This window comes from Curtobacterium pusillum (genome assembly GCF_013359865.1).
Classification (GTDB): domain Bacteria; phylum Actinomycetota; class Actinomycetes; order Actinomycetales; family Microbacteriaceae; genus Curtobacterium; species Curtobacterium pusillum.
Genome location: NZ_JABMCE010000080.1, coordinates 113,222 through 170,892, shown reverse-complemented (window position 1 = coordinate 170,892; position 57,671 = coordinate 113,222). Strand labels below are relative to the sequence as shown.

Below are 57,671 nucleotides of genomic sequence, written 5' to 3'. Positions count from 1 at the left end.
AACGCATCAGCGACGATGCGCCCGCACCGGACCCCGTCGAGCGCCCCTGAGAAGTCCCACCCGCACCACTCGAGGCACCACCACCCGGCCCTGTCCCAGGGCTCTTCGGCGCGCCCGGAAACGGTGCCGCACGTCCGGATCCGTCCGGCGTGCGGCGTCGCGACCGCAGCGTGTCGGAGCGAGACCAGAGAGCGAGTACCGCAGTGTCCCTCCCCGAACCGAACGGCCCGCGCCGACGGGCGTTCCGCCGCATCGCCACCGCCACGGCCATCGCCGCCACCGGCGCCCTCGTCGTCGCCGGCTGCAGCTCCGGCAGCAGCGCCGACGCCATCGACAAGTCCGCCCCGAAGGAGCTCAAGGGCACCGTGTCGCTCTGGCACTTCTTCACCGGTCGTGAGGCCGGTGTCGTCGCCGATGCCGTGAAGGGCTTCGAGAAGGCGAACCCCGGCGTCACGGTCGACATCCACGCCGGGCAGGACGACGAGAAGCTCCAGAAGGCGATCTCGTCGGGTCAGAACATCGACGTCGGCCTGTCGTACTCGACGGCGATCGTCGGGAGCTTCTGCTCGTCCGGTGCCTTCCGCGACCTGTCGCCGTACATCAAGCGGGACAAGGTCGACCTGACGGACATCCCGAAGGCCGTCCGCTCGTACACGCAGTACAAGGGCACCCGGTGCACGCTGCCGGCCCTCGCCGACGTGAGTGCGCTCATGTACAACAAACCGCTGCTGGAGAAGGCGGGCATCACGACGCCGCCGAAGACACTCGACGAGCTCGAGGCCGATGCGCTGAAGCTCACGACGTACAACGCCGACGGGTCGATCAAGCAGCTCGGCTTCAACCCGCTCATCGACTTCTACGAGAACTCCCCCGAGCACTGGGCGCCGATGGTCGACGGCTCGTGGCTGGACAGCAAGGGCAACAGCGAGATCGGCACCTCGGCGAGCTGGAAGAAGCTCATCGAGTGGCAGAAGGGGTTCGTCGACAAGATCGGCTACGACAAGCTCAAGGCCTTCACGTCGGGTCTCGGGCAGGAGTTCGCCGCCGACAACGCGTTCCAGACCGGTCAGGTCGCGATGCAGATCGACGGCGAGTACCGCACCGCGTTCATCGAGGACCAGAAGCCGGACCTCGACTACGGCACCGCGCCGACCCCGGTCATGGACGGCGTCGGCAACTACGGCTCGACGTACATCGCGGGCAACGTCGCGGGCATCGCGAAGGGCTCGAAGCACCCCGAGCTCGCCTGGGCCCTGCTGAAGTACCTCTCCACGAACACCGACGCGCAGGTCACGATGGGCAACGGGCTGAAGAACATCCCGACGCTCACCTCGGCCCTCCAGTCGTCGAAGCTCGAGGTCGACGAGAACTACAAGACCTTCGTCGACGTCGCCGGGAACAAGGACACGATGACCTCGCCGGGGACCGCGGACGGCGCCGCCTACATCGGCACGTTCACGAAGTTCTGGCAGGCGTACCAGGAGAAGGGCGGTGACCTCGACGCGAAGCTGAAGAAGCTCGACGAGGACATCGACAACGCCAACCAGCTGGCCGGTCCGTGACCATGACGGACGTCACCACCCCTGAAACCGGCAGCCTGGAGGCGCGGCCCACCCGCGCCTCCCGGCCGCCGGCCCGCCCCGGGTCGCGTTCGACGGCCCCTGGAAGCCGACCACGTCGGCGCCGCTCCGCCGAGTCCCGCCGCCGCGTCGTCGCCCTGACGATGCTGGCCCCGGCCCTGGCGGGCCTCGTGATCTTCTTCGCGTACCCGCTCGTCGCGTCGATCTTCTACTCGTTCACCCGCTACAACCAGCTGCAGGAACCCGAGTTCGTCGGACTGCTGAACTACAGGTTCCTGTTCACCCAGGACCCGCAGATCTGGCCCGCGGTCCTGAACACCCTCTGGTTCGTGGTCATCCTCGTGCCGGTCCGGATCGTCTGCGGTCTGCTCGTCGCCGGGCTGCTCAGCCGGGCGAAGACCGCGACGGGCTTCTGGCGGACCCTGTTCTACCTGCCGGCCCTGGTGCCCCCGGTCGCGAGCGTCGTCGCGTTCGTGTTCCTGTTCAACCCCGGGACCGGGCCCGTCAACCAGATCCTGCGGCTCTTCGGGATCGACGGCCCGCTGTGGTTCAACGACCCCGCGTGGTCGAAGCCCTCGCTCGTGATCATGGGCGTCTGGGTGATGGGCGACATCATGATCATCTTCCTGGCGTCACTCCTGGACGTGCCGCGCGACCTGTACGAGGCCGCGTCCCTCGACGGGGCGAACGGCGTCCAGCAGGTGCGGCACATCACCCTGCCGACCATCGCGCCGGTGATCGGGTTCGCAGCCGTCACGGGGGTGATCGCGGCGCTGCAGTACTTCACCGAGGCCGCTGTCGCGTCGGGCGTCGCGAGCGGCAAGGCGACGATCGGCGGTGGCACGGCCGCGCAGCTCGGGTACCCGGGCACCTCGCTGCTCACCTACACCGAGTTGCTCTACCAGCACGGGTTCGCGAACTTCCAGTTCGGCTACGCGTCCGCGATGGCCGTCGTGCTGTTCGTGATCACCGCCGTGGTGCTCGTCTTCACGATGCGCCGCATCTCCGTATTCCGGCCGGAGGCCGACCAATGAACACTGCCCGGCCGGAGGAGTCCTGATGACCGCCGTCTCACAGTCCCCGCTCGCGCGTTCGCCGCGGGGCTCCGCGCCCGGTTCCGCCCGCGGGCCGCACCGCAGCCTGCTCGTCTGGATCGCCGAGCACGCCGCACTCGTGGCGCTCGGTGTCCTGACCATCGCGCCGATCGTGTTCGTGATCCTGACCTCGCTGATGTCGAGCAACCAGGCCCTCACGGCGTCGATCCTCCCGCGGCCGTTCGACTTCTCGAACTACGCCCGGGTGTTCACCGAACTGCCGCTCGCACAGTGGTTCGGCAACTCGTCGCTGTACGCCGTGCTCGCCACCGCGTTCATGCTCGTCAGCTCGGTGCCGGCGGCCTACGCGCTCGCCCAGATCAAGTTCAAGGGCGCGAACCTGATCTTCACCGTGATCATCGTCGCGATGCTCCTGCCCCCGCAGGTGACCGCGGTGCCGGTCTACGTGATGTGGTCCGAGCTGCACCTGACCGGCACGCTCTGGCCGCTCATCCTGCCGAACCTGCTCGGCGACGCGTTCAGCATCTTCCTGCTCCGCCAGTTCTTCATGACGATCCCGAAGGAGTACGGCGACGCCGCCCGGATGGACGGCTGCAGCGAGTGGGGCGTGCTGTGGCGGGTCGTCGTGCCGATGGCCCGGCCGGGCATCGCGTCGGCGGCGATCTTCATGTTCTTCCACTCGTGGAACGACTACTACGGCCCGCTCCTGTACGCGTCCGAGAACCAGGCAGCCTGGCCGGTGGCGTACGGACTCGCCACGTTCCGCGGTCAGCACGGCACCGACTGGTCGATGACGATGGCGATGACCGTCGTCGTCATGGTCCCCGTCGTCGTCATCTTCTTCTTCGCACAGAAGGCATTCGTCGAGGGCATCGCGCTCACCGGCGTGAAGGGATAGCACCACAGTGAAACTCGCAGTCATCGGTGGCGGATCCACCTACACCCCCGAACTCGTGGACGGCTTCGCCCGGCTCCGCGACCAGCTGCCGATCGACGAGCTGTGGCTCGTCGACCCAGACCCGCAGCGACGTGAACTCGTCGGCGGTGTCGCCAAGCGGATGTTCGCGCACGCCGGCCACCCGGGCACCGTCCACGTCACGGACGACGTCGTGGCGGGCGTCTCGGACGCCGACGCCGTGATGTTCCAGCTCCGCATCGGTGGACAGGCGGCGCGGCAGCAGGACGAGACGTGGCCGCACGAGGCGTGCTGCATCGGTCAGGAGACGACCGGGCCGGGCGGGTTCGCGAAGGCGCTCCGCACGGTCCCCGTCGTCCTCGAGTACGCATCGCTCGTGCAGCGGTACGCGAAGCCGGACGCCTGGATCGTCGACTTCACGAACCCCGTCGGCATCGTCACGCGCGCGCTGCTCGAGGCGGGCCACCGCGCCGTCGGACTCTGCAACGTGGCGATCGGGTTCCAACGTCGGTTCGCCGCGGAGTTCGAGGTCCCGCCGTCCGCGGTGCGGCTCGACCACGTCGGGCTGAACCACCTGACGTGGGAGCGCGGGGTGCACGTGCGCTCCGACGACGGCGCCGAGCGCGACGTGCTCGACGAGCTGCTCGCCGCTGACACCGGTGCGCTCGGCCGGATGGCCGAGAGCGTGCACATGCCGGCCGACCTCCTCCGGCTCCAGCACGCGGTCCCCTCGTACTACCTGCGGTACTTCTACTCGCACGACGTCGTCCTCGAGGAGCAGCTCCACGAGCGCACGCGCGCCGAGGCCGTGATGGAGACCGAGGCCGCGCTGCTCGCGAAGTACGCCGACGAGTCCGTCGTGACGAAGCCCGTCGAGCTCGAGCAGCGCGGCGGGGCGTACTACTCCGAGGCCGCGATCGACGTGCTGTCCTCGATCCTCGGTGACCGCGGCGACGTGCAGGTCCTCAATGTGCGGAACGACGGCACCTTCCCGTTCCTGCCCGACGACCACGTGATCGAGGTCCCGGCGCGCGTCACCCGGCAGGCGATCACGCCGCTGCCCGTCGCCGCGCTCGACGCGGACATGGCGGGTCTGGTGTCGCACGTCGCGGGGTACGAACAGCTCGCACTCGACGCCGCGGTCCACGGCGGACGCGACCGCGTGCTGCGCGCGATGTGGGCGCACCCGCTCGTCGGGCAGGTCGACAAGGCCGAGAAGCTCACCGACCTGCTGCTGGCCGCGAACGCGGAGCACCTGCCGTGGACGCGATCGGAGCAGTTGACGTGGGCGGGCTGAGCCGGGCCGGCGGGGCGGGGACGACCCGCGCCTCCAGTCCGGCCGCCCCGAAGGCACCGAAGGCTCCGGGAATGCCCGGGTCCGACCGTGGTGACGTGGTGCTCGCCGTCGACGGTGGCGGCAGCAAGACCGACGTCGTCGCGATCGGACTCGACGGGACGCTCGTCGGGCACGCCCGCGGACCGGGCTCGAACCCGCAGACGCGAGGGTGGGACGTCGCCGGACCGATCCTCGACGACGTGCGCGCACGGGTCGTCGGCGGCCTCGGCGACCGACGGATCCGGACCACGCACGTGTACCTCGCCGGGCTCGACCTGCACGACGAGCTCGTCGCCGCCACCGCCGCCCTCGCGCACTGGGACACGGACGGCGGAGCGCCGGACGTCCTCGACAACGACCTGTTCGCACTGCTGCGGGCGGGCACGCTCTCGCCGGACGCGGCCGCGGTGGTGTGCGGAACGGGGATCAACGCGCTCGCCGTGCGCGCCGACGGGGAGACCGCTCGGTTCCCGGCGATCGGAGACGTGTCGGGCGACTGGGGCGGTGGCGCGTACCTCGGCAACCGTGCGTTGTGGCACGCGGCCCGGGCGGACGACGGACGAGGACCGGCGACGGCGCTGGTCGACGCGGTGCCGGCGGCCCTCGGACTCGGGACGGTCCGCGAGGTCACCGAGGCCATCCACTTCGGCCGCCTCGACCACCGCGTGTTCAACCGGCTCTGCCCGGTCCTGTTCGAGGTCGCCGAGGCCGGTGATGCCGTCGCCACCGGGGTCGTGGCGCGGCAGGCCGAGGAGATCGTGCTGCTCGCGTCCGTCGCACTCGGGCGGCTCGGACTCGGGTCGTCGGCGGGGGCGCCGGTGCCGGTCGTGCTCGGCGGCGGGGTGCTCGCGGCGCGGGACACCCTGCTCGTGGAGGGGGTCGTGTCGGGGCTGGCCTCCCGGGTGCCCGGGGCCGTGCCGACCTGGGTGACCGATCCCCCGGTGCTCGGGGCGGGGCTGGCGGCGCTGGAATCCGTCGGGGCCGGCGAGGGCGCGCTCGACCGCTACCGCGAGGCGGTGCGCTCCCGCTCCTTCGCGTCCACGACGGCCGCGATCCGCTGACGCGGAGCGCGCCGGCGGCGCGGCGGGGGCGCGGCGCGGCGGGGTCGTGGCCGTGCCGGCCCGGGTCCGCTTCGCGAAAGCGACAGTCTGCCGCCAGACTCCGGCGGCACCCTGTCGCTTTCGCGGGCGCGTCCGCACACGATCCCGGCACCGTGTCGCTTCCGCGCCACACCCCACCCCGACGGGAGGCACGGGTCAGGCGTCGCGGATCGCCAACACCCGGTGCGGCGACGCCGACTCCGCCCGCCACCCCGACGGCAGCACGTCGCGCAGCTCCGTCAGCGTGAACGACCGCCGGATCGACCGCAGCCCGTCGACGCGGACGAACGTGCCCGCCGCGACGAACGTCGACCCGACCGCGTACGCCCGGTAGGCCGACGGCGACCGGCGGATGTCCGAGTGCAGGACCCGGCTCGATGCCAGCAGTTCCGAGTCGGCGAGGAAGCCGTGCCGCTCCTCGTCGCCGAGGTGGTGCAGCACGTGGTTGGACACGACCACGTCGAACCGCTCCCCCGCGGCGAGGAGCTCCGTGCTCGACTGCTGCCGGAAGGTGACGCCGCGCGGGGTCGACCGGCGCGCGGCGTCGATCGCCCGGGCATCCGGATCGGCCCCGACGACCTCGACGTCGAACCCGTCGGCGGCCGCCCACCGCACGAGTGCCCGCGCGAGGTCGCCCCCGCCGCATCCGAGGTCGAGCACCCGTCCCCGGCCGCTGGCGGGCAGCGCCGGCGCGACGTGTGTGCGCCACGCGGCCCGCCACCCGCTGACCAGGGCGTTCACGAGGGCGAACCGCCGGAAGGTCCGCGCCAGTGCACGCGGATCGCATTCGGGGTCGTCCATGAGTTCGCGCAGGTCGAGTGCGCGTGTGGTCAGGTCGACCTCCGGGAGGCGCGGCTCGCGCCCGGTACGACGGCTCACGTGGCTCCCGCGGTCGCGACCGGCACCCGCTCGGGGTCGACGGGCGGGGAGGCCTCGGTCCGCACGGCCGTCAGTCGGGCGCTCTCCACCGTGAGCCCGGGGCCGAAGGCGAGGGCCACGACCGCGCTGCCGTCCTCGAGCCCGGCGTCGACGGCGTCCCGGAGCACGAAGAGCACCGTCGCGCTCGACATGTTCCCGTGCTCGCGGAGGACGCGACGGCTCGACGCCATCGCGGTGTCGGGGAGGCCGAGCGCCTCCTGCGTGCGGTCGAGGATGGCCCGCCCGCCCGGGTGGACCGCCCACACCGGGACGTCCGCCGGCTCGCTGCCGGGCTGCACCAGCGGTGCGACGGCATCGGGCACGTGCGCGCCGACGAGCTTCGGGACCGCCGTGGACAGCACCATCTCGAAGCCCTCGTCACCGATGTTCCACGCCATCTCGGACGCCCCTTCCGGAACGACCGCCGTCGCGAATCCGTCGAGGCGGAGTCCGGCACCGCCCGATGCGACGACCACCGCGGCGGCCCCGTCCCCGAACACGCTGTTGGCGACGATCTGGTCGGGGTCGTCCGAGGCGCGGACGTGCAGTGTGCAGAGCTCGGCGCAGACGACGAGCGCCACGGCGTCCGGGTCGGCGTCGACGAACGCGGCGGCGATCCGGAGCGCCGGGAACGCCGCACAGCACCCCATGAAGCCCACGTGGTGGCGGAAGACCCCTGCGGGCAGCCCGAGCCGTTCGACGATGTCGATGTCCGGTCCGGGCTGCGTGAACCCCGTGCAGGACACGGTGACGAGGTGCGTGACCGCGGACGGTGCGACACCGGCTCGTTCGACGGCGTCGCGGGCGGCGGCGACGAAGAGGGGCGGCGCGAGCTCGCGGTACCGGTCGTTGCGGGCACCGGTGGTCGGGGAGCGCAGGGTGCCGTCGTCGTCCCGGAAGGCGCCGCCCGCACGCGAGGTGTCGAGCTCGTCGAGGACGGTGTGCCGGTGATCCACCGCGGAGGCGTCGAACGCCGCGGGGACGAGCCGGCTGCCGAGCCGTCCGAGGCCGGGCTGCGCGGAGAAGAGTTCGCGGACGCGGCCCTGGTCGAGCGTCGTCTCGGGAACGGCGGTACCGATGGCGCGGATCGTTGCGGTCACGACCCATCCTGTCACCGGGTCGCTGACGCGTCCCCAGGAACGACGGGAGGCACGTGGCGGGCTCGCCACGTGCCTCCGGTCGTTCGCTCGGTCGCGACTACGACTGCTGCGCGCGCTCCAGCACCAGCTCGCGCACGCGGGCGGCGTCCGCCTGTCCCTTCATGGCCTTCATGACGGCGCCGATGATCGCGCCGGCAGCCTGGACCTTGCCGTCCTTGATCTTCGCGAGCACGTCCGGCTGCGCGGCCAGCGCCTCGTCGACCGCGGCGGTGAGGGCCGAGTCGTCCGAGACGACCTTGAGCCCGCGGGACTCGACGACCGCGGCCGGCGAGCCCTCGCCCGCGATGACACCCTCGAGCACCTGGCGCGCCAGACGGTCGGTCAGGTCGCCGGACTCGACGAGCGCGATGAGCTCGGCGACGTGCTGCGGCGACACGAGGTCGCCCGCGGCGGCGTCCTGGGTGTTCGCGACGCGGCTGATCTCACCGGTCCACCACTTGCGGGCGGCCTGCGGCGCGGCGCCGGCGGCGACGGTCCCCTCGAGTTCGTCGAGCAGTCCGCCGTTCACGACGTCCTGGAACTCGAGGTCGGTGAAGCCCCAGTCGCCCTTGAGCCGGCGGCGACGCGCGACGGGGGCCTCCGGCAGCGACGCCCGGAGCTCCTCGATGACGGCCGGGTCCGGCACCACGGGGAGCAGGTCGGGCTCCGGGAAGTAGCGGTAGTCGTCGGCGTCCGACTTCGGACGGCCGGCCGAGGTGCGCCCGGTGTCCTCGTGCCAGTGCCGGGTCTCCTGCGTGATCGTGCCCCCGTCGGCGAGGATCGCGGCCTGCCGCTGGATCTCGTAGCGGATGGCGCGCTCGACGGCGCGGAACGAGTTGACGTTCTTCGTCTCGGTTCGGGTGCCGAGCTTCTCCTGACCGCGCGGGCGCAGGGAGATGTTGGCGTCGCAGCGCAGGTTGCCGCGCTCCATGCGGGCCTCGGAGACGCCGAGCGCACGGACGAGGTCGCGGATGACCTGCACGTACGCGGCGCCGAGCTCCGGGGCGCGCTCCTCGGTGCCGAAGATCGGCTTGGTGACGATCTCGACCAGCGGGACACCGGCGCGGTTGTAGTCGACGAGCGAGTACTCGGCGCCCTGGATGCGTCCGGTGGCACCGCCGACGTGCGTGAGCTTGCCGGCGTCTTCTTCCATGTGGGCGCGCTCGATCGGCACCTGGAAGATCGTGCCGTCGGCGAGCTCGACCTCGACCTCGCCCTCGTACGCGATCGGCTCGTCGTACTGGGAGATCTGGTAGTTCTTCGGGTTGTCCGGGTAGTAGTAGTTCTTCCGGGCGAACCGCGAGGACTCGGCGATCGAGCAGCCGAGCGCGAGCCCGAGCTGGATCGAGTAGCGCACGGCCTGCTCGTTGACGACCGGCAGCGACCCGGGCAGCCCGAGGTCGACCGGCGTGACGTTCGTGTTCGGCTCGCCACCGAAGAAGTTCGGCGCGTCCGAGAACATCTTGGTCTTCGTCGCGAGTTCGACGTGGACCTCGAACCCGAGGACCGGCTCGTACCGCCGGAGCGCCTCGTCGAAGTCCATCAGCGCGTCCTTCTGCGCCATCAGATCACACCTTCCTGCGCAGCGGACTGCTGAGACTGGTCGAGGTCCGGGATGCTGTCGATGAGCGGGTGACCCCACTGCTGCTCGAGCAGGCGCTCGAGTGCGGCGCCGTACCGGTAGAGCCGGGCGTCCTCGCGCTGCGGAGCCATGAGCTGCACACCGGTCGGGAGCGAGTCCTCGGGTGCCAGGCCGTTCGGGATGCTCATGCCCGGGACGCCGGCGAGGTTCGCCGGGATCGTCGTGAGGTCGTTGAGGTACATCGCCAGCGGGTCGTCGATCCGCTCGCCGATTGGGAACGCGGTCGTCGGGGCCGAGGGGCTGACGAGCAGGTCGACCTGCTCGAACGCGGCCTGGAAGTCGCGCTGGACGAGCGTCCGGACCTTCTGCGCGGAGCCGTAGTAGGCGTCGTAGTAGCCGGCGCTCAGGGCGTACGTGCCGAGGATGATGCGGCGCTTGACCTCGGGGCCGAAGCCTGCCTCGCGCGTCGCGGCCATGACGTCCTCGACCGTCGCACCGTTCTCCGGCGTGACGCGGAGGCCGAAGCGCACCGAGTCGAACTTGGCGAGGTTCGACGACGCCTCGGCCGGGAGGATCAGGTAGTAGGCGCTGATCGCGTACGCGAACGAGGGCGCATCGATCTCGACGACGATCGCACCGGCCGACTCGAGCAGCGCGACGGTCTCCTGGAAGCGCTGGGTGACGCCGGCCTGGAAGCCCTCGCCGCCGGCGAGCTCCTTCACCACGCCGACGCGCAGGCCGCGCAGCGTGTCCGCCTGCAGCCCTTCGCGCGCGGCGGCGGCCATCGACGGCCAGGCGTCCGGGATGCTCGTGGAGTCGCGCGGGTCGTGCCCGCCGATGACGTCGTGCAGGAGTGCGGCGTCGAGGACGGTGCGCGACACCGGGCCGATCTGGTCGAGGCTCGAGGCGAGCGCGATCGCACCGTACCGGCTGACCCCGCCGTAGGTCGGCTTCACGCCGACCGTGCCGGTCACGGCACCCGGCTGGCGGATCGAACCGCCGGTGTCCGAACCGAGGGCGAGCGGGGCCTCGTGCGCGGCCACCGCGGCGGCCGACCCACCCCCGGAACCGCCGGGGATCCGGTCGAGGTCCCACGGGTTGTGCGTCGGGCCGTACGCCGAGAACTCGGTCGTCGAGCCCATCGCGAACTCGTCCATGTTCGTCTTGCCGAGCGGCACGAGACCCGCGGCGCGGAGCTTCGCGACCGGGGTGGCGTCGTAGGGCGGTACCCAGCCCTCGAGGATCTTCGAGCCGGAGGTGGTCGGCATGTCCTGCGTGCACAGGACGTCCTTCACGGCGATCGGCACGCCGGCGAGCGGGCCGAGGTCGTCGCCGGCGGCACGACGGGAGTCGATCGACTTCGCCGTCGCGAGCGCGTTCTGGTTGACGTGCAGGAAGGCGTGGACGTCGCCGTCCACCGCCTGGATGCGGTCGAGGTGGGCCTGCGTGGCCTCGACGCTCGAGACGTCCCGCGCCACGAGGGCGTCGGCGAGCGCCGCGGCGCTGAGTCGGGTGATGTCGTCGGTCACTGCTCTTCTCCCAGGATGGCCGTCACGCGGAACCGCTCGCCGTCGGAGTCCGGGGCACCCGACAGTGCCTGCTCCTGCGTGAGCGTCGTGCCGACCACGTCCGGCCGGGTGACGTTGCCGAGCGGCACGGGGTGGCTCGTCGCGGGGACGTCCGGGGTGGCGACCTCGGCGACCTTGGCGACGCTGTCGACGATGTGCGACAGCTCCCCCGTGAGCTTCTCGATCTCTTCGGGCGTGAGTGCGATACGTGCGAGGTTCGCCAGGTGGGCGACCTGCTCGCTCGTGATGTCAGGCATGGTGCTCCGTCGATCGGTTCGTGGAATGCCGACCAGTCTATTGGCCTGGAGGCGCGGTGCCGGTCTCGCAGACCGGCACCGCGCCTCCGGGCACTCACTTCCCGTTCTTCTGCTGCTGCTTCTGCTTCTGCTGCTGTTGCTGCTGCTGGCCGCCGCCCTGCGTCGCACCCGTCGTGCCCGACGCGCCCGACGCGGCCGACGACTTCGTCGTGCTCGACGCGTGGCTCGTCTGCCCGATCAACGCCTGGTCCGGAGCCGGCAGCGCTCCCCCGCCCACCGTCTGGTCGAGGTACGACATCATCGACTTCCCGACACCGAACTTCGCGCTGTACCCGGTCGTGCCCTGCAGGAACGGCCAGTTCGCCAGGCTCACCTGTCCCTGCACGTTGCCGATCCACGTCGCGTTCGTGTACTTCGTCGTGGACGCGACGAGCCAGTTCTGCACGTCGCCGTCGGTCGTGCCGGTCTTCGCGAACTTCGGGACGCTGTCACCCGGGTTCGCGCTCGCGGCCGTGCCGGCGCCGGTCAGGACGCCCTGCAGTGCGTAGTCGACGGTGCCCGCCACCTGGGCGGAGACACCCTGCGTGCAGGACGACGGGGACGGCGTGATCTTCGTGCCGTCGGACTCGGTGACGGAGTCGATCGAGGTCGGGGTGCACACGACGCCGCCGTTCGCGAAGCCCGCGTAGGCCTCGGCGAGGTCGATCGGCGAGAGTTCGTTCACCCCGAGGATCGAGGAGGGCGTCTGCCTGAGGTCGGTGCCGTCCGCGCGGTGGATGCCCATCGACTCCGCGAGCTGGGCGATCTTGCACAGGTCGAGCTGCTTGCCCATCTGCGCGTACGCGGTGTTGATCGACTCCGAGGTCGCGGCCTGCACGGTCATCGACGACGGGACGCTCTCGGCGTTCGCGACGGGCCAGGTCCCACCGCTGACGTTCTGGCACGAGTTGGTGAACTCGGAGTTCTGGAACGTGTGCTCGGCCGTCGAGATCGACTGGGACAGGGTGTGCCCGGTCGCCAACCACTCGGCGAGGGTGAACACCTTGTACGTCGAGCCGGTCTGGAAGCCGCCGGAGTTGCCGTAGCCGCTGTCGGCGCTGTAGTTCACGGCGGTGGCCCCGGCCGCCGCGTTGTCGGCCTGCGTGTAGGACGTGTTCTGCACCATCGACAGGATGCGGCCCGTCCCGGGTTCGACGGTGACGTTCGAGCCGCCGACGTCGACGCCGGCCATGGTCGACGGCACGTAGGTCGACAGGGCCGTCTGCGCCTGGGCCTGCAGGTCGAGGTCGAGCGAGGTGTGGATCTCGAGGCCCTTGGTGTCGAGCGTCGAGATGCGCTCGGCGGCCGTCTTGCCGAACGCGGGGTCCTGCAGCACCTGGTCGCGCACGTAGTCGCAGAAGTACCCTGCGTCGTACCCGGTGGCGGCCGAGGAGCAGCCGTTCGCGGTCGCGGTGATCTTCGGCGTGATCGGGGTCGCCTTCGCCTCGGCGAGCTGGACCTTCGTGATGTCGTGGTGCACGTACATCCGCTGCAGTACGTAGTCGCGGCGTGCCTTCGTGGCCGCGTACCCGTTCGACGATCCGTTGTCGGCGTTCCCCGGCTGGTCGATCCGGAGGTTCGACGGGTTGTTGAGGATCGCGACGAGCGTCGCCGACTGCACGAGCGAGAGGTCCTTCGCGTGCACACCGAAGTAGTACTCGGCTCCGGCCTCGGCGCCGTACACCCGGCCGCCCAGTCCGACGAGGTTGAGGTACCCGGTGAGGATCTGGTCCTTCGAGTACTTCTTGTTGACGGCGATCGCGTACCGCATCTCCTGGAGCTTCCGCTGCGGTGTCACCCCGGCGGCGTCCTGGTAGCAGGCGGAGATCTTCTTCTCGGTGTCCGCGGCGTTCTTCCCGGTGAGCTCCTCGCACTCCTGCACGAGGACGTTCTTCACGTACTGCTGGGTGATGCTCGACCCACCCTGCACGTCCCCGCCGGCGACGGTCGCGGCCGCCCCGCGGAGGGTGCCGACGACGTCGATGCCGCCCTCGTCGTAGAAGCGCGGGTCCTCGGTGTCGATGGCCGCCTGCTTGAGGGTCTTCGCCATCGCGCTGGACGCCACGTTGGTGCGGTTCTCGGCGTAGAACGACGCGATCTTGACCTGCTGGCCGCCCTTCGTCGCGTAGACGGACGACACCTGCTGCGGGGTCTGGATGTCGAGGTAGCTCGGCAGGTCCTCGAAGAACGCGACCGCCCCGGACGTGCCCTCACCGGCGACGGCGACGGCCGGCGTGACGGCGACGGCGACGAGCATGCCGGCCAGCGCCGACATCGCGACGAACGTCAGGAGAGCACCAGGCCATCGCACCACACGCATGCAGGGCACGGTATGGCGGTGGTCTGTACTGGTTCTGCCGTGGAACCGGATGTGGCTGCACCGGTGTTCAGGTTCTCACCCAGGATTACTCGCGGGGCTGGAGGTCCTGCGGTCGCACGAGGTACATGTCGGGCGACGTCTGGGGCACGCCGTCCCCACCGCCCTCGCCGCGCCGCACCTGCTCGCGGACGAGGTCACCACGCCCGACCGCGATGAGGGCCACGTCGTGCAGCGACGCCGTCCCGGGCTTGAGGTAGTCGTTGTGCCCGACCGGCCTGCGGAACACGTCGCCGGCGTCCTGCGTGTCGACGCCTCCGGCCAGGTCGAGGACCGTCGACCCGAACGTCGCGGATCCCGGGTCCGTGCCGAAGTACCCGGAACCGGCGATGGGGTCGCTGTGGGCGTCGCCGACGAACACCTGACCAGCACCGACGGCCAGCTCCTTCGCCGTCTGCACGTCGCTGCCCGGGGAGCCGAGCACGGTCAGGGTGTCGGCGCTCATCCGTCCGGACGACAGCGCCATCAGCGCCGCCGTCGAGCCGTACGAGTGCGCGACGATGTTCACCCGGGGCTGCTCGCCGTCCCGGATCGCCCGGAGGCCGCCGACGGCGCGCTCGAGCCGTTCGGCGCCGGTCTTCGCGAGGCCGAGCGAGAGGATGTTCGACAGATCCGGCGTGCGGTACCCCATCCAGGCGACGACGGCGACTCCGCTCCCCGATCCGGGAGCGGCCACCCCGGCGAGTGTCGCTTGCTCGCTGTAGAGGTCGTTCGCGGTGTTCGTGAAGTCCGTCATCTGACCGGTGACGGTGAAGAACATGCCCGGCACGACGACCGTCACGTCGGCCGCGGTGTCGAGGTCCCCGATGGCGATCGCGGCACGGCCGGCCCCCCGGGTGTCGAGCGTGACGAGGTACCGCTGCGGCGCGCCCGGCTCGTGCACGAGCGATTCGCGCACCTGCCCGAGCATCGCCGTCCGGGCCGCACTCGCCCGCTGGTCCGCGAGGCCCGCCGTCAGCACCGCGCGGTTCGCCCGGTCGCGAACCGAGTAGGGCACGCCCTCGAGGTTCCCGACGACCGACGGAGCCGTCGTCGCGAGGGCCCGGCGCTCCTCGTCGCCGAGCCCCGCCCACCAGGTGGTGACCTCGGCGGCCGTCGGCGGGTCGTCCTGCGCGGTCGCGGCGACGCGTTGGTCGTGGTCGGCGCGGGAGAGCTCGGACCGGTCCAGTGAGGACAGGTCGTCGAGGAACGTCCGGCCGCGCGCGGCGGCCACGTCGTCGATCGTGCTCTGTACCCCGGTCATGACCGGTCGTCCTACTGAGCCCCCCTCAGAGACCTTCGCGGTCGTCGCGACGACGCTCACGGAATGGGTTGTGGGCGCGACGGGGGCCTCGACCACTCCGAGCGAGTGCATCGAGGCGGTGAGCAGAGCCGCGGCGATGAGCAGCAATCGGGTCTCCCCCGGGAAGGCCGTCCCGTCGTCCCCCTGCAGACGACAGGTGATGCTCTAACGAGTGTAAGGAGAATGGCCTTCTCGGGGACGTGCGAGATGCAACTTGGCCCCTGAACTGGGTACACGGACGCGCGTGCCGCGCCGTGCGGACAGGCGCGGGTTGTGCTCGCGGCGTCCGCTCAGCCAGCGGGAGCGGCCTCGGTCGTGTCCGCGGCGGCGTCGCCGAGCCCCGCCGGCCCCTCCGTCACGAGCACCCGGAACTGCTCGGCGTCGATGATCCGCAGCCCGAGCTGTTCGGCCTTCGTGAGCTTCGAACCGGCCCCCGGACCCGCCGCGACGAAGTCCGTCTTCTTGCTCACGCTCGAGGCGGCCTTGCCCCCCGCGGCGATGATCGCTTCCTGCGCACCCTCTCTGCTGTACCCCTCCAGCGAACCGGTCGCGACCACCGTCAGGCCGCTGAGGACCCCGCCCTCCTCGCTCGCGGCGCCCGGCCCGGGGTGGCCCGGGGTCGTGAACTGCACGCCGGCGGCCGTCCAGCGGTCGATGATCTCGCGGTGCCAGTCGACCTCGAACCAGTCGAGCAGGGCGTCGGCGATGATGCCGCCGACGCCGTCCACCGCGGCGAGGTCCTCGCGGGAGGCGGCGCGGATCGCGTCGAGGGATCCGAAGTGGTTCGCGAGCGCACGAGCCGCCACCGGTCCGACGTGGCGGATGCTCAGGCCGACCAGGATGCGCCAGAGCTGCTTCGTCTTCGCGGCGTCGATGTTCGCGAGCATCTCGAACGCGTTCTTCGACGGGAACCGGCTCGGCTCGCCGGTGTAGTCGGCGCCGCGGGCCTCCGGGTCGAACGGGGGGTCGGTCTTCTTGCGCGCCCTGCTGAACGGGGTCACGCGCTTCGGGGCCCCGTCGTCCGTGGTCTTCTCCATGCCGGTCTCGGCGTCGCGGACGATCACCTCGATCGGGACGATGTCCTCCATCGTCAGGTCGAACAGGCCGGCCTCGGTCACGAGCGGGGGCCGTTCCGGGTGCAGCGGCTGCGTCAGTGCAGCCGCCGCGACCTCGCCGAGACCCTCGATGTCGAGGGAGCCGCGGGACGCGATGTGCTCCACCCGGCCGCGCACCTGCGCCGGGCAGCTCTTCGCGTTCGGGCACCGGAGGTCGATGTCGCCCTCCTTCGCAGGGGCGAGGGGCGTGCCGCACTCGGGGCAGTTCGTGGGCATGACGAACTCGCGCTCGCTGCCGTCGCGGAGATCGACGACCGGTCCGAGCACCTCGGGGATGACGTCGCCGGCCTTCCGCAGCACGACGGTGTCTCCGATCAGGACCCCCTTCGCCTTGACGACCTGCTGGTTGTGCAGGGTCGCCTGGCGGACGACCGACCCGGCGACCTCGGCCGGGGCCATCACCGCGAACGGGGTGGCGCGCCCGGTGCGGCCGACGCTGACGACCACGTCGAGGAGCTTCGTGTGGACCTCTTCCGGCGGGTACTTGTACGCGATCGCCCAGCGGGGCGCGCGCGAGGTCGACCCGAGCTCCTCGTGCAGACCGAGGTCGTCGACCTTGACGACGATCCCGTCGATCTGGTGCTCGACCGAGGCCCGCCGCTCGCCGTAGTCCTTGACGAACCCGAGCACCTCGTCGATGGTGTCGAACACCCGGTAGTGGGTGCTCGTCGGCAACCCCCACGACTGCAGCAGCTCGTACACCTCGGACTGGGCGCGCACGTCGGTGTCGCGCTCGAGTTCCCGGACGGGCCACGCGCCGATGCCGTGCACGAGCATCCGGAGCCGACGGAGGCGGTCGACCATGAGTTCGCGCTTCGCCTCGGACTTGCCCTCCTCCTTCTGGCGGAGCGAACCTGCCGCCGCGTTGCGCGGGTTCGCGAAGACGCGCTCCCCCGCCTCTCGCTGCCGGGCGTTCAGCTCGTCGAACTGCTCGACCGGGAAGAAGATCTCGCCGCGGACCTCGACGATCGAGGGGTGTCCCTCGCCTGTCAGCCGGTCCGGGATGGTGCCCATCGTGCGGACGTTGCCGGTGACGTCCTCGCCGACGACGCCGTCGCCGCGGGTGGCGGCCGACACGAGCAACCCGTTCTCGTACCGGAGGTTGATGGCCAGCCCGTCGATCTTCAGCTCGGACAGGAAGCGCACGCGCTCGGCGCCGGCGTCCCGCTGCACCTTGACCGCCCAGTCGGTGAGCTCCTCGGGGCTGAAGACGTTGTCGAGGCTCAGCATCCGCTCGGCGTGCTCGACCGGCGCGAACTGGATGGTCTGGACCTGCCCGCCGACGGTCTGCGTGGGGCTGTCCTCGGTCACCAGCTCCGGGAACCGGTGCTCGATCGCGTCGAGACGGCGCGCCATGACGTCGTAGTCGGCGTCGGTGACGGTCGATCCGTTCTCGCCGAAGTAGTACGCGCTCCGGAGCTCGTTGATGCGGGACCGCAGCCGTTCGACCTCTCGCTGCGCCTGGGCGGCGTCCAGGTCGGCCGGGTCCAGCGTCTCGAAGGTCGAGTCCGCGGGCGTCGTGTCGCTCATGCTCCAGTTCTACCGTGCGCCACCGTCGTTCGACGCAGCGGCGGGCACGACCCGGGAGTGGCGGCGGTCAGGCCGTCGCGGGCACCGCCGACACCGTCGCGTCGATCGTGCACTGGCCGAGCACCCGCGTCCCGACGTAGACGACGGCGGTCTGCCCCGGAGCGACGCCCGAGAGCGGCTCGTCGACGTCGATGACGAGCTCGCCGTCGGCGACCCGCGCGGTCGCCGGCACCGGGTCGGCGTGCGCACGGATCTGCACGTCGCACGCGAACGGCACGGACGCGTCGGCAGGAGCGGTGCCGGCCCACGTGAACCGCGACCCCGACATCGAGGTGACGTCGAGCGCCTCCTTCGGGCCGACGACGACGGTGTTCTCCTTCGGCCGGATCTCGAGCACGAAGCGCGGCTTGCCGTCCGGTGCGGGGCGTCCGAGGTGGAGCCCTCGCCGCTGTCCCACCGTGTAGCCGGTCGCACCCTCGTGCGCGCCGACGACCGTTCCGTCCCGCTCCACGACGTCGCCGGGCGCCGTCCCGACGCGGTCCGCGAGCCAACCGCGGGTGTCGCCGTCGGGGATGAAGCAGATGTCGTAGGAGTCGGGCTTCTGCGCCACCGTCAGACCGCGCGCGGCGGCCTCGGCCCGCACCTCGTCCTTCGAGGGGGTCGCGCCGAGCGGGAACATCGCGTGCTGGAGCTGCTCCGCGGTCAGGACACCGAGCACGTACGACTGGTCCTTCGCCCACGCCGCCGACCGGTGCAGCTCACGGGCGCCGTCCGGGCCGGTGACGATCGAGGCGTAGTGCCCGGTGCAGACCGCGTCGAACCCGAGGGCGAGCGCCTTCTCGAGCAGCGCCGCGAACTTGATGCGCTCGTTGCACCGCATGCACGGGTTCGGCGTGCGGCCGGCCTGGTACTCGGCCACGAAGTCGTCGACGACGTCCTCCTTGAACCGGGCCGAGAAATCCCACACGTAGTACGGGATGCCGAGCGCGGACGCGGCACGCTGGGCGTCCATCGAGTCCTCGATCGTGCAGCAGCCGCGGCTGCCGGTGCGGAGCGTCCCGGGCATCCGGCTCAGGGCGAGGTGCACGCCGACGACGTCGTGTCCGGCGTCGACGGCACGGGCCGCGGCCACCGCCGAGTCGACGCCGCCGCTCATCGCTGCAAGTACTCGCATGCCTCCAGGGTAAGCGTCCGGCGTAGCCTTGCACGAGCGATGACCTCCGAGACCCCCGCCTTCGACTTCCGGGCGGTCGTGCTGTCCGGCTTCCTCCCCGCCGCCCTCTTCGCGATCGGCGAGGGCGCGATCATCCCGCTCATCCCGATCGCGGCGGACTCGCTCGGCGCGAGCCTGGCGTTCGCGGGCTTCGTCGCGGCGCTCATCCTCGTCGGGGAGCTCATCGGCGACGTCCCCTCGGGTGTGGTCGTCGCGCGGATCGGCGAACGGAACGCGATGATCGGCGCCGCAGCGGTCTCCGTCGTCGGGCTCCTCGTGTGCACGGTCGCCCCGAACGCCTGGGTCCTGGCGGTCGGGGTGTTCCTCGTCGGTGTCTCCACCGCGGTGTTCGCGCTCGCCCGGCACGCCTACATGACGACCGCGATCCCCCTGCACATCCGAGCCCGTGCGCTGTCGAGCCTCGGCGGGGTGTTCCGCTTCGGGTACTTCGTGGGCCCGTTCATCGCCGCCGGGGTCGTGCACCTCACCGGCACCACCCAGAGCGCCTTCTGGATCCACATCGTGTGCTGCCTCCTCGCGGCCGTCGTGCTCCTCGTCCTCCGCGACCCCGCGACGGGCGCGCGCGGCTTCCGGAGGCCGAGCCGCGCCTCCAGGCCGGACACGACGAACGCGACCAGCGCGACCGAGCCGCCCACCGACACCGGCGCGCAGTTCGTGCAAGAGGAAGCGCACGGACTCTTCCGCACCATCCGTGCGAACCGCGCCGTCCTGCTGCGGCTCGGCAGCGGCGCCGGCCTGATCGGCGCGCTCCGCGCCGGCCGACAGGTGATCCTGCCGCTGTGGGCCGTGAGCGTCGGCCTCGACGACGCGACCGCCGCGCTCGTCATCGGCATCGCCGGCGCGGTCGACTTCGCGCTGTTCTACACGAGCGGTCAGATCATGGACCGGTGGGGCCGGCTCGCGAGCGCCCTGCCGTGCATGCTCGGGCTCAGCGTCAGCTACTTCCTGCTCGCGTGGTCAGGTCACCTCGACGCTCGGGTCGGCTGGTTCGTCGCGATCGCGATGGGCATGTCGCTCGCGAACGGTGTCGGCTCGGGCATCCTCATGACGCTCGGCGCGGACCTCGCGCCGCGGGACCACCCGGCACCGTTCCTCGGCGCGTGGCGGTTCACCGGTGACTTCGGGCAGGCGGCTGCGCCGCTCGTCATCTCGTGCGTGACGGCGGTGGCGTCGATCGCGGTCGCGAGCGGGGTGATGGGGGTGCTCGGCCTGGTCGGCGCCGGCATCCTGCTGCGCTACGTGCCGCGGTACCTCCCCCGTCGGCTCCGCTGACGGCGCGTCCCCGGTCCCGCCAGGAGCGGTCTGGAGGCCCGGATCACGTCGGGTCCGCGGGTCCCGGTCGGTAGACTGCCGCTGCTCGCGGGAGTGGTGGAATCGGTAGACACGCAGGATTTAGGTTCCTGTGCCCCAGGCGTGAGGGTTCGAGTCCCTCCTTCCGCACGGACGTCCGCACGGCCCCCGACCGGCAAGTCATACCCGCGAGGGATGGGCCCGCAACCGCCGGACGATACCCTCGTCTCGCGGGAGTCCTCCCCGTGACCCCGCCAATACGACCGGAAGAACCATGCACTCCGTCGCACTCGCCCTGATCCCCTGGCTGGATCCGCAGTACATCCTCGACCACTTCGGCGCGATCGCCGTGCTCATCGTCTGCGCGATCGTCTTCGCCGAGACCGGACTGCTCATCGGGTTCATCTTCCCCGGGGACAGCCTGCTCGTGATCACGGGCTTGTTCGCCTTCGACCGCGGCGGCGAGATCGGCGGGATCCCGGTCTGGGTCGCGGCGCTGATGATCGGCGCCGCGGCGTTCCTCGGCGGCGAGCTCGGCTACTACATCGGCAAGAAGGCCGGTCCGCCCATCTTCGAGCGCAAGGAGAGCGGTCTGTTCTCGAAGGAGAACGTCGACCGCACGAACGCCTTCTTCCACCGCTTCGGACCGCTCGCCGTGATCCTCGCCCGCTTCGTGCCGGTCGTCCGCACGTTCGCCCCGATCGCCGCGGGCGTCGGCCGGATGGACTACAAGAAGTACTCGCTGTACAACGCTGTCGGGGCCGTGATCTGGGGCGTCGGTGTCACCTTCCTCGGGTACTTCCTCGGGTACATCCCGCCCATCGCGTACATCGTGCGCAACTACATCGACGTGATCCTCATCCTCGCCGTGCTCGTCACCGTCGTGCCCGCGGGCCTGCACTACTGGCGCACGGCGCGCAAGGCGAAGCACGCGGCCGAAGCGGAGCAGCAGCAGCCGTAGGGTTCGGACGCGGCCAGGGGTCCGTGTGCGCGGCCGCGTCAGACGCCGAAGTACTCCCGCACGATCGGGGCGATCCCGCGGAACGCCTTGCTCCGGTGTGAGAGGGCGTTCTTCTCCTCGCGGGTCAGCTCCGCCGAGGACCGGTCGGCGTCGTCCGCCTTGAAGACCGGGTCGTACCCGTGTCCCCCGGTGCCGACCGGTTCCGTGAGCACCTCGCCGTTCCACACTGCCTCGAACACGTGCTCGGTGCCGTCGGGTGTCACGAACGCGGCAGCGCAGACGAACGCCGCGGTGCGTTCGACGACCCCCTCGAGGTTCTGCAGCAGCAGCGCGATGTTGTCCGCGTCCGCACGGGTGCCGGCGTACCGGGCCGAGTGGATGCCGGGTGCGCCACCGAGGGCGTCCACCGCGATGCCCGAGTCGTCCGCGAGCGCCGGCAGCCCGGTGTGCGCGACCGCGGCTCGGGCCTTGATGAGCGCGTTGGCGGCGTAGGTGTCGCCGTCCTCGACCGGCTCCGGCCCGTCGTACCCGATGAGCTCGACGCCACCGAGGGCCTCGCCGAGGATCTCACGCAGCTCGACGACCTTGCCCTGGTTGTGGGTCGCGAGCACGACCGTGCGGGGCGTCACGCGATCCCCAGGACGGTCTTCTGGATGGCGGCGAGCGACCGGTTGCCGGCCAGGCCGAGGTCGAGCAGCACGTTGAGTTCGTCACGGTCGAACGGCGCGTGCTCGGCGGTCCCCTGCACCTCGATGAACTTCCCCGACCCGGTGGTCACGATGTTCATGTCCGTGTCGGCTGCCGAGTCCTCGGTGTAGGCCAGATCGAGCATCGGCTCCCCCTTCACGATGCCGACCGAGATGGCCTGCACGCTGTCGGTCAGCGGGGTCGCCTTCTTCGCGATGAAGCCCTTGTCGCGGCCCCACTCGATCGCGTCGGCGAGGGCGACGTAGGCGCCCGTGATCGACGCCGTGCGGGTGCCGCCGTCGGCCTGCAGCACGTCGCAGTCGATGACGAGGGTGTTCTCCCCGAGCGCCTTCGTGTCGACGACGGCGCGGAGGGAGCGCCCGATGAGCCGGGAGATCTCGTGGGTACGGCCGCCGACCCTGCCCTTGATCGACTCGCGCTGCATGCGCTCGTTCGTCGAACGCGGCAGCATCGAGTACTCGGCGGTGACCCAGCCGGTGCCCTTCCCGGCCAGCCAGCGCGGGACGCCGTTCGTGAAGGACGCCGTGCACAGGACCTTCGTGTCGCCGAACGAGATGAGCGCGCTGCCCTCGGCCTGCGAACTCCACCCCCGCTCGATGGTGACGGGACGGTGGTCGGTGGCGGCGCGGCCGTCGATGCGGGTGCTCATGTGGTCCTTTCGATGCGGGGCAGCGGGATGGCCCCGGTCTGGAGGTGGCCGACGCTGGAGACCTCGGGTCCGAGGAAGCGTCGGGCGAGTCGGATGAAGCCGTTCTTGTCGTCGCCGGTCGCCTCGAACGAGTAGGCGGGCGGCTCGGGAGCGGTGCGCTCGAGCCCGTGCTCGACGAGCCGTCGGTAGACGTCGTTCGCGGTCTCCTCGGCGCTGGAGACCAGTGTCACGTCCGGTCCCATCACGAACTGGATGGCGGCGGACATGAGCGGGTAGTGGGTGCAGCCCAGCACGAGGGTGTCGACGTCCGCGGCACGGATCGGCTCGAGGTAGCCGGCGGCCACCTCGCGCAGCGCTGGGGACGACGTGTCCCCCGCCTCGACGAACTCGACGAACCGCGGGCAGGCGGCGAGGGTGAGGTCGACGCCCGAGGCGACCGCGAAGGCGTCCTCGTACGACCGGGACGCGATGGTGCCGACCGTGCCGATCACCCCGATCCGTCCGGTCCGCGTCTGCTTGACGGCGGCGCGGGCCGCGGGCTGGATGACCTCGACCACGGGGATGCCGTACGCCTGCTCGTAGCGTTCCCGGGCGTCCCGGAGCACCGCCGACGACGCCGTGTTGCACGCGATCACGAGGGCCTTCACGCCCTGCTCGACGAGGTCGTCCATGACCTCGAGCGCGTACCGCCGGACGTCCGCGATCGGCTTCGGACCGTACGGCGAGTGCAGGGTGTCGCCGACGTACCGGATGCTCTCCCGCGGCAGCTGGTCGATGATCGCGCGCGCCACCGTCAGCCCGCCGACCCCGCTGTCGAAGACTCCGATCGGTGCATCCGTCACGGTGACCAGCGTACCGAGCCGTCCTCCCCCCGCCGAACGCGAGCGGGCGGAACACGCGCGCGAACCCCACCGACCCCCGCACATACCGCCCGCTCGGACGCGGGCGCACCCGCACACCCGCCCGCCCGCTCGCCGGCGGCCGAGCGCCCGACACAATCCGCGCCTCCGGACCGGCACGTCGCTAGTGTCGGACAGGTGACCAGCGCGCTCCTGACGGACCAGTACGAACTCACCATGGTCGACGCGGCCCTCAAGGACGGCACCGCCGACCGCCGCTGCGTCTTCGAGGTGTTCACCCGCCGGCTGCCGGACGGACGCCGGTACGGGGTGGTCGCCGGCCTCGGTCGGTTCCTCACGGCCCTCACCGACTTCCGGTTCGGCGACGAGGAGATCGGCTTCCTGCGCGACCGCGGCGTCATCGACGAGGGCACCGCGAAGTGGCTCGCCGACTACCGCTTCACGGGCGATGTCCGCGCCTACCGCGAGGGCGAGGTCTTCTTCCCGAACTCGCCCGTGCTGCAGATCGAGGGCACCTTCGCCGAGGCCGTCGTGCTCGAGACCCTCGCGCTGAGCATCTTCAACGCGGACTCCGCCATCGCCTCCGCCGCCGCGCGCATGGTCTCCGCCGCCGACAAGCGACCGCTCGCCGAGATGGGCTCCCGCCGCACCGGGGAGTGGAACGCCGTCGCCGCCGCGCGTGCCGCGTACATCGCCGGCTTCGGGGCGACGAGCAACCTCGAGGCCGGGCGCACCTGGGGCATCCCCACGATGGGCACCGCCGCGCACGCGTTCACCCTGCTGCACGACACCGAGGAAGCCGCGTTCCGGTCCCAGCTCGACGCCCTCGGCACCGGCACCACGCTGCTCGTCGACACGTACGACATCGAGGCCGCCGTCGACACCGCGGTCCGCCTGACCGACGGGAAGCTCGGCGCGGTGCGCATCGACAGCGGCGACCTGCCCTCGGTCGTCGCATCCGTGCGGGCACAGCTCGACCGGCTCGGGGCGACGAACACGAAGATCACGGTCACGAACGACCTCGACGAGTACACGATCGCCGCGCTCCGGGCTGCGCCCGTGGACTCCTACGGCGTCGGCACCTCGGTCGTGTCCGGATCAGGACACCCCGCCGCGGGCATGGTCTTCAAGCTCGTCGCGCACCGCTCCGCCGACGGGGACGACTGGGTCCCGGTCGCGAAGAAGTCGGCCGACAAGGCGTCCGCGGGCGGCCGCAAGGAGGCCGGACGTCGGCTCCGCAACGGCATCGCCACGGCCGAGGTCGTGCTCACCTCGGGTCCGGTCGGGCCGGACGAGCGGCCGCTGCTCGTACCCGTGGTCACGAACGGGGAGGTGCACCAGGAGTTCCTCGGGGTGCACGGCGTCGAGGCGGCGCGGGCGCACCACAAGCTCGCCAAGGCCGAACTGCCGGCGGACGCGTCGCGCATCGGCCGCGGGGACCCGGCGATCCCGACGCTGGTGATCTGAAGCCGGCCGGCTACTCGGCCTTCATCTTCTCGTAGATCGCCTTGCAGTCCGGGCACACCGGGAACTTCTCGGGGTCGCGACCGGGGATCCACTTCTTGCCGCACAGCGCCTTCACGGGCTTGCCGGTGAGGGCGGACTGCAGGATCTTGTCCTTCTTGACGTAGTGCGAGAACCGCTCGTGGTCGCCGGGCTCGATCGCTTCCTCTTCGAGGAGCTTCTCGAGCTCGCGGTCCATCACGTCGAGGCCGCCGCCGGGTTCCGTCATGCTCATGCGTCAAGGGTACGACGGCGCGGCTCACGCCGCGACGGTGCGTGCCGCTCACCCCGCGACCGTGCGTGCGGCGCGCGCCGCCAGCGTCTCGAGGCCAGGAGGCGCGGGCCGGGGCCGACCCGCGCCTCCAGGCCGTCAGGTGGTCACCCCGGGACGCGACCCGGGTCAGTTGCGCTGGGCCGCCGCCAGCAGGTCCGGCCCGTGCCGGTCGAAGAGGCGACCGCCGACGGCGACCCCCGCGGCCAGCACGACCACGCCGACCAGGACCCCGACGACCAGCGTCAGGACGTCCCAGGGCGCCGGTCCGTCCGCGAACGCCAGCACGGCCAGCCACGCGGCGGGTACCGAGCACACGACGATCCCGACCACCATCGACGACTGCGCCACCGAGGCGAGCGCCCCGGCGGCCTGCGGCTGCTGGAAGGGGTGGTCGCCCGGACGCACCGTCGGGTACGGCAGCAGGACGGACACGACGCTCGACAGCCCGAGGCCGGACAGGAGCGCGCTCGCACACACGCCGATGAGGACCGGGAACGCGGTCCAGTCGCCGAACAGCCACGCGGACACCCACGAACCGGCGACGAGCGCGGGGATGCCCACGGCGATGACCGGGACGAGCCGACCGAGGCGATCGCTCCACCCCGGCGCTCCGGAGGCGACGTGCAACCACACCGCCGTGTTGTCGTACGAGACGTCGTTGTGTGGCAGGAACCCGGCGATCAGCGCCATGAGGGGCAGCGGGACCAGGGCGGTCCAGTGCCACGGGACGCCGGCGACCCCGAGCGGGATCACGACGACCGGAACGAACACGATGATCAGGTACGACGCGCGGTACCGCGGATCGCGTCCCCAGTAGGTGAGCGCACGCGCCGCGACCGCGGCGACCGGCGTCGAGCCAAGCGTGTCGAACCAGCCGAGGCCCCGGTAACGGCGGGTCCGGGCCCGGCCGTCCACCGTCTCGAGCGCTCGTCCGACGACCGCCCACCACGCCCACCCGAGCAATGCCACGACGGCGACCGCGACGAGGAGCTTCACGATCCCCTCGCCGACACGGCCGCTCGCGACGTCCGCGGGGACGGCCCAGGCGGCACCCCACGGGGTCCACCCGGCGATGTCGGCGATGCGCTGCATCTCCGCGCCCGCCGGGTCGAGCCAGTCGACGCGCAGCAGGAGCGACACGGTCGGGATCGCCAGCACGACGATGACGAGCGCGACGAGCCAGCCGGCGTCCCGCGAGCGGTGCGGGCCGATCAGTGATGCGCCCACGGCGCACCCGACCCGGACGAGCAGCGCGCAGGTGGCGATGGCGAGGACGGCACCGACGACGCCGAGGACACCGGCACCGGCACCGCGCATCCACGCGATCGACTGCCCCACGGCCACGATCGCCACCGCGACGATGGGGACGCCCACGAGTCCGGCGACGCCCAGCCCCACCGCGAGGTCGCGCCGGCCGATCCCGAAGACCGTGAAGCGGCGCGGGTCGAACTGGTCGCTGCGTCCGACCACGAGCGGGACGACCGTGAACGCGAACGCGACGAGGGTACCGACCGGGACGATGACGGAGCGTGCGACCTCGGGCGCCGACCCCCGGAGCTCCGCGAACGCGACCGCGACGAACACCGCGGCGACGAGACCGGCGATGCTGCCGAGCACGACGAGGACGGACCGGCGGGCGCTCCCCCGGACCTCGCCCGCGAGCAGGTCGGCCCTCAGCCGGAGAAGCTGTGCAACCATTCCATGCTCTCTGCCACGACGCGGCCGCCCGCGAGTTCGACGAACTTGTCCTCGAGGCTCTTGCGCCCGCGGACCTGCGCCATCGTGCCGGAGGCGAGGACCTTGCCGCCCACGATGATGGCGACGGAGTCGCAGGTGCGCTGCACGAGCTCCATCGAGTGGCTGGAGAGCACCACGGTCCCGCCCCCGCGGGTGTAGCGACGGAGGATCTCGGTGATGGTCGCCGCGCTCACCGGGTCGACGGACTCGAACGGTTCGTCCAGCACGAGCACCCGGGGCGAGTGGATGAGCGTCGCCGCGAGGGCGATCTTCTTCGCCATGCCGACCGAGTAGTCCGCGACCTGCCGGCCGAGCGCCTCGCCGAGGCCGAACGCCTCGGCCAGGTCCGCGCTGCGCTGCCGGGCGGTGGCGCCGTCGAGCCCACGGAGGGTCGCCGAGTAGTAGAGAAGCTGCGCGCCGGTGAGTCGGTCGAACAGGCGGAGCCGGTCGGGCAGCACGCCGAGGTCGCGCTTCGCGGCGGTCGGATCGGCCCAGACGTCGTGGTCGAGCACGGTGACGCTGCCGGCGTCCGGACGGAGCAGTCCGGTCACCATCGAGAGCGTGGTGGTCTTGCCGGCGCCGTTCGGGCCGACGACGCCGAAGATCGAGCCCCGGCGGATCTCGAGGTCGACCTCGTCGGCGGCGAGGGTCTGGCCGTAGCGCTTCACGAGCCCGTCGGCGCGGAGCACGACGGGCTGCTGCGGCTGCTTCTGCGCGGTCGCGGGGCGCTTGGCAGCGGCGGGGCGCTTCTTGGACGGCTTCGTGGGTGCGGTGTCGGTCGCGTCGGGCGCCGTCGCGGTCGTGCCGAGCGCGTCGGCCGCGGTCGTGCCGGTGGCGTTCGTCGCGTCCGACTCGTCCGGGGTGTTCGGGCCGGGAGGCACGGTGCCGGTCGACGCCGCGGTCTGCGTCGGGCGCGTGGCACGTCCCTTGCCGCCGCGAGCCTTCCCGGGTCGGCGCGCCGTCGTCGTCGGGGCCGCGGCCGGCGCGGCGCTCACGTCCGGTTCCGTCTCCGTCGTCTCGGTGACCGTCGTGTCGTCGGTCATCGCGTCCTCAGCGGAGGCGTCGTGCGCATCCCCGTCCCCCATGTCGTCGTCAGCGGCGTCGCCCGCCACGATGGCGTCGTCGTCCTCGGTGTCTGCCTCGTCCTCGGCATCCTCGGTGCCCGCAGCATCCGCGGCGTCCGCGGCCGCTTCCTCGGTCAGCCAGGCAGCGTCCGACGTGGTGTACACGTCGTCGTCATCCCCTGCTGCTGCGGCCACCGCCCCACCGTACCAACGCTCTCCGGACACTGGCGGACGGGTCGGCTGCAGTGTCACGAATTGGGCACGAAGCCCCCGTGGGTGTACCCCGGAAGCGACACGTTCCGTATCATTCACCAGGGCACGACGGAGTGTTCACCACTTGGAAACCTGCTTCGGCCGGCGTTCCCGAGGCGATCTCTCCCTGCGAATGAGCGCAGAGACGACGGTTTCTCGGTCAACTCGGACCTTCAGCGAGCAGACTCGACGAGGCCCGCCCGTGCCCCAGGGCGCGCGGGCGGACACCAGAAGGGACCAGCATGACCACGCAGATCGTGATCCTCGCAGCGGGGATGGGCAGCCGCCTCGGGCGCAGCCTGCCGAAGCCGCTGACCGAACTGAGCGACGGCCGCACCATCATGCAGCAGCAGTTCGACAACATCCGCGCCGCGTTCGGCTCGAGTGCCCGCGTGACGATCGTCGTCGGCTACAAGTCGGAGTACATCGTCGAGGCCTTCCCCGAGGCGAACTTCGTCTACAACGAGTCGTACGACTCCACGAACACCTCGAAGAGCCTCCTCCGTGCGCTCAAGGCCACGGGCAAGGGCGGCGTCCTCTGGATGAACGGCGACGTCGTGTTCGACCCGCGTGCGCTCGTGCGTGCCGCGGACATGATCGACGAGGACCGCTCGTTCGTCAGCGTCAACACCGACAAGGTCTCCGACGAAGAGGTCAAGTACACGGTCGACGCCGAGGGCTTCATCCACAAGCTGTCGAAGCAGGTCGTTGGCGGACTCGGCGAAGCGGTCGGCATCAACTACGTCTCGTCGAAGGACAAGCAGGCGCTCATCCGCCAGCTCGGCCGCGTCGACGACCAGGAGTACTTCGAGGGCGGCATCGAGGCGGCCATCGCCGAGGACGGGCTACTCTGGAGCCCGATCGACATCTCCGACCTGTACGCGGTCGAGATCGACTTCGCCGAGGACCTCGAGCGCGCGAACAACCTGTTCGCCTGAACCACCGTCAGGACCCCTCGGCGGTTCCGCCCGAAGGGAAACCGTGACCACAGCGAGTGCGCCGACCGCGCCCGCGGCTGCCGCACCTGCGGTGTCCCGGAGCGCCGGTCGGCGCTATCGTCATGCCCTCTGGCTCCTGACCGTCCGCGACCTCCGGGTCCGCTACTCGACGTCCGCGCTCGGGTACCTCTGGTCGATCCTCGACCCGCTCGTGATGTCGGCCATCTACTGGTTCGTGTTCACGCAGGTGTTCCATCGCGGCTCGGTCGGCGAAGAGCCGTACATCGTGTTCCTGCTCTCGGCCCTGCTCCCGTGGATGTGGTTCACCGGGGCTGTGTCCGACTCGACACGGGCGTTCATCAAGGAGACCAAGCTCATCCGCTCGACGACGATCCCGCGGAGCATCTGGGTCGCACGGGTCAACGCTTCGAAGGGCATCGAGTTCCTGCTCAGCCTCCCGGTGCTCGCGGTGTTCGCCATCGCCACCGGCGCACACGTGCACTGGGAGCTCGCGCTCTACCCGCTGGCGATCGTGCTGCAGTGCGCCCTCGTCTACGGCCTCGGACTGATCGTGGCGCCGCTGGTGGTGTTCTTCCGTGACCTCGAGCGCGCCGTGAAGCTCGTGCTCCGGTTCCTCTTCTACGCATCGCCCATCATCTACGGCACGCAGGCGCTCCCCGACAAGCTGCACGACCTGGCGGCGTTCAACCCGCTGAGCGGCATCTTCGGCATCTACCGGTCCGCGTTCTTCCCGTCGCAGCTCGACTGGTTCGAGGTGGCGGTGTCCGTCGTCGTCACGGTCGTCGTCGTCGCGATCGGGCTCGTCGTGTTCCGCCGCAGCGAGCACCGCGTCCTGAAGGAGCTGTGATGGCCGTCACCGAGCAGAGCGGCCTGACCGCGACCGTCGCTCCCGTGATCTCGGTGCGCGACGCCGGCATCCGGTTCAAGCGCAACCGCCGGGCGAGTCGCAGCTTCAAGGACCTCTTCGCCGGGAGCAACCGACGCAAACGCGCGGACGAGTTCTGGGCCCTCCGCGGGGTGACCTTCGACGTGCGTCCCGGCGAGGCGATCGGCGTCGTCGGACGGAACGGTCAGGGCAAGTCCACGCTCCTCAAGCTCGTGGCCCAGGTGATGCTGCCGGACGAGGGGCGCGTGCACGTCGGCGCCGGTGTCGCGCCGCTCATCGAGATCACCGGCGGGTTCGTCGGAGACCTCTCGGTCCGCGACAACGTGTACCTCACCGCCGGACTCCACGGCATGTCCCGCGCGGAGATCCGCGACGCCTTCGACGAGATCATCGAGTTCGCCGAGATCGGCGACTTCGTCGACACGCCCTACAAGCACCTGTCGAGCGGCATGAAGGTGCGCATCGCCTTCGCGGTGATCTCACGGCTCGACGAACCCGTCATCCTGGTGGACGAGGTCCTGGCGGTGGGGGACAAGGCGTTCCGCGAGAAGTGCTACAAGCGGATCGAGGAGCTCCTGGCCGGCGGACGCACGCTCTTCTTCGTCTCGCACAGCGACAAGGACCTCCGCCGGTTCTGCGACCGGGGGCTCTACCTCGACAAGGGGCGGCTGCAGCTCGACGGCACGATCGAGGAAGCCCTGCAGCGCTACTCGTCCGAGTACGGCGTCTGACGCCCGGACTCCCCGTCCACAACCCGGCTCCCTCGGACCGCCCTCCACAGCCGTCCGCCCCGCGGGCCGAACCGGCCACCGGACGTCAGACCCTCACCCTACGGTGACGTCCATGCACCACCCGACACCGGCCTACGCCGTCCCGTTCACGATCGACCGTTCCCTCGCCCCCCGCCGCTACGACCTGGTGAACACCGGAGACGAACCCGTCGACGGTCTCACCCTGACACACCTCGGCGACGGGTACTGCCCGCCGCTCGCCGTCCGACGACTGGAGCCCGGGCGATCACTCTCGATCGCGGTGTTCGGCGCCGACCCGGAGTCCACGGGCATCGTCGTCGTCCGCTGGCGCCGTCCCGACCGCTCCGAGTACCTGTGGCGGATGTCCCTCGTCGGTCATGCCCGTGCTGCCTGACCCGTCGAGCCGTGCACGCTCCGGCGGCTCAGGCCTCGCCGTGTGCGGCCGCGACCTCGCGCCAGCGGCTGAGCAGCCGTTCGACGGCGGCGTGCAACCGTGCCGTGGCCGTGCCCGGAGTGGTGTCACCGAAGTAGCGCTGCACCCAGTGCTGCAGCTTCGCGAGCTCCTCGGCGTCGTTCGCCGCGACGTCGATCCGTGCGACGACGTCCTGCGCGTCCGATGCCGCCAGCCAGTTCGCGTCGCCGAGGTAGCCTCGCTCGTCGACGTCCGCTTCGGGGGACACCGGCCGGGTCACGATGAGCGGCTTGCCGACGGCGAGCCGGTCGTAGATCATCGCGCTGATGTCGGTGATCGCGACGTCCGCGCCGGCGAGCTGCCAACCGAGTTCGGGGCCGTCGTCGTACACGTGGTGGGCGTTCGGGTCGGCGGCGTTCGCGCTCGCGATCGCCGCGACGATGCGCTCGTGCGCCGCCTTGTACGCGGCGTCCCGGATGCCGCTGCGCGGGTGCGGCCGGTACACGAGCCGGTGCGTCGGCGACGCGAGCACCCGATCGGCGATCGTGGTCCCGTGACTCGCGATCGACCCGTAGGCGGCGGCAGCCCGGTCCCCCTCCCACGTCGGCGCGTAGAGCACCACGGTGCGGTCGTCCGCCGGGTACGGCGTGGCCCCGGCGAAGTGGTCGGCCTGCGGTCGGCCGATCGCGATCGTCCGCGCGTCGAGGTCGTAGTCCCACAGCGCGTCGGACAGTCGCTCACGAGCGGCGTCACCAGCGATCAGGGCGTAGTCGTACGCCTTGAACTGGTTCGTCGTCATGTACATCTTGTCGCTCTCGCCGTGGTTGACGAACACGTGCCACATGCGCCCGTACCGCATCATCTGGAAGTTCCGGGCGTTCTGGTTGACGTAGAGGACGATCTTCGGCGCCTGCTCCTCGACGAAGCGCTCGAGGTCCACGACCTGCCGCGCGTAGACCGCGGGCACCGGGGATTCCTCGAGCAGCTTGAGCATGGTCCCGGGGCTGCGCGAGATGATCGCGACCGGGTGCGTGGCGGTGAGCTCGGCCAGCGGTGCGTACCACTGGCGCACCTGGTACATGTTCACCGGTCCGTCGGCGAAGTACACCGCGATCTCGATGCTGCCCGGTGCGGGGACGGGAGCGGACGGCAGCCGGCGTTCGAGGTCACGACGGCTCCGGCGCGACTTGAGCAGGCGCTCGGCGAGGCGCAGAGCGGTGCGTGCATCGCTGATGATCGGCATGGTCCCTCTTCCGGTGTCGACGGGCGGTTCGTGGTGGGCGGGTCAGACGACGGGCGGGCGTCCCGCGAGCGTCATGCGCCCGATCGTCAACCACCCCATGACGTGCACGGGGCCGCAGTCGGTGGACCAGCCTTCCCGGACGCCGTCGAACCAGGTGGCCAGGCGCCGCGGGTGCCGCCACCAGCGCGCGACCTGGATCGCTGCCCACGAGCCCACGTACAGCGGACGGAGCACCACCGGCAGGTTGCGCCGAGCGAGCCACACCCGGTTCCGGGCGTTCAGCCGGTAGTACTCCGCGTGGCGTGCCGGATCGATGGCGGGGTGGTGCGCGACGAGGTCTCCGGCGTACCAGGTCCGTCGGCCGGCGTCCCACACGCGCCAGGCGAGTTCGATGCCCTCGTGCGCGTAGAAGTACTCGGCGCCCCATCCCCCGGTGGCACGGTACACGTCCATCGGCAGCACGACAGCGCCTTCCCACACCGAGAAGACCGGCGACGAGTGGTCCGGCTCGCCCTTCCGGATCCGTGGGATCCAGCGTGTGGGGTTCGCGGCGCCCGTCGGGTCGACGACGCGGGGCTGCACGAGTCCGAGCGACGGGTCGCGTTCGAACAGTCCGATCGCGTCGCGCAGGAAGGTCTCGGAGGGCACCGACGCGTCGTCGTCGAGGAAGAACACGTAGTCGCCGTCGACGACCTCGGCACCGGCGTTCCGGCCGGCGGGGATCCCGACGTTCTCGGACAGGGCGAGCGCGCGGACGCCCTCCGGCAGCCCGGTCGGATCCCAGCCGTTGCCGACGCACACCACGTCGAGCTCGACGTCCCGCTGCGCGAGCACGCTCTCGAGTCCGCGGCGCAGGTCGTCGGGTCGGGTGCCCTGCGAGAGGCTCACGACCGCGACCCGGGGACGTTCCCGGTGCGGCACAGCGTGCCGACGAACGGTGCCCGGAGTCATCCGCGGACCCGCTTCGACGAGATGATCGCGACGAAGTGCCCGAAGGTCGCCAGCACCGCCAGGGGCAGCAGCACCCCGACGAGGATCCGGTCGGCCAGCGGATGACCGATGACGAGGGCGAGCAGCGCGAAGACGAACGCCAGGATGCTCAGCTCGACCGAGTGGTACAGGCGGTGGAAGGGCAGGAAGCGAGCGGCTCGGCGCAGGGTGGCGAGGCGCCTTCCGGACGGTGCGGTACCGGCGTCCCGACGGTCGACGAGCTTGTCGAGGCCGGCGTTGGCCCGCGCCACGTGCACCATGTCGTTCAGCGCCTTGTTGAGCACGATCACGAGCCCGAGCGCGCAACCGATCGTCGTCCACATCCAGTCCGCTCCGTGGATCGGCCACGTGGCGGCGCGGATGCCGAGCGCGACGGGGATGAGCCCCTCGGTCGTGTAGTGCCCCACCTTGTCGAGGAACACCCCGGCCGGCGACCGGGTGCCCCGCCACCGCGCAACTTCGCCGTCGCAGCAGTCGACGAGCATCTGCAGCTGCCCGAGCACGAGCGCGAGCGCCGCACCCCAGATCCCCGGGATGAGCAGGGCAGCGGCGACGCTCCACCCGACCAGGATCATCAGACCGGTCACCTGGTTCGCGCTCACTCGGGTCTTCAGGAGCACCCACGTCAGGTAGGGCGAGACGTCCCGCAGGTAGAGGGACGCCGTCCAGTGCTCGGCGTTCGCCCGCGCTCGGACCTCGTCCGGCTGGGCGACCGCGCGCAGCTCCGCGATCGAGGTGGGGCGGGCGTTCCCGCGGCCGGTCGTGTCATCGGTCAAGAGGTCAGGTCACCGTCCCGTGTGCGTGGTCAGCTCGGACGTCCGGGTGAGGAAGCCGATGATGAAGCCGAGCCCCCACCCGACGTGGATGCAGGGCAGCACCACGAGGAGCCAGAGCAGCGTCGGCAGCCCCGACCGCCGGGCGACCGCGACGGCCCCCAGCACGACGAAGACGATGTACACGGCGGGCACGACGAACCCGATCAGCGCCCACACTGCACCGGTCCCGAGCGCCGCACCGATGATCCCGACGACACCGGCGACGATGCCGAGCGCCATGGCCGCGACCATCGCCGGTGGGACGAAGTAGCGGAGACCGTTGTTGGCGGGGAACCGGCGAGCGAGCTCACCGCGCCACAACCCCGTCGCGACGAACTGCCGCACGAGGCGCTTCAGGCTCGGCCGCGGTCGGTACGTGACGACGAGCTCGGGCGTGAACCACACCGTGCCGCCGGTCTGTCGCAGTCGACGGTTGAGCTCCCAGTCCTGCCCCCGCTTGATGCCCTCGTCGAACAGGCCGACCTCGAACAGGCGATCGCGGCGGAACACCCCGAGGTAGGCGGTCTCGGCCGGCCCGGCCTCGCCACCGACGTGGTGCGGTGTGCCCCCCAGGCCAACCCGGCTGCCGTACGCCAGCGCGACGGCCCGCTCGAACGGCGTCCGGCCCTCCGCGTGCATGATCCCGCCGACGTTGTCCGCGCCCGACTCCTGCAGCACCCGCACCGCGATCCGCGTGTAGTCGACCGGCAGCACCGAGTGCGCGTCGACCCGGACCACGACGGGGTGCACCGATGCGCGGATCGCCACGTTGAGTCCGGCGGGCGTCGATCCGAGCGGGTTCTCGATCGCCCGGATGCGGGGATCGGCGGCGCTCATCTCGGCCACGAGTTCGTTCGTGCCGTCGATCGACGGCCCGAGCGCGAGGATGACCTCGAACGGGCCGGAGTAGTCCTGCTCCAGCAGACTCTGGACGGCGGCCCGGACCTCGGTGACCTCGTTGAGGACGGGCATCACGTACGAGACGCCCGGCAGGGGCTGTCCGTCTGTCTGCATGCGTACCTCGGGGTCCTGGCTGGGTGCACGGGACGCACCGCGGACGGCGCCGCCCCGCAGAGCGACCCCGAGCCTATCAAGGACGCGACCGGGAGACGGACTGGAGGCACGGTGCCAGCTGGCACCGTGCCTCCAGTCCGTCTCCGTCAGCCCTTGTAGGTGCCGAGCGTGACGTTCGCCTCGCGCGTCTCGCCACCGCGGATGTAGGTGATCGTCGTCTTCGCACCGCCCGCGAAGTAGCGGACCTGCGCCGTCAGGTCGGTCGCGTCGGAGACCGTCGCCGAACCGATCTTCGTGACCACGTCGCCCTTCTGCAGACCTGCCTTCGCCGCCGCGCCGCCGGACGACACCGACTTGATGAGGCCGCCCATCTGGGTGGCCTTGGCGTCCTCGGCGGCGTCGCCGACGGTCGCGCCGAGCAGACCGTGCGTCGCGGCGCCGTTGTCCTTGATCTCGTTCGCCACGCGCTTGACGAGGTTCGACGGGATCGAGAAGCCGACGCCGATGCTGCCCGACTGGCTCGTGGAGTCCGAGGAGCTGCTCGCGCTGGCGATGGCGACGTTGACGCCGATCAGCTTGCCCTTGGAGTCGAGCAGCGCGCCACCGGAGTTGCCCGGGTTGATCGACGCGTCGGTCTGGATGACCGGCAGCGAGACGGTGCTGTTCGCCGACGAGCTGCTGCCGTTGTCGCCGTTGCCCCAGAAGTCGAACGGACCGCCGCTCGAGCCGTTGCCGCCCTCGTTCGAGTCGCCGCCCTCGCTCGGAGCGCTCGACGTGACCTGGATGCTGCGGCTCAGGGTCGAGACGATGCCGTCCGTGACGGTGTTCGACAGGCCGAGCGGCGCACCGATCGCGACCGCGGTGTCACCGACGTTGAGGTCCGACGAGTCCGCGAAGGTGATCGGCTTCATGTCCGTGGCGTCGATCTTGATGACCGCGAGGTCCACCGTCGGGTCCGTGCCGACGAGCTTCGCCGGGTAGATCTTGCCGTCCGACGTGGTGACCGTGATCGTGCCGTTCGAGCTGTCGCCGTCGAGCGTCACCACGTGGGTGTTCGTGACGATGTAGCCGTCCTTGCTGAAAACGACGCCCGAACCGGTGCCGGCCTCGCTGCTCGACGAGACGTTGATCGTCACGACCGACGGCGTCGCCTGCGCAGCGACGGCGGTGACGACCGTCGCATTGTTGTAGTCGTTGACCGTCAGGTTGCCGCCGCCCTGCGAGGTGGAGGAACCGACGACGGTGCCGCCGTCCTGCGAGGAGCCGGCGAGCCAGCCCGCGCCGCCGCCGACCAGACCCGCGACGACGAGGCCGGCGATGAGCGGGAGGGCGAGTCGGCCGCGGCCGTCCTTCGTGCGGGTCGTGGTGCCCGCTGCTGCGGCTCCTGCACCTGCACCTGCGGCTGCGCCAGCGCCTGCGCCGAAGTAGTGGCCGTTGCGCTGGTTCGAGCCGTCGACGTCACCGAAGGCGCTCGTGGCGGACGAAGGAGCCTGGGCCGAAGCTGCAGCGGAGTACTCCGAGGCCGGCTGGGCGTACTCGCCGTAGCGGGGCTGTTGCCCGTACGCGGACTGCTGGCCGTAGCCGTACTGGCCGTACTGGTCCTGCCCGGATGGGGTCTGCTGCGGCTGCTGACCGTACTGGGTCTGCTGACCGTACTGGCTCGTCTGCCCCTGGTCGTTGCCGTAGGGCGTGCCGTGCTGACCGTAGCCGCCGGCCGGCTGCCCGTACTGCGCGCTCTGACCGTACTGGCTGGTCTGCGCCTGGCCGTACTGCGCCGCGTGGGACCCACTCGTGCCGACGTGCGTCGAGTCCGCCGCCCGCGGGTACGGCGCGGTGTAGCGGTCCGTGGGGTGGTCGGTCGACGCGGCGATGACGTCTGTCTCGTTCGCGGGAGCGGGATCGATCACGTCGGTGTGGTCCGGGTGATCCGCTCGCGCGTGGTTCGTGGGAGCGTCGCTCGGAGCGCTCGTGTGCTCGGAGTCGTTCGGCGAAGCGTCCTCGGATGCGGCCTGCGCGGCCGTGTCGTCCGGACGGATGTCGTCGCCCTGCCCGTTGGGCGTGGTGTCGGTCATGCTGGACGTGCTCCTTTCAAGCTCGTGCAGTCTGTCGCACCCACCTGGGCGGTGCTCCTGGTGACGCTGCGAGCCACCTATGGCGATCTTATGCGTGGGCTGTGCCACGGCTCCCGGGTGGGCGTTGGTCGGGCCGCTAGGTTGGGTTCCGTTCAGCGCCGCACGAGCCGTCGACACCTCGGAGGAAACCACATGCGTCAGGCAGGCCCCTGGTTGCGAGCGGCGGAGGGAGCGATGCTCCTGGGTCCGGACGGGGTCCCCGCCCCGACGGTGTTCGCCGAGATGAGCGCCCTCGCCACCGCCACCGGCGCCGTCAACCTCGGACAGGGATTCCCGGACGAGGACGGCCCCGCCGAGGTCCTCGAGGCCGCCGTCGCCGCGATCCGCCAGGGCGTGAACCAGTACCCGCCCGGCCGAGGGACCCCCGACCTCCGCGCAGCGATCAGTGAGCACCAGGCGCGGTGGTACGGACTCGACGTCGACCCCGACCGCCAGGTACTCGTCACCGCCGGCGCGACCGAAGCCCTCGCCGCCACGCTCCTCGCACTGGTCGAACCCGGTGACGAGGTGATCACGTTCGAGCCCTTCTACGACGCGTACGGCGCGCTCATCCGCCTCGCGGGCGGGATCCACGTCACCGTCCCCCTCACCGCGCCGGACTTCCTCCCCGACGAGGACACGCTGCGCGCGGCGTTCTCCGACCGCACCCGCGCCGTCCTCGTGAACACACCGCACAACCCCACCGGACGGGTGCTCCCCACCGAGGTGCTCAGCACGATCGTCGAACTCGCCGAGCAGTACGACGCGGTGGTCGTCACCGACGAGGTCTACGAGCACCTGACGTTCGACGTCCCGCACGTGCCGATCGCCACCCTCCCGGGAGCAGCGGGGCGCACCGTGACGATCTCGAGCGCTGGGAAGACCTTCAGCACCACGGGTTGGAAGATCGGCTGGCTCACGGCTCCTCCGGCACTCGTCGACGCGATCACCACGGTCAAGCAGTTCCTCACGTTCGTGAACGGCGCACCGTTCCAGCCCGCGGTGGCTGCCGGTCTGCGGCTGCCGGACAGCGTGTTCGCCGGCATCGCAGCGGAGCTCTCGTCGAAGCACGACCTGCTCGCCGCAGGGCTCCGTGCGGCGGGCTTCGAGGTGATGCGGCCCGACGGCGGGTACTTCGTGATCGCGGACGCCGCGGCGCTCGGCCACGACGACGCCCGCGACTTCTGTCTGCGGCTGCCCGAACTCGCCGGGGTCGTCGGGGTACCCGTGTCGGCGTTCGTCCGGCCCGACCACGCCGCCGGGTACCGCTCGCTCGTCCGGTTCGCCTTCTGCAAGCGACGCTCGGTGCTCGAGGACGCGGCCGCCCGCCTCGCCGGACTGACGCCCACCGCCTGACGCGCTGCTCCGACGCGAGCGGCGCGTCGATCCCCGAACGGGCGCGTCGGTTCCCGAGCGGGCGAAACACGGCCCGCCGCGCGCCTCTCCCCCGGACATTTCGCCCGCTCGGCCCCGCGCGGCTGGGCCACGGACGTTCCGCGACACGAACGGGCGGAATACGGCCCGCAGCGCGCCTCTCCCCCTCGCATTTCGCCCGCTCGGCCCCGCGCGGCACTGGCGCGGCCGAACATGGGCGTTCCCCGCCGCGAGCGGGCGGAATACGTCCCGCCTGGCGGCTTTCCCCCGCACATTTCGCCCACTCGGCGCCGCGCGGCCGGGCCACGGACGTTCCGCGACGCGAACGGGCGGAATACGGCCCACAGCGCGCCTCTCCCCCTCGCATTTCGCCCGCTCGGCGTCCGCGCGGCCGGGCCACGGACGTTCCGCGACGCGAACGGGCGGAATACGTCCCGCAGCGCGCCCCTCCCCCGCGCATTTCGCCCGCTCGGCGGAGGAACGGGTGAGCCGGGCGGGCGAGGAGCGACCGCGCGGGGTCAGGGGCGCGGGGCGACCTCGTAGCGGCGGAGTGCGAGCGACGGGTTCGTCCGGCGGACGGCGTCGGTCACCGCGGTGTCGATGGTCGCGACGATCATCCCCGGGACCGCCCCGGCAGCGACGACCGCGACACCGGAGGGATCGAGGACGACCGAGCCTCCGATGCCGATCGGCGGCGTCTGCCCCACGCCGACCACCCACACGGTGTTCTCGATCGCCCGGGCGGTCAGGAGCGTCCGCCAGTGGTGCTCCTTCCCGGGGCCACGGACCCATTCGGCGGGGAGCACGACGACGTCCGCTGCTCCGTGCTCGGGCGCCGCGAGACGGCGGGTGACCTCGGGGAAGCGCAGGTCGTAGCAGGTCTCGAGCCCGATCCGCACACCGTCGAGCTCGAACACCGGCAGCTGCCCGGGGTCGCCGGGGTCGATGCGGTCGGACTCCTTCGAGCCGAAAGCGTCGTACAGGTGCACCTTCCGGTACGCGACCGCGATCGATCCGTCGGGCAGGACCGCGACGAGGGTGTTCCGGAAGCGGTCCGCCTCGTCGGCGGTCTCGGCGACGCCGACGACGAGGGCGATCCCGACCTCGCGCGCGATGTCCAGCAGGCCGGTGACGAACGTGCCGTCGAGGCGCTGGGCGGCCGCCACGAACCGGTCATCGATGTCGGCCGTGAAGTACGAGGTGTACTCCGGCGTGACGAGGAGGTCGGCACCCCGGGCCGCCGCGTCGACCGCCGCCGCGCGGACGGTCTCGAGGTTGACGGCCGGGTCATCCACGGGTGCGAACTGCGCCGCGGCGATCGTGAGAGTGCCCATCCGCCGAGCGTACCGGCAGCCCGCGACCGAAGAAGGCCCCGGTCCGACTGGACCGGGGCCTTCTCTGTGACGCTTGGTTGCGGGGGCAGGATTTGAACCTACGACCTCTGGGTTATGAGCCCAGCGAGCTACCGAACTGCTCCACCCCGCGGCACGTTGAACAGCCTACACGGGGCGGTGGCGGGGCACAAATCGAGTGCCCCGCCACGGTGTGTCAGTTCCCGTCCTCAGCCTCGGTGGCGGCCTGGATCGCTTCCTGCAGGCGCTGATCGGCCTCCGCAGCGGCGACGAGGTCGTTGTCCGCGTAGGCGTCCTGGCGGTCCTGCAGCGCCTGCTTGGCGTCGTTCAGGGCCTTCTGCAGCGCTTCGTTGTCGACGGTGCCGCTCGACGAGCCCGAACCCGTGTCGGAGGAACCCGACCCGGAGCCCGAGTCCGAGGACCCCGACCCGGTGGACGAACCCGAGCCCGAACCCGACGCCGCGCCCTGGTCGCCCGCGGCCGCACCGGAGTCGCCGCCGAACAGGCTGTTGAGCGCTTCGTCGAGCGTGTCCTCGAACGCGATCTTGTCACCGAACGCCACGAGGACCTTCTGCAACAGCGGGTACGAACCGCTCGACGTCGACTGCACGTACACGGGCTGCACGTAGAGGAAGCCGCCGCCGACCGGCAGGGTGAGCAGGTTGCCCTGCTTCACGGTCGAGTTGCCCCGCTTCAGGATGTTCAGCTCCTGCGACACCGTGGTGTCCGAGTTGAACAGGTTCTGCACCTGCGCCGGCCCCGGGATGTTGTCCGTCTTCGGCATCGTCAACAGCGTGAGCTTGCCGTACCCGGACGCCTTCTTCCCCTTGCCGGCGCCCCCTGCGTCGGAGTCGACCGCCAGGTACCCGGTGAGCACGTTGCGGTTGTTCGACCCCGCGGACTGCTGGGGTATGTAGGTCGTGTACAGGGTGTAGGCGGTCCCCTGCCCCGGCACCTTCATCGTGAGGTAGTACGGGTCCTGCAGGTTCGCCCGGGTCGTCGTCGTGGTCGTCCCGAGCGCGTTCGTGCCGGTGTTCGTGGTGGTCGTCGTTCCGGACGTGTCGGACGAGTCGTTCGTCCCCGAGGTCGGTTCCTGCGGCGTGTTCCAGGCGTCGTCACCCGAGTAGAACGAGTTCGCGTTGGTCACGTGGTAGGTGCCGAGGATCGACCGCTGCACCTTGAACAGGTCCGTCGGGTAGCGGACGTGGTCGAGGAGTTCCGCGCTCATCGAGGACACCGGCTTCACCGCGGTCGGGAAGATCTTCTGCCAGGTCTTCAGCACCGGGTCCTTCGTGTCCCACGAGTACAGGGTCACCTTGCCGGTGTACGCGTCGACCGTGGCCTTCACCGAGTTGCGGATGTAGTTCACCTGGTCGGTCCGGTACGCCGAGGTCTCCGAACCGGCGATGCTGTCCGACAGGCTCTGGCTCTGCGAGTACGGGTACGCGTCACTCGTGGTGTACCCGTCGACGACCCACTGGATACGGTGGTCGACGATCGCCGGGTAGGCGTCGCTGTCGAGCGTCAGGTACGGCGCGACCTTCTGGACGCGGGTGATCGGGTCGCGGTCGTAGAGGATCTGCGAGTCCTTGTTCACCGCGTTCGACAGCAGGATCTGCTCCGACTGGAACTTCGCCGCGTACACGAGCCGGTTGAAGAAGTTCCCGAGGCTCGGTCCACCGTTGCCCGCGTACGTCGTCGTGGCGTTGCCGCCGTTGTCGTCGTCGGAGCCGGCCGGGTAGTCGAGCTCGACGTTCTTCGAGCCCTTCGGCGCGCCCACGATGGAGTAGGACGGGGAGGTCTCGCCGAAGTACACGCGCTGCTGGAAGTCGCCCAGTGCCCCGTTCGACGGGATGCCCGACTCGAGGAACACCGGCTTGCCGTCGCTCGCGCGCTGGTTGCCGTACGCCGCGGTGACGCCGTAGCCGTGCGTGTAGACGAATGCCCGGTTGTACGGGGTGTTCGCCTGGGCGCTCAGTCCGTCGAGGTCGATGTCGCGGACCGCGATGACCGTGTCCTCGGTCTCGCCCTTGACGTCGTATCGGTCGACGTCGAGCTCGTCGGGGAACTGGTAGTACTGCCGGTACTGCTGCAGCTGACTGAACGTGTCGGAGACGATCTTCGGGTCGATCAGGCGGATGTTCGCCGTCGTCTGCGCGTCCTGCGCGAGGGCGCCCGAGCTCGCCTCGGTGGTGGCGTCGTAGTTCCGCTCCTGGACGTCCGCGACGCCGTACGCGTCACGCGTCGCCTTGATGTTCCGCTCGATGTACGCGGACTCGAAGGTGCGCTCCGACGGCTTCACCTGCAGGCGCTGGACGATCCACGGGTAGATGCCGCCGATGACGATCGCCGCGACGAGCAGCAGCCCGGTACCGACGATCGAGATGCGCCAGCGGCCGATGACCGCCGTGACGATGAAGAGGATCGCGACGATCGCGGCGATGCCGGCCATGATCTCGCGACCGGGGATGACGGCGTTCACCTCGGTGTACTGCGCGCCGGTGATGAGCGAGTTCGACTTCGTCAGCGCGGCGTACTGGTCGAGCCAGAGGCTGACGGCCTGCAGGGCGATGTAGACGGCCGCCGTGACGGCGAGCTGGACGCGTGCGGCCCGGGAGATGCGGACCTCTCGCCCGCCGAAGCGCATGGCGCCGTACAGGTAGCAGGCCGCGAGCGCGGCGAGCCCGGCGATGAGCACGACGGCCGACGAGTACGCGACGATCGAGCGCCAGAACGGCAGTTCGAACACGTAGAAGCCGATGTCCAGCCCGAACTGCGGGTCGGTCTTGCCGAACGGCGTCCGGTTGAAGTACTCGAGCACCATGCTCCAGCGGCCCGCGGTCGACAGCCCGGCGAAGATGCCGAGGACGACCGGGATGCCGATCATGACGGCCCGGCGCAGCGGCTCGATGACCTGCTGGTAGCGGTCGAGCTGAGAGTTGAGCTTCGCGTAGACCGGTCGGAACCGGAACGCGATCGCGATGCTCACGTACACGGGCACCGCCATCCCGAGGAATCCGGCGAGGAACATCAGCGTCCCTGCGATCCACCGGGTGGTCAGGACCTGCTGGAAGCCGAGCTGCGCGAACCACGCGTAGTCCGTGTACAGGCTCGCGAAGATGAAGAAGCCGATCACCAGTGCGGCCAGCACGATGATCGTGACCACGATCGGGACCCGCGGCGAACGCCGCCCCGAGGTGGACGAGGTTGTCGTCACTTGATGTGCTCCAGACGTGTCGAACCGGCGGGCCCGGCGCGGCGGGCCGTCAGTGCATCGATCCTATGGTGCGGGAGCAGGTCTGAAACTGTACGGCGACTCAGGAACGCACCCCGCGCCTCCAGACGGTCGTCGAGACGGTCGCCGCGAGACGGACTGGAGGCGCGGCGCGCGTCGCGGGCGTCGGGTCCCGTCGCGACGCGCGAGCGTCGTCAGGAACCGCAGCGCGCGAGCTTCGCGGTGCTCTTGCCGGAGGCGATCGTCTGCAGGTCGGTGACCGCCTGGTCGAGCGTGGACACCTTGTAGACGTCGAGTCCGTCCGGCACGTGGCCGACGACCTCGTCGCAGTTGTCGGCGGGCGCGAGGAAGACCTTCGCGCCGGCGTCCTCGGCGCCGTAGAGCTTCTGGCGGATGCCGCCGATCGCCCCGACCTCGCCGTCGGCGCTGATCGTGCCGGTGCCGGCGACGTGCTTGCCGCCGTTGAGCTCGCCGGGCGTGATCTCGTCGATGATCCCGAGCGCGAACATCATGCCGGCCGAGGGGCCGCCGACGTCCCGCAGCTTGATGGAGACCGTGAAGGGGAAGTCGTACCGCTCGGTGACGCCGACGCCGATGAGCGCGGTTCCCTGCTGCTCGCGCGGGGTCAGCTGCACGGTCTTCTCGGTGCCGTCGCGCTCGACGCCGACCTTCGCGGGGTCGGAGGTGCCGTGCTTCGCGACGAGCTCCCGGAGCGACGTGGCGTCGGCGTTGGTCGTGAGTGCGGTGCCGTCGAACGACCGGATGACGTCGCCCTTCTCGATGACGCCGTCGGCCGCCGAGCCCTTCTGCACGGTGCCGACCTCGAGCTCGGTGGGCAGGTCGTAGCCCTGCTGGATGAGCGCGGCGGCGACGGCGGACTGCTGCGAGGCCTGCATGTCGGCCGTGTCCTGCTGGTTGACCTGGTCGGTGGTCACGCCCTCGGGGTAGATCGCCGACGCAGGGATCACCGCCTCGGAACGGGTGAACAGCGCGCGGATGACGCTCGTCCAGGACGGTCGTTTCGTGGCGTCGCCCTGGACGCCGACCGTGAGCATGTCGAGCGCACCGGCGGTCGGGTACGTCTCGTGCCCGTCGATCTGGATGAGCTTGACGTCCTTCGCGTCCTTGCCCGTCCCCTGCTTCTGCGTGCCGATGGTGTTGTACACCGGGCCGGGCACCTCGATGAGGTACGGGCTGGGCAGCAGGCTGGTGAGCAGCCCGAGCACGACGGCGCCGATCACAAACGCCCACCCGACGGTCCTCGAGCGCGGACGTCGACGGGGTTCGGGGGCGAAGAGGGTCACGCAGCGTCCTTCCACAATGGGCTGTTCGCCCTCGGCGCAGCGGTTCGGGCGTTCCCACGGGGGCGTCCCAGGCGCGGCCCCGTGAGCAGCGATTAGCGTAGTCGTCATGCCTGATGAACCGCAGCCGGGGCCGGACGACGACTTCCAGGAGATGCTCCGGAAGCTCCTCTCCGGCGAGGGCCAGATCGACCCGTCGCAGCTCGCCGGTGCCGCCGGTCTGCCGAACGACCCGGCCTTCGTCGCGAACCTGATGAGTCAGCTGCAGCGCGCCGCGCAGTCCGGTGGCGACGGCATCGACTTCTCCATCGCCTCCGAGCGCGCCACTGCGATCGCGCGGGAGGGCGGCCACCCGGTCGACCCGGCGACCTCGCAGGCCGCCGATCAGGCGTTCCAGGTCGCGGCGCTCTGGCTGGACGAGGCCACCTCGGTCACCGAGCTCACCGCGACCCCGAGCCTCTACACCCGCGAGCAGTGGGCGAAGGCGACGACCCCGGTGTGGGCGCAGATCGCCGAGCCCGTGGCGCTGAGCATCTCGAACGCCCTCACCGAGGCGATCGAGCAGCGTGCTCCGGAGCAGCTCAAGGCGATGCTCGGCGACGTCTCGAAGGCCATGCGCGGCGTCGGCGGAGCCCTCTTCGCGATCCAGCTCGGCCAGGTCGTCGGGCAGCTCTCGAAGGAGGTCGTGTCCGGGGGCGACGTCGGCGTGCCCCTCCTCGACGAGCAGGTCGCGGCGCTCCTGCCGCAGAACGTGTCCGAGTTCGCCGAGGGCCTCGACGTCCCCGAGGACGAGGTCCGCATCTACCTCGCGGTCCGCGAGCTCGCGCACGCCCGGCTCTTCCGTTCGGCTCGGTGGCTCCGACTGCACATCATCTCGTCGATCACCGACTACGCGCGGGGCATCCACATCCCGTTCGACCGGGTCGAGGAACTCGCGTCGGAGATCGACCCGACGAACCAGGAGCAGCTCCGCGACGCACTGGCGTCCGGTGCGCTCATCCCGCCGCGCACGGAGGAGCAGGAGGCGGCGCTCGCCCGCCTCGAGACGATGCTCGCGCTCGTGGAGGGCTGGGTCGACACGGTCACGGCGGCGGCGACGGCGCGGCTGCCGAAGTCCGGCGCGATCGCCGAGATGGTCCGCCGCCGTCGTGCGGCGGGCGGACCGGCCGAGTCCGCGTTCGCGACGCTCGTCGGCCTGGAACTACGCCCGCGTCGTCTCCGCGAGGCCGCAGCGATGTGGCAGCGGGTCACCGACGAGCTCGGGACCGAGCAGCGGGACGCCCTCTGGTCGCACTTCGACGCCGTGCCCACGTCGGAGGACATCGACGCACCGGACGCGTTCGTCGCCCGGCTGCGGAACCCCGGCGCCTCCGCCGAGGACGACGAGTTCGACCGGGCGCTCGAGGACCTGCTGAACGACGCCACCGGCGACCGTCCGCGCGAGGACGAGTCGGGGCACGTCGACGAGAACCCGGGCGACGGCGCCGACGACGACTCCGAGGGTCCCGAGGACCCGGACACCCGGCCCCGCTGAGTTCTCCACAGATCGGCTGACGCTCCCCCACGCAGGCGCTCCGTCCGCCAGCGTGGGGGCATGGGCATCCGCATCGACCCGACCCTCGAGTTCGTCTGGCGCGACCCGACCACCGTCCAGCTCGGGGTCGACCCGCCGCGCGCCGTCGTCCCCGTCCCGACCACGGGTGAGGAACGGTTCCTGTGTGCGCTGCGTCGCGAGACCGGGCGCGAAGCACTGTCCGGCCTGGCCGCGGCGACCGGCTGCCCGCCCGGCGTCGCGGCACGGCTGCTCGGAGCCGCTTCGCCCGCCGTCGTCGACGTCCTGCCGGAACCGCTCGCGCGCGTCGAGGTGCACGGGACCGGTTCCCTGCCCGACGCCGTCACCGACCTGCTGTCCGGAGAGGGAGTGACGGTCGCCCGGACCTCAGCACCCCGCGGTGGCCCGGTCGCCATGCCGGCGCAGGACCCACGGCTCGCGGTCGTGGTCGCCGACCACGTCGTCGACCCGGCGCTCCGTGCCGCCTGGACGCGACGAGGGGTGCCGCACCTGGCGGTGGTCGTCGGTGACGGACGGGTGCGCGTCGGGCCGTTCGTGGTCCCGGGTGCCGGGCCGTGCCTCCAGTGCCTCGAGTACGCGCGCGTCGACGACGACCCGGCGTGGCCGGCGATCGCCGCACAGGTGTGGGGCCGCCCCGCGGCACCGCTGTCGCCGTACCGGATCGCGGCGATCGCCGCAGCGGCCGTCCGGATGCTCCTCGAACGGCTGCCGCTCGTCACGCAACGACCGCAGGACGAGCAGCTGGTCTTCGAACGCGACGACCTGTCGGTCACGCGGCGGCCGGTGGTGTTCCATCCGCGCTGCGCGTGTCGAGCGCTGCCAGGAACCGACTCGCCACCCGGCCTCCCCCACGCGTGGAACCCTGTTGCGACCACGTGACGGTGACCGATCGCCGCGCACGGGTCAGGCCGACGTAGAACAGGCGGCGTTCCTCGTCGATCGCCGCCTCGGTGGTCGCGTACGAGATCGGCAGCAGCCCCTCCGCGGCGCCGATCACCACGACGTGCGGCCATTCGAGGCCCTTCGACGAGTGCAGCGTGGCGAGGGTCACGGCGTCGAGCTCGGGCTCGTGGTGGGTCGCGGCACGGTCGACGAGGTCCTGGGTGAACTGCTGCATGGTCGTGCCGGCCGGCGCGTCCTCGGCGAGCCCCATGATCGCCTGCAGCGCCTCCCACTGCTCGCGGACCGCGCCCGTCCCCTCCGGCGGGGTGGGCGTCCAGCCGCTGACCTGGAGCACGAGTCCGACGCGGCGGGTGAGCTCGTCGTCGGTCTGCCGGACGGCTTCGCCGCGCATGTGGTGCACGGCGAGCTTGACCTCGGGACGGTCGAAGAACCGGGTGCCGCCCTGCACGCGGTACGGGATCCCCGCACGGCCGAGCGCGGACTCGATCGCCGCGGCCTGGGCGCCGAGCCGGTAGAGCACCGCGCACTCGCCGTGGGCAGCACCGCCGACGACGAGCTCGGCGATCCGACGGGCGACGGTCTGCGCCTCGTCACCGTCGTGGACGCACGACAGGACCTCGGGCTCCGGGCCGGACTCGGTGGTCTGCGCGACGAGGTCGAGCGCCCCCGGCTGCCCGCGCATGAGGGCGTTCGCGGCGTGCACGACCTGGGGCGTGGAGCGGTAGTTCCGCTCGAGCCGCAGGACCGATCCGCGCGGGAACTCGGAGCCGAAGCCGAGCAGGTACCGGCTCGACGCCCCCGCGAACGAGTAGATGGTCTGACTGGCGTCCCCGACGACGCAGACGTCGTCCCGGCCGCCGAGCCATGCCCGGAGCAGGTCGTGCTGCACGGGCGAGACGTCCTGGTACTCGTCGACGACGAAGAACCGGTACTGCTGCCGGACGTACGACGCCACGCGGGGTTCGGACTCCACCATGCCGAGGGTGGCGAGCAGGACGTCCTCGAAGTCGAGCTGGCGGCGGTCGTCCTTGAGCTGCTCGTAGGCGCGCATGAGGTCGAGCACGCGGCGCGGCGGGGTGTCGCGCGGCATCACCCGCTCGGCGGCCGCTGCCTCGTACTCCTCGTACGAGAGCATCTGGACCTTGCGCCACTCGACCTCGGCGGCCAGGTCGCGGAGCGTCGGCGTGTCCACCTGCATGCCGACCGAGTCCGCGGCGTGCGCGATCATCCGCCCCTTCGACTCGACGATGCGCGGAGCATGGCCGCCGACGGTGTCCGGCCAGAAGTAGCTGAGCTGCGCCATCGCCGCCGCGTGGAAGGTCCGTGCCTGCACCGTGCCGGCGCCGAGCGAGCGGAGACGCGACCGGAGCTCACCGGCCGCCCGCGTGGTGAAGGTCAGGGCGAGGACGTGGTTCGGTGCGTAGGTGCCGGTCGCGACTCCGTAGGCGATGCGGTGCGTGATCGCGCGGGTCTTGCCGGTGCCGGCACCGGCGAGGACGGCCACGGGGCCGAGCAGCGTGCGGGCGACGGTGCGCTGCTCGGCGTCGAGGGCGGCGAGCAGCTCGTCCGGCGACGGCGGACGAACGGCGGGCGCCCCGGCGGCGTTGCCGGCGCCGGCGCAGCCCGCCCCTGCGGGTCCTGTCCCGGCGGTGCGGTTCACGGCAGGTCCAGCGGGCCGCCGTACCACTCCTCGATGATGGCGCGGGCGATCGACGTCCGGCCCGGCAGGAGCAGGGTGTCACCGGCACGCTCCCCGATCTCCTCACGGGAGAACCAGCGCACGTCGAGGATCTCCACGCCGTCGGGTCGGGCGGTCGACGGGTCGCCGTCCGCCGCACGCGCACGGAAGCCGACCATGAGGGACGCCGGGAACGGCCACGGCTGCGACCCGAGGTACTCGGGTTCCTCGACGCGGACGCCCGATTCCTCCCAGACCTCGCGGCGGACGGCGTCCTCGAGCGACTCCCCGGGTTCGACGAAGCCCGCGAGCAGCGAGTACCGGTTCGCATCCCACGCCGCGTTCGAGCCGAGCAGGATGCGGTCGTCGGCGTCCGTCACACCGACGATGATCGCCGCGTCGGTGCGCGGGAAGTGCTCGTGCCCCTCGGGGTCGCGGCGCACCCACCCTCCGGTCACGACGTCGGTCGCGGACCCGGTCCGGGGCGAGAACCCGTGCACGGCGTGCCAGTTCGCCATCGCCACGGCCTCGACCGCCAGGCCCTGGTCGCGGGGCGAGAGCTCGGTGCCGAACATCCGCAGGCTCTCCCACGCGTCGTCGGCCGGCTCGATCGCAGCAGCGGTCGCGGCATCGACGAAGGCCGCCACGAACCGGGTGCCGGCGGGGGCGTCGGGCGCGTCGGAGACCGCCCGGCCGAGGTACAGCGTGACGGTCCCCTCGGGCACGGCGTCCGCGCTCACGAACCGGAGTGTGCCGTCGGCGCTCCGCAGCATCTCGGACCCGCGGACCGGCAGGTACCTGGTCGACCGGTCGTCCCGCAGCACCCGCTCGAGGTCGGCCGTCGTGCGGAACTCCGCGTCGCGGTCGAGGTCGTTGCGGGAGAGGGGCAACCGGGCGGCGAACTCGACGGTCACGGCAGGGGGCTCCTCGGTCGGATCGGGTCTGGGTGCAGGACGCCCGGGCTGCCGCGGGCCAGCGTGGCGCACGCTCGACCACCGGCGGCGGACCTACCCTGAGGGCATGGCGGGATCCCAGTTCACTCTAGCCGCGTTGGCGACGACGGCCGTCTCCGGCCTCGTCGTCACGGGCACGCGCACGCTCGGCTCGGCCGCGTCCGGGGACTACGAGTCGGCCGTCCTCCGCGACGCCGACGGCACGGAGACGGCGATCCGCCGTCCGCGGAACCAGCGGGCGGAAGCCCGGCAGTCCGCCGACCTCGTCGCGATCCGGGCGCTGAGCGCCGGGATCCGCACGCGCCTCCCGTTCGGCGTGGCCGAGTACCGCGGACAGGCGCCCATCGGGTCGACCCGCGCCATCGTCACCACCTACCTGCCGGGCTCGCACCCGACCCTGAAGGCACTCGTCGAGCGACCCGAGCTCGCGACGAGCGTCGGCCGCGCGGTCGCCGCGATCCACCAGCTGCCGACGAGCTTCGTCACCGACGCCGGTCTGCCGTCGCTCACGCCGTTCGAGGTGCTGCGCTCGGCCGTCTCCGTGATGGACCGCGCCGTCGCCACGAAGCTCGTGCCGGCCGCGCTCAAGGAACGGTGGGAGGGCGCCGCGCGCGACCAGCAGCTCTGGCAGTTCACGCCGACCGTCGTGCACGGCTCGCTCGGCACCGGGACGATCCTGGTCGAGGGCGACGCGGTCTCGGGTGTCATCGACTGGGGCGAGCTGCGGCTCGGTGACCCGGCGAAGGACCTCGCCTGGGTGCTCGCGGGCCGGAAGGACGCCTTCGACACCGTCCTCAGCGCCTACGAGGCGAACGGCGGCGGCCGGGATCGGCAGCTCGCGCAGCGCGCCCGCGTCCATCACGAGCTCGAGACCGCGCAGTGGCTCCTGCACGGGGTGCAGGCGAAGAGCACCGAGGTCGTCGACGACGCGGTCGCGATGATGCACCGGCTGGTCGACGCGGTGCAGACGCCGAGCGCGGCGCCGCTGCAGTCGGTGTCGCCGGAGACGATGGAGATCGGCGAGGTCGAGCAGCTGCTGTCGTCGACCGAGCGCCGGCACGGCTGAGCGCTCGCGTCGCGGTCGTCGGGTCACGGTCGTCGCGTGGGTCGCCGTCATCGCGTCGCGTCGCGTCGCCGGCCTGGAGGCACGGTGCCGGCCCGCCCCATCGGTGACGAACCACGGAACCGACATCGAACCGGCACCCGCCGCTGGTTCGACGTCGGATACGTGGTTCGATCCAGCCGGCCGGGTGGACTCGCCAGCCGCGCGGTCAGCCGACCGCGTTCCGCCAGGCCTGCTCCAGCCCGGCACGATCGAGCAGTTCCCGGGGCCGGACCTCGAGGTCGTCGGCCACGAAGTAGAACACGGCGTCGACCTCGTCGATCGGCCGTCCGGTGAACTCGGCGTACGCGACTCGGTACAGCGCGAGCTGCAGCTGCCGCTTCGCCAGGTCGTCCGCTCCCGTCGGCGCCTTGCCCGTCTTCCAGTCGACGACCTCGGCGCGACCGTCGATCTCGTAGACCGCGTCGAGCTTGCAGACCACGCTATGGCCGAGGAACGGGATGTGGATCTCCCGCTCGACCTCGACCGGGGTCAGGTCCGCCCAGCGTGACCGGGCGAAGGTCGCTTGGAAATCGGCGAGTCGGCGGGCGTCGTCATCGGTGACCACGGCCTCCGCGGAGGCATCGACCGCGTCGTCCTGGTCGAGGTCGAGTTCGCCGTCCCAGACGTCCAGCGTCTCGAGCGCCCCGCCGCTCCGGGCGCGCTGCTCCACCCACTGGTGGAACAGCGTGCCGAGCCGCGTGGCACGGTACGGACGCTCCGGCATCGGGCGTCGCAGCCGTTCGGCGACCGCGTCCGGCTCGGAGAGGTAGTCCTTGAACCCGGACGCGGGCACACGGTGCGGCACGACCACCGCGTGCCGAGCCTTCCGGTTCGCGGTGCGCTCGGCGAGCAGCAGGTCGATGTCGGCGGCGAACCGTCCGGCCGCACCGGGGTTGGCGTTCCGCACGCGATCGGCCGCCGCGACGACCCGGGCGGCGCGTTGCCCGAACGGCACGTGCGGCCAGGTCTGGGTGGCGCCCGCATCGCCGAGGGGGTTCTCGTCGTGCTCGGTCGTCTCGGGCACCGCGGTGGCGTCGACCACGCCGGCGTCGACGAGGTCGCGGAGGTACCGGCTCGGCTCGGTCGGCCGGACCCCGCCGGCCCAGAACGACCCGGTGACGAGCAGGTCGTGCTTCGCCCGGGTGAGCGCGACGTACGTCAACCGACGTTCCTCGTCCTCGTTCCGGGCCTTCACCTGCTCCTTGTAGGCGTCGATCGCGAGCGTGACGTCCTTCTGGGTGTCGTGCCCGCGCCAGTCCAGCCGCGGGAGTTCGTCGGCGTCACCGCGGAACTCGTAGGGCAGCCGGCCGAAGCCGATCCAGCCCGAGGAGCCCTCCTGCGGGCGGGCGGGCAGCGCGCCCTCGACCAGGCGCGGCACGGCGACCGCGTCCCACTCGAGGCCCTTCGAACCGTGGATGGTGAGGATCTGCACGGTGCCGGCCTCGGGCTCCTCGGAGCGCGGCCCCATGTCGTCGCGCCGTGCCGCCGCGTCGATCCAGCCGAGGAAGGCGCCGAGGTCGGCCCGGTCGTCGGTCGTCACGAAGCCCGCGAGCTCGTCGACGAACGCGTCGAGGAACGCGCCGCTTCCCTGCTCGTGCGCGGCGACCTCGATGTCGAGTCGCATCTCCTGCACCACGAGCGTCACGAAGTCGACCAGGTCGCCGGCCGCCCGGGAGCGCAGTGCGGCGAGCTGCCGGCCGAGCTCCCGCATCCGCCGACGTCCGACCTCGCTGATGTCCGCCAAGGCACCGTGCTCGTCCGGAGCGGTCGCCACGAAGTCGAGCGCGTCGACGATCGACCCGTGCTCGCCCGCCGCGACCGAGGCCCGGAACGCCGCGGTGAGCTCGTCGTCGAGGCGCTGCTGGGTGTGGTCCCGCCCGAACAGCCAGCGGGCGAGCGCGTGCAGGGCGGCGATGTCTGCGGCGCCGATCCGCCACCGGGCGCCGGCGAGCAGCCGGATGAGGTCGTTGCCCGCGGCGGGGTCGTGCAGTACGCGGAGGCACGCGACGAGGTCGACGATCTCCGGCCGTTGGAGCAGACCGCCGGTGCCGAGCACGTGGAACGGGACCCGGTGCTCGCCGAGCGCCGCCGTGAACGCCGCAAGGTCCTTGCGGGAGCGCAGCAGGAGCGCCATCGAGCCCTTCGGGTCCGCTGCTCGTCGAGCGCCGAACCACCGGGCGACGGCGTCGGCTTCTTCGGGCAGGGTCTCGGGGAACACGGCGTGTACCGTCCCCGCATCGGCGCCGGGCCGTGGCACGAGACGCTCGACGTCGACCTCGGACGCTTCGGACAGCGGCGCGACGACGGCGTTCGCCCCCGCGAGGACGTCGACGGGGTTCCGCCAGCTCGTCGAGAGCGCGAACGTGACTGGCCGCGCGCCTCCGGTGTCGTCCCCGAAGTCGCGGGGGAACCGGGCGAGGTTCGCCGCGCTCGCCCCGCGGAACCCGTAGATCGACTGGTGCGGGTCCCCCACCGCCATGACCGGGTGCCCCCGGAACAGCCGGGCGAGGAACCGCGTCTGCACGACCGAGGTGTCCTGGTACTCGTCGAGGAGCACCACCCCGTACCGCTGGCGCAGGTCCGACACCACACGGGGGGCGGACTCCGCTGCGGCCAGGGCGAGGGCGATCTGGTCGGAGAACTCGACGAAGCCGCGGTCGACCTTCTGGCGACGGAACTCCTCGACCAGGTCGACGAGCGGTTCGAGGGCGCCGATCGCCGCGACCGCGTCGGTGATGGCCTTGTACGGCGTGCCGCGGTTGTTGCCGGGCAACTCGAGCAGGCCGGCGAACTCGATGGCGAACCGGCGGAGCCGCTCGGGCTCGACGAGGTGTTCGGACACCGCTCCGGCGAGCGCCACGACCGCCGCGGTGACCGTGTCGACGTCGCGGTCGAGTCCGGCCAGCCGGTCGTCCCGCGCGGCCACGACCACCCGGCGTGCGAGCTGCCAGGCGGACGGCTCGGTGAGGACCTGGGACTCGCCGTCGCGTCCGACGAGCAGTGCGTTCTCGCGGAAGACCGAGTTGGCGAAGGCGTTGTAGGTCGACACCGTCGGCGCCTCGAACGCGTCGCCGCCCTCGAGCAGGCCGACGTCCTCGAGGGCGCGGATCCGGTCGTTGATGCGGACCGACAGCTCTCCTGCGGCCTTGCGGGTGAAGGTCAGGCCGAGGATCCCGTCCGGCCGGACCATCCCGTTGGCGAGCAGCCAGACGACGCGCGAGGCCATCGTCTCCGTCTTCCCGCTGCCGGCGCCGGCGACGACGAGCGCGGGCGTGAGCGGCGACTCGATGACGGCGCGCTGCTGCGGGGTCGGACGGGGTCGGCCGAGGGCGTCGGCGATCGTGTCGGCGTCGTGCCGTGGCGTCGCGACCGTGACGCCGTCGGTCGGCTGCACCAGCTGTTCCTCGTTCACCAGGTCACCTCGCCCACGACGTGGATCCGGCACTCGACGCCGGTCCGGGCCTTCTCGCAGTGGTCGTCGACGTTCGCGAGGAACGTCCGGCCGGCCATGCCCTCGGCGACGGCGTGCAGCCGCTGCCGGTAGGCGTCACGGGCGTCGTCGTCGAAGGCGTGCTGGGTCCGTTCGGCGTAGGCGTGGCCGCCCCGGGGGTTCCGCACGAAGACCAGGCGCGCGTCGGCCATGGTCGACCCGGCCGGCACCCCCTCGACGGCGCCGTCCTCGACCGCGAGCTGGTAGGCGCCGAGCTGCGGGTGCTCCGGCATGTCGTTCTTCTCGCTCGGCATGGACCGTCCCGTCTTGAGGTCGACGACGCTCACCCGGCCGTCGGGGTCGATCTCGATGCGGTCGATGCTGCCGCGCATCCGGGCGGGGCCGGTCACCAGGGCGAAGGAGGTCTCCGCGCCGAGCAGCCGTCGCCCGGCGCTGGCGAAGGTTCGGAGGTAGTCGCTGAGCCCCTCGATCATGCGGCGCGTGCGGGCGCGCTCTCGGTCGGCGATCCACGGCGACTCGAAGGTCAGTTCGTCCCACCGCCCCTCGACGTGCTGCCAGAGGGACTCCACGTCGACGGCGGTGGCGTGCTCCATCGCCTCGTGCACGATCGTCCCGATGCCCATCGCGGGGCTCGGGGCGCTGCCGCCGAAGGTCTGCACGAACCAGTGCACGGGGCAGTCCTCGTACGTGCCGATACCGGAGGGTGACACGGACACCGTCGGAGCGACCGGGTCACCGCCCTCGTGCTCGGGCTCCGGCTCGGCGCCCAGGTCGACCAGGGGTTCCTCGGTCGACGGCTCGGCCAGCCCCCACCAGTCGTCCGGCGACGCACCGGGCACCTCGGCCTCGGCGAGCCGTGCGAGCGCGGACGCGGCCTCGTGGTCGCCCGATGCGACCACCCGGCGGCGGAGCGACCCAGCGAGTCCGCGGAGGGACAGCGGGTGCACGGTCGGCTGCCGGTCGGGCGGGACCGGGACGAGCCGCACGAACGGGGACGGTGCCTCGTCGTCGTTCGCGACGGTGCCGATCACGACCTGTGTCGTCGCGCGCGACACCGCACGGGCGAAGAGGCGGAGCTCGTCGGCTATGACGGCGGCACGGTCGTCGATCGCCGAGTGATCGGTGCCCACAGCGGTGCGGACGAGCCCGTCCGGGTCGAGCAGGCTGCCGCGGACGCGGGTGTTCGGCCAGACGCCGTCCTGCAGCCCGAGGACCACGACCACGTCGCACTCCAGGCCGATCGTGGCGGAGGGGGTGAGCACGCGGACCCGCCCGGTGGTGCGGTCCGGACCGATGGAGTCCTCGGGCAGGTCGGCGCCGAGCAGGTCGTCGACGAACACCCGAGCGGGAGCGTCCGGGGTCCGTTCGACGAAGCGCTTCGCCGCGGCGAACAGCCCGACCACGGCGTCGAGGTGCCGGTCGGCCTCGGCGGCACCGACGCCGCCGGCCGCCGACTGTCCGCCCCAGGTGCCGGCGAGACCGCTGCGTTCCCAGAGCCCCCAGAGGATCTCCTCGATGCTCGCGCCGGAGTCGGCGTCGGCGCGGGCCTGCACGAGACTCCGGGCCAGCCGTGTGGCGCGCCGAGCGAACCCTGCGTCGACCGTCGCCAGCCGCTCCGGCGCCCCGAGCGCATCGACCAGCAGGTCGTCGGCGGTGCGGCTGCCGCCCCCGGCGAGTTCCTCGCGCCGCAGGGCGAGCCGGAGACGCCGCATCGCGAGCGTGTCGAGGCCGCCGAGCGGTCCGGTGGCGAAGGACGTGGCGAGCGCCGCGTCGAGCGGGAGCACACCGAGCGAGACGGCCGCGGCGTCGAGCAGCGACCGGGCGGCCGTGTCGTCGCGGGGCCGGACGGGCGCAGCACCGGCGGTGGCGGGGACCTCGGCGACGGACAGTGCTCGGACGAGTTCGGGGATCGCTGCACCGCTGCGCGTGACGACGGCCATCCGGTGCCAGGGCACGCCGTCGAGCAGCCGGTGCTCACGCAGCCGCCGGGCGACCGCCACGACGAGCGCCGCGCGGCTCGCCCCTTCGAGGTGGACGACCGCGTCGGGCCGGGCGTCCGCCGTGGTCGCCACCGCCGTGCGCTGCCGACCGGCGGCGGCCGCACCGATGCGCGCCGTGATCCCGGTCACGAGGGCTCGGATCGGCGCGGGGTGCCGGTGCACGGTGGTGAGCACGAGTTCGTCGACGCGGTCGACACCGAGTCGCACCGCGAGGCGGCCGAGCACGTCGGGTTCGGCACCGCGGAACGCCGAGGCCGCGATGTCCGGGTCGCCGAAGGCGACGACCTGGACCCCGGAGCGTGCGAGGGCACCGAGCAGGGCGATCTCCCCCTCGACGAGTTCCTGCGTGTCGTCGACGACCACGAGCCGGAGCGCCGCGACACTCGCCGGCACCTGCCCGCGCAGGACCGCGGCCGTGGCGTACGCGACGAGTTCGGCGGCGTCGAGGCTGGTGGACCGGAACGAGGTCACGGCGGCCCGGTACTCGTCGACGAAGTCCCCGACGGCGCGCCATTCCGGCCGCCCGGTGTCGTCGCCGAGCTCGCGCATGTCCTCGGGTTCGACCCCGGCGGCGACCGCCCGCATCATGACGTCCCGGAGCGCGGTGCGGAACCCGGCGCGCTCACGGACGACCGCCGTGATCGGGGCGGGCCAGTCCGGGCCGGTGCCGTCGAGTTCGTGCCCCACGAGCAGGTCGGCGATGATGCGGTCCTGCTCACCACCGGTCAGGAGTGTGGGCGTCTCCTGCCCCTGGACGGCGGCCGCGTGCGCCACGATCTGGAACGCGAGGGAGTTCACCGTGCGGGCGAGGGCACCGGGCATCACGCGTTCCACCGACGCGGCGAGCCGGTCGCGGAGTGCGGTGGCCGCGGTTCGCGCGGACGTCAGGGCGAGCACCGTCGCGTGACCGTCATCCGAGATGGCGTCGTGACGGCTGAGCCGCGCCGCCACGAGCCGGGACAGGGTCGTCGTCTTGCCCGTGCCGGGGGCTCCGATGACCGCAGCGTGGCGCCCGTCCGGCAGCGCGAGCACCGCGGCCTGCGACGGATCGGCAGCGAGTGCCCGTGCGACGCCCGTGACCTCGGGGGCGGGCGTCAGCGTGGTCTGGGGCACCCTCGTACGGTAACCGCCGCGACCGACACCGGCCGGTCGCCACGGCGCGGCGGACCCGCTCGCGACGACCCGGCGCCCCCGGTCACCGGGGCGGCCGTGCGCCTGCGGCGAACGTCCGATGTCCC

Annotated in this window: 43 protein-coding genes, 2 tRNA genes and 1 pseudogene (1 of these 46 cut by a window edge); 18 read left to right on the top strand and 28 right to left on the bottom strand. The window is 71.6% G+C overall.

Annotation, left to right across the window (positions count from 1 at the left end):
• The 6 genes from HP507_RS11825 to HP507_RS11800 all read left to right on the top strand — a co-directional run.
• Positions 1–50, top strand: partial view of an ROK family transcriptional regulator gene (locus HP507_RS11825; protein ID WP_175351975.1) — the end only. The gene continues 1,192 nt to the left of window position 1, outside the view; only the last 50 of its 1,242 coding nucleotides appear in the window; its start codon lies off the left edge, out of view; it ends in the stop codon at positions 48–50.
• A 153-nt stretch (positions 51–203) separates the two neighbouring features.
• A complete protein-coding gene (locus HP507_RS11820; RefSeq protein WP_271207162.1) occupies positions 204–1,562 on the top strand; it encodes an extracellular solute-binding protein in 1,359 nt (452 codons plus the stop codon).
• Positions 1,563–1,564: 2 nt separating this feature from the next.
• Complete coding sequence (locus HP507_RS11815; protein WP_217508751.1) at positions 1,565–2,614, top strand: carbohydrate ABC transporter permease; 1,050 nt, start codon at positions 1,565–1,567, stop codon at positions 2,612–2,614.
• Between the two features lie 25 nt (positions 2,615–2,639).
• Entirely contained in the window at positions 2,640–3,533 is an 894-nt protein-coding gene (locus tag HP507_RS11810; RefSeq protein WP_175351974.1) for a carbohydrate ABC transporter permease, read from the top strand.
• Between the two features lie 7 nt (positions 3,534–3,540).
• Positions 3,541–4,848 carry a 6-phospho-beta-glucosidase gene (locus HP507_RS18430; protein WP_175351973.1) on the top strand — a complete coding sequence of 436 codons (1,308 nt, stop codon included), beginning with the start codon at positions 3,541–3,543 and terminating at the stop codon, positions 4,846–4,848.
• 71 nt (positions 4,849–4,919) lie between these two features.
• Positions 4,920–5,948 (top strand): N-acetylglucosamine kinase, encoded by a 1,029-nt coding sequence (locus tag HP507_RS11800; protein ID WP_175351972.1) that lies wholly within the window; start codon positions 4,920–4,922, stop codon positions 5,946–5,948.
• A 195-nt stretch (positions 5,949–6,143) separates the two neighbouring features.
• Here HP507_RS11800 and HP507_RS11795 read toward each other — a convergent pair whose 3' ends face one another.
• The 9 genes from HP507_RS11795 to mnmA form a co-directional block, all read right to left on the bottom strand.
• On the bottom strand, positions 6,144–6,866 hold the full coding sequence (locus HP507_RS11795) for a methyltransferase domain-containing protein (RefSeq protein WP_271207164.1): 723 nt from the start codon (positions 6,864–6,866) through the stop codon (positions 6,144–6,146).
• Complete coding sequence (locus HP507_RS11790; protein ID WP_175351971.1) at positions 6,863–8,005, bottom strand: type III polyketide synthase; 1,143 nt, start codon at positions 8,003–8,005, stop codon at positions 6,863–6,865. The genes HP507_RS11795 and HP507_RS11790 overlap by 4 nt, the downstream gene beginning before the upstream one ends.
• A gap of 97 nt (positions 8,006–8,102) precedes the next feature.
• A complete protein-coding gene (gene gatB / locus HP507_RS11785) occupies positions 8,103–9,608 on the bottom strand; it encodes an Asp-tRNA(Asn)/Glu-tRNA(Gln) amidotransferase subunit GatB (RefSeq protein ID WP_175351970.1) in 1,506 nt (501 codons plus the stop codon).
• On the bottom strand, positions 9,608–11,155 hold the full coding sequence (gene gatA / locus HP507_RS11780; protein WP_175351969.1) for an Asp-tRNA(Asn)/Glu-tRNA(Gln) amidotransferase subunit GatA: 1,548 nt from the start codon (positions 11,153–11,155) through the stop codon (positions 9,608–9,610). The genes gatB and gatA overlap by 1 nt, the downstream gene beginning before the upstream one ends.
• Positions 11,152–11,451 carry an Asp-tRNA(Asn)/Glu-tRNA(Gln) amidotransferase subunit GatC gene (gene gatC, locus HP507_RS11775; protein WP_175351968.1) on the bottom strand — a complete coding sequence of 100 codons (300 nt, stop codon included), beginning with the start codon at positions 11,449–11,451 and terminating at the stop codon, positions 11,152–11,154. Before gatC ends, gatA begins: the two co-directional genes overlap by 4 nt.
• 94 nt (positions 11,452–11,545) lie before the next feature.
• Complete coding sequence (locus HP507_RS11770; RefSeq protein ID WP_175351967.1) at positions 11,546–13,810, bottom strand: transglycosylase domain-containing protein; 2,265 nt, start codon at positions 13,808–13,810, stop codon at positions 11,546–11,548.
• Positions 13,811–13,895: 85 nt separating this feature from the next.
• Positions 13,896–15,110 (bottom strand): alpha/beta hydrolase, encoded by a 1,215-nt coding sequence (locus tag HP507_RS11765; protein ID WP_175351966.1) that lies wholly within the window; start codon positions 15,108–15,110, stop codon positions 13,896–13,898.
• Positions 15,111–15,439: 329 nt separating this feature from the next.
• On the bottom strand, positions 15,440–17,794 hold the full coding sequence (gene ligA / locus HP507_RS11760) for an NAD-dependent DNA ligase LigA (RefSeq protein WP_175351965.1): 2,355 nt from the start codon (positions 17,792–17,794) through the stop codon (positions 15,440–15,442).
• 67 nt (positions 17,795–17,861) lie between these two features.
• Complete coding sequence (mnmA, locus tag HP507_RS11755; protein ID WP_175351964.1) at positions 17,862–18,968, bottom strand: tRNA 2-thiouridine(34) synthase MnmA; 1,107 nt, start codon at positions 18,966–18,968, stop codon at positions 17,862–17,864.
• A gap of 39 nt (positions 18,969–19,007) precedes the next feature.
• Between mnmA and HP507_RS11750 the strand changes: the two genes are divergently transcribed.
• From HP507_RS11750 to HP507_RS11740, 3 genes are all read left to right on the top strand, one after another.
• Positions 19,008–20,300 carry an MFS transporter gene (locus HP507_RS11750; protein ID WP_175351963.1) on the top strand — a complete coding sequence of 431 codons (1,293 nt, stop codon included), beginning with the start codon at positions 19,008–19,010 and terminating at the stop codon, positions 20,298–20,300.
• Positions 20,301–20,387: 87 nt separating this feature from the next.
• Positions 20,388–20,468 (top strand) — tRNA-Leu (locus tag HP507_RS11745).
• Between the two features lie 124 nt (positions 20,469–20,592).
• A complete protein-coding gene (locus HP507_RS11740) occupies positions 20,593–21,279 on the top strand; it encodes a DedA family protein (protein WP_175351962.1) in 687 nt (228 codons plus the stop codon).
• A 38-nt stretch (positions 21,280–21,317) separates the two neighbouring features.
• Here the strand turns inward: HP507_RS11740 and rdgB are convergent, their stop codons facing one another.
• From rdgB to murI, 3 genes are read right to left on the bottom strand one after another with little or no spacing between them, the layout of a single operon-like run.
• The gene (gene rdgB / locus HP507_RS11735) at positions 21,318–21,908 is read right to left on the bottom strand and encodes an RdgB/HAM1 family non-canonical purine NTP pyrophosphatase (protein ID WP_175351961.1); all 591 of its coding nucleotides are present in this window, start codon (positions 21,906–21,908) and stop codon (positions 21,318–21,320) included.
• Positions 21,905–22,636, bottom strand: a complete 732-nt coding sequence (gene rph / locus HP507_RS11730; RefSeq protein WP_175351960.1) for a ribonuclease PH — start codon at positions 22,634–22,636, stop codon at positions 21,905–21,907. Before rph ends, rdgB begins: the two co-directional genes overlap by 4 nt.
• The gene (murI, locus tag HP507_RS11725) at positions 22,633–23,478 is read right to left on the bottom strand and encodes a glutamate racemase (protein WP_175351959.1); all 846 of its coding nucleotides are present in this window, start codon (positions 23,476–23,478) and stop codon (positions 22,633–22,635) included. Before murI ends, rph begins: the two co-directional genes overlap by 4 nt.
• A 189-nt stretch (positions 23,479–23,667) precedes the next feature.
• On the opposite strand from murI, the pseudogene HP507_RS11720 reads away from it, so the two are divergent.
• Positions 23,668–24,963 (top strand): annotated as a pseudogene (locus tag HP507_RS11720) (nicotinate phosphoribosyltransferase); the annotation flags it as partial.
• A 10-nt stretch (positions 24,964–24,973) separates the two neighbouring features.
• Here HP507_RS11720 and HP507_RS11715 read toward each other — a convergent pair.
• The 3 genes from HP507_RS11715 to HP507_RS11705 all read right to left on the bottom strand — a co-directional run bounded on the left by HP507_RS11715 (position 24,974) and on the right by HP507_RS11705 (position 28,269).
• Entirely contained in the window at positions 24,974–25,234 is a 261-nt protein-coding gene (locus HP507_RS11715; protein WP_092384164.1) for a DUF3039 domain-containing protein, read from the bottom strand.
• Positions 25,235–25,399: 165 nt separating this feature from the next.
• On the bottom strand, positions 25,400–26,971 hold the full coding sequence (locus HP507_RS11710) for an ABC transporter permease (protein ID WP_175351957.1): 1,572 nt from the start codon (positions 26,969–26,971) through the stop codon (positions 25,400–25,402).
• Positions 26,947–28,269 carry an ABC transporter ATP-binding protein gene (locus HP507_RS11705; RefSeq protein WP_333781359.1) on the bottom strand — a complete coding sequence of 441 codons (1,323 nt, stop codon included), beginning with the start codon at positions 28,267–28,269 and terminating at the stop codon, positions 26,947–26,949. Before HP507_RS11705 ends, HP507_RS11710 begins: the two co-directional genes overlap by 25 nt.
• A gap of 299 nt (positions 28,270–28,568) precedes the next feature.
• Here HP507_RS11705 and HP507_RS11700 point away from each other — a divergent pair, with 299 nt between their 5' ends.
• The 4 genes from HP507_RS11700 to HP507_RS11685 all read left to right on the top strand — a co-directional run bounded on the left by HP507_RS11700 (position 28,569) and on the right by HP507_RS11685 (position 31,317).
• A complete protein-coding gene (locus tag HP507_RS11700; RefSeq protein WP_070416669.1) occupies positions 28,569–29,264 on the top strand; it encodes a phosphocholine cytidylyltransferase family protein in 696 nt (231 codons plus the stop codon).
• A gap of 43 nt (positions 29,265–29,307) precedes the next feature.
• Positions 29,308–30,132 carry an ABC transporter permease gene (locus HP507_RS11695; protein ID WP_175351956.1) on the top strand — a complete coding sequence of 275 codons (825 nt, stop codon included), beginning with the start codon at positions 29,308–29,310 and terminating at the stop codon, positions 30,130–30,132.
• Positions 30,132–30,902, top strand: coding sequence for an ABC transporter ATP-binding protein (locus HP507_RS11690; RefSeq protein ID WP_175351955.1), 771 nt, complete (start codon positions 30,132–30,134; stop codon positions 30,900–30,902). Before HP507_RS11695 ends, HP507_RS11690 begins: the two co-directional genes overlap by 1 nt.
• 112 nt (positions 30,903–31,014) lie before the next feature.
• Positions 31,015–31,317, top strand: coding sequence for a hypothetical protein (locus HP507_RS11685; protein WP_175351954.1), 303 nt, complete (start codon positions 31,015–31,017; stop codon positions 31,315–31,317).
• A gap of 28 nt (positions 31,318–31,345) precedes the next feature.
• On the opposite strand, the gene HP507_RS11680 is transcribed toward HP507_RS11685, so the two are convergent.
• The 5 genes from HP507_RS11680 to HP507_RS17605 form a co-directional block, all read right to left on the bottom strand.
• Entirely contained in the window at positions 31,346–32,578 is a 1,233-nt protein-coding gene (locus tag HP507_RS11680) for a CDP-glycerol glycerophosphotransferase family protein (protein ID WP_175351953.1), read from the bottom strand.
• Positions 32,579–32,620: 42 nt separating this feature from the next.
• On the bottom strand, positions 32,621–33,529 hold the full coding sequence (locus HP507_RS11675; protein ID WP_175351952.1) for a glycosyltransferase family 2 protein: 909 nt from the start codon (positions 33,527–33,529) through the stop codon (positions 32,621–32,623).
• Positions 33,526–34,344: a CDP-alcohol phosphatidyltransferase family protein gene (locus HP507_RS11670; protein ID WP_175351951.1), complete on the bottom strand. Its 819-nt coding sequence runs from the start codon at positions 34,342–34,344 to the stop codon at positions 33,526–33,528. The genes HP507_RS11675 and HP507_RS11670 overlap by 4 nt, the downstream gene beginning before the upstream one ends.
• A 9-nt stretch (positions 34,345–34,353) precedes the next feature.
• Positions 34,354–35,397, bottom strand: coding sequence for a glycosyltransferase family 2 protein (locus HP507_RS11665; RefSeq protein ID WP_175351950.1), 1,044 nt, complete (start codon positions 35,395–35,397; stop codon positions 34,354–34,356).
• A 146-nt stretch (positions 35,398–35,543) separates the two neighbouring features.
• The gene (locus HP507_RS17605) at positions 35,544–37,469 is read right to left on the bottom strand and encodes a S1C family serine protease (RefSeq protein ID WP_217508719.1); all 1,926 of its coding nucleotides are present in this window, start codon (positions 37,467–37,469) and stop codon (positions 35,544–35,546) included.
• Between the two features lie 192 nt (positions 37,470–37,661).
• Here HP507_RS17605 and HP507_RS11655 point away from each other — a divergent pair, with 192 nt between their 5' ends.
• Positions 37,662–38,864 carry an aminotransferase class I/II-fold pyridoxal phosphate-dependent enzyme gene (locus tag HP507_RS11655; RefSeq protein WP_175351949.1) on the top strand — a complete coding sequence of 401 codons (1,203 nt, stop codon included), beginning with the start codon at positions 37,662–37,664 and terminating at the stop codon, positions 38,862–38,864.
• A gap of 536 nt (positions 38,865–39,400) precedes the next feature.
• Here the strand turns inward: HP507_RS11655 and HP507_RS11650 are convergent.
• The 4 genes from HP507_RS11650 to HP507_RS18425 all read right to left on the bottom strand — a co-directional run bounded on the left by HP507_RS11650 (position 39,401) and on the right by HP507_RS18425 (position 44,773).
• The gene (locus tag HP507_RS11650) at positions 39,401–40,216 is read right to left on the bottom strand and encodes a carbon-nitrogen hydrolase family protein (protein ID WP_175351948.1); all 816 of its coding nucleotides are present in this window, start codon (positions 40,214–40,216) and stop codon (positions 39,401–39,403) included.
• 74 nt (positions 40,217–40,290) lie between these two features.
• Positions 40,291–40,367, bottom strand: a tRNA-Met gene (locus HP507_RS11645).
• 63 nt (positions 40,368–40,430) lie between these two features.
• Positions 40,431–43,400 carry a UPF0182 family membrane protein gene (locus HP507_RS11640; RefSeq protein ID WP_175352006.1) on the bottom strand — a complete coding sequence of 990 codons (2,970 nt, stop codon included), beginning with the start codon at positions 43,398–43,400 and terminating at the stop codon, positions 40,431–40,433.
• 263 nt (positions 43,401–43,663) lie between these two features.
• Entirely contained in the window at positions 43,664–44,773 is a 1,110-nt protein-coding gene (locus HP507_RS18425; protein ID WP_338085237.1) for a YlbL family protein, read from the bottom strand.
• Positions 44,774–44,879: 106 nt separating this feature from the next.
• Here HP507_RS18425 and HP507_RS11630 point away from each other — a divergent pair, with 106 nt between their 5' ends.
• Entirely contained in the window at positions 44,880–46,304 is a 1,425-nt protein-coding gene (locus tag HP507_RS11630) for a zinc-dependent metalloprotease (protein ID WP_175351946.1), read from the top strand.
• A gap of 60 nt (positions 46,305–46,364) precedes the next feature.
• Positions 46,365–47,222: a TOMM precursor leader peptide-binding protein gene (locus HP507_RS11625; protein WP_175351945.1), complete on the top strand. Its 858-nt coding sequence runs from the start codon at positions 46,365–46,367 to the stop codon at positions 47,220–47,222.
• Here the strand turns inward: HP507_RS11625 and HP507_RS11620 are convergent.
• Both HP507_RS11620 and nudC read right to left on the bottom strand, forming a co-directional pair.
• On the bottom strand, positions 47,113–48,906 hold the full coding sequence (locus HP507_RS11620; RefSeq protein WP_175351944.1) for an ATP-dependent helicase: 1,794 nt from the start codon (positions 48,904–48,906) through the stop codon (positions 47,113–47,115). The two genes, HP507_RS11625 and HP507_RS11620, sit on opposite strands and share 110 nt — an antisense overlap.
• Entirely contained in the window at positions 48,903–49,838 is a 936-nt protein-coding gene (nudC, locus tag HP507_RS11615; protein ID WP_175351943.1) for an NAD(+) diphosphatase, read from the bottom strand. The genes HP507_RS11620 and nudC overlap by 4 nt, the downstream gene beginning before the upstream one ends.
• A 106-nt stretch (positions 49,839–49,944) precedes the next feature.
• Between nudC and HP507_RS11610 the strand changes: the two genes are divergently transcribed.
• Positions 49,945–50,943, top strand: a complete 999-nt coding sequence (locus HP507_RS11610) for a phosphotransferase (protein ID WP_175351942.1) — start codon at positions 49,945–49,947, stop codon at positions 50,941–50,943.
• Positions 50,944–51,148: 205 nt separating this feature from the next.
• Here HP507_RS11610 and HP507_RS11605 read toward each other — a convergent pair whose 3' ends face one another.
• Complete coding sequence (locus HP507_RS11605; protein ID WP_271207167.1) at positions 51,149–54,394, bottom strand: ATP-dependent DNA helicase; 3,246 nt, start codon at positions 54,392–54,394, stop codon at positions 51,149–51,151.
• Positions 54,391–57,546, bottom strand: coding sequence for an ATP-dependent helicase (locus HP507_RS11600; RefSeq protein WP_175351941.1), 3,156 nt, complete (start codon positions 57,544–57,546; stop codon positions 54,391–54,393). Before HP507_RS11600 ends, HP507_RS11605 begins: the two co-directional genes overlap by 4 nt.
• Between the last annotated feature and the right edge of the window lie 125 nt (positions 57,547–57,671).

Excerpts from the sequence above, each read along its gene's own strand:
- HP507_RS11690 (WP_175351955.1), top strand. The coding sequence starts at position 30,132 with ATGGCCGTCACCGAGCAGAGCGGCCTGACCGCGACCGTCGCTCCCGTG.
- gatB (WP_175351970.1), bottom strand. The coding sequence starts at position 9,608 with ATGGCGCAGAAGGACGCGCTGATGGACTTCGACGAGGCGCTCCGGCGG.
- HP507_RS11740 (WP_175351962.1), top strand. The coding sequence starts at position 20,593 with ATGCACTCCGTCGCACTCGCCCTGATCCCCTGGCTGGATCCGCAGTAC.
- HP507_RS11710 (WP_175351957.1), bottom strand. The coding sequence starts at position 26,971 with ATGGTTGCACAGCTTCTCCGGCTGAGGGCCGACCTGCTCGCGGGCGAG.
- HP507_RS11655 (WP_175351949.1), top strand. The coding sequence starts at position 37,662 with ATGCGTCAGGCAGGCCCCTGGTTGCGAGCGGCGGAGGGAGCGATGCTC.
- gatC (WP_175351968.1), bottom strand. The coding sequence starts at position 11,451 with ATGCCTGACATCACGAGCGAGCAGGTCGCCCACCTGGCGAACCTCGCA.
- HP507_RS11770 (WP_175351967.1), bottom strand. The coding sequence starts at position 13,810 with ATGCGTGTGGTGCGATGGCCTGGTGCTCTCCTGACGTTCGTCGCGATG.
- HP507_RS11650 (WP_175351948.1), bottom strand. The coding sequence starts at position 40,216 with ATGGGCACTCTCACGATCGCCGCGGCGCAGTTCGCACCCGTGGATGAC.
- HP507_RS11750 (WP_175351963.1), top strand. The coding sequence starts at position 19,008 with ATGACCTCCGAGACCCCCGCCTTCGACTTCCGGGCGGTCGTGCTGTCC.
- HP507_RS11800 (WP_175351972.1), top strand. The coding sequence starts at position 4,920 with ATGCCCGGGTCCGACCGTGGTGACGTGGTGCTCGCCGTCGACGGTGGC.
- rph (WP_175351960.1), bottom strand. The coding sequence starts at position 22,636 with ATGAGCACCCGCATCGACGGCCGCGCCGCCACCGACCACCGTCCCGTC.
- HP507_RS11765 (WP_175351966.1), bottom strand. The coding sequence starts at position 15,110 with ATGACCGGGGTACAGAGCACGATCGACGACGTGGCCGCCGCGCGCGGC.
- HP507_RS11815 (WP_217508751.1), top strand. The coding sequence starts at position 1,565 with ATGACGGACGTCACCACCCCTGAAACCGGCAGCCTGGAGGCGCGGCCC.
- HP507_RS11625 (WP_175351945.1), top strand. The coding sequence starts at position 46,365 with ATGGGCATCCGCATCGACCCGACCCTCGAGTTCGTCTGGCGCGACCCG.
- HP507_RS17605 (WP_217508719.1), bottom strand. The coding sequence starts at position 37,469 with ATGACCGACACCACGCCCAACGGGCAGGGCGACGACATCCGTCCGGAC.
- HP507_RS11685 (WP_175351954.1), top strand. The coding sequence starts at position 31,015 with ATGCACCACCCGACACCGGCCTACGCCGTCCCGTTCACGATCGACCGT.
- HP507_RS11630 (WP_175351946.1), top strand. The coding sequence starts at position 44,880 with ATGCCTGATGAACCGCAGCCGGGGCCGGACGACGACTTCCAGGAGATG.
- HP507_RS11810 (WP_175351974.1), top strand. The coding sequence starts at position 2,640 with ATGACCGCCGTCTCACAGTCCCCGCTCGCGCGTTCGCCGCGGGGCTCC.
- ligA (WP_175351965.1), bottom strand. The coding sequence starts at position 17,794 with ATGAGCGACACGACGCCCGCGGACTCGACCTTCGAGACGCTGGACCCG.
- HP507_RS11665 (WP_175351950.1), bottom strand. The coding sequence starts at position 35,397 with ATGCAGACAGACGGACAGCCCCTGCCGGGCGTCTCGTACGTGATGCCC.
- HP507_RS11680 (WP_175351953.1), bottom strand. The coding sequence starts at position 32,578 with ATGCCGATCATCAGCGATGCACGCACCGCTCTGCGCCTCGCCGAGCGC.
- HP507_RS11700 (WP_070416669.1), top strand. The coding sequence starts at position 28,569 with ATGACCACGCAGATCGTGATCCTCGCAGCGGGGATGGGCAGCCGCCTC.
- mnmA (WP_175351964.1), bottom strand. The coding sequence starts at position 18,968 with ATGCGAGTACTTGCAGCGATGAGCGGCGGCGTCGACTCGGCGGTGGCC.
- HP507_RS11675 (WP_175351952.1), bottom strand. The coding sequence starts at position 33,529 with ATGACTCCGGGCACCGTTCGTCGGCACGCTGTGCCGCACCGGGAACGT.
- HP507_RS11610 (WP_175351942.1), top strand. The coding sequence starts at position 49,945 with ATGGCGGGATCCCAGTTCACTCTAGCCGCGTTGGCGACGACGGCCGTC.
- HP507_RS11715 (WP_092384164.1), bottom strand. The coding sequence starts at position 25,234 with ATGAGCATGACGGAACCCGGCGGCGGCCTCGACGTGATGGACCGCGAG.